Origin of the sequence: Thiomonas sp. FB-Cd (genome assembly GCF_000733775.1) — a bacterium.
Taxonomy (GTDB): domain Bacteria; phylum Pseudomonadota; class Gammaproteobacteria; order Burkholderiales; family Burkholderiaceae_C; genus Thiomonas_A.
On sequence record NZ_JPOE01000002.1, the window covers coordinates 2,217,913 to 2,275,583 of the forward strand.

Here is a 57,671-nt window from a genome sequence, read left to right on the forward strand (position 1 = left end):
AGACTCCCGAGCCGTTGAGCTGGTCAGCCTGGGAGTCAAAGGAGGGGGTGGTCGGGTTGGCGTAGGCGTGGTCGTACCAGCCGTCGGAGTCATCCCAGGTCACAATGACGGCGGTATTCTTCCAGTCGGGTTGCTGCTGCAGGAAGTTCACCACTTTGGTCACGAATGCCTGCTCGTCCAGGGGGTCGGAGTAGCCGGCGTGACTGTCCTGAAAGGCAGGTGCCTTGAGGAAGCTGACCGAAGGGTAGTTGCCTGCCTTCACGGCCGCGAAGAAATCATTCAAGCCATATTCGTGGTTGGCCGGCTCCGGCGTTTTGCCATCAACTTCCACGCTGTATCCAATGGCCGCCGTGCTGCTCGGGCGCGCGTGGGTGGGATTGGCCGTGCTCTTGTAGTACTGGAACCAGTTGTGGTGCGGGATGTAATCGGTCACGGTGGACGCGACCACCGTCGAATAGGTGCTGCGTTTGCACCCGGTCGTGCCGTTGGTGTTGGTCGTGCTCAGGTTAAACCCGCCCATGAAGCCACCCCAGGTCACGTTCTTGGCATTGAGCAGATCGCCAATGTTCTTCCCGCTCATCATGACCTGATCGCTGGGGTTTGAGCATTGGTCGTAGGCCGGGTCGACATCGTTGATCATCGTGTACCCGCCTTGACCATCGGCGATGAAGTACGAATACGCGGCCGTCGTGAAGGGCACCTTGGTTGTGGCGACAATTTGCATCCCGTTGGTCTGACCCGAGACCGCCTCCAACGCGCCAGGCGTTGAGGGCCCGTAGGTATCGGTGTACGCGCTGTCGTTCATGGCGAAGTGCTGCGCATAATTCCACAAGGCTGTGACGGTGTTGCCGTCGTAGTAGCCCATGACCTGACCTGTGGTTCCGAACGCGCCAACGCCACCAGTCGTGCCTTTGCCGGTGTACAGCGGAAAGAGATCAGCCAAGCCATGGTTATACGCCTGCTGTTCGGCTGAATACGCATGGTTCTGGTCGGCGGTTGCGGCCTGGGTGCGGTCAAGCCGGAACGGGTTGACTGCGCCCGCGCCGTTCAATGTGTTCGTGGAGTTTGGGTTGGCCGTAAGAAGGGTGCCGCTCAGTCCGTTGACGGTCGGAGTTCCCGCGGCTGCCGTGAAGACGGGCTCACCCGTTGGGTTGGTCGCGTTGGGGTAGGTACCGAAATAGTGGTCGAACGAGACGTTCTCGTTGTAGATAACCACGACGTGCTTGATCTGCGTAGCAGTGGCCAACGCGTCTTGCACCGAGACGGCAGCACTCGTCGTGGCCGAGGGTGTGGCTGTGGTGGTCGATGATCCGCCGCCGCAGGCGGCCAGACCTAACGCGGCGCAGGCGACTGCGGCGCTCAACATCGTTTGACGAATCACTGAAAAACTCCCTGGTTGATGCAAGAGGCGCGTCATGCACCTTCTTTTGCAGGGAGCAGCCTAGGGGGCGAGCATGAAACATTTGTGAACACGCGACGGCACGTTGGTTTTTTCGCGTCAGTGGCGGACCCGTGCCCGGCACTCGAGCTGGTGCCGCATCTGACACGGTACGCGGCGCCGTGGTTGCACGCCTTAAAACTCCCGCTCGAGCATCACCCAAGTCGACCAATGTGTGTGCAAATCGCCCTGCTGAAAAGCGGCTTGCTCCCCCAGGGCAAGCAGCCAAGGCGACGCGTGGTATGCAATCTGGGGCATGACATAGCCCTCCAGACCGCTTTGGCCATCGCCTCGAATCAGCTGCCGATCCACCTCAACCTCAATCTGGGCTGCGTAAGCGGAGCTAATAGACTTGCCCAGACTCGTGTTGACGAACCACCCGCTCGCCACGCCCGAGCCCACGCGCTGGACATACCCGGCCTCGCCTTGCATGAACCAGGGATACCAGAGTTGTGCCCACATCGCCTGCGCCGTCACGGCGTTGCCTTCGCCTGGCAGGACGTCTGGACGCTGATCCGCCCAGTACTGCCCCTCCACCTCGACGGTTAGCAGTGCCGCCGTGCCCTGGCCCATGTTGCACGTGTGCACAACTGCCAACTTGAGGCCCGCCGCCATCGGTCCCAAGGCACTGCTGCCATCTCCCAACGGATCGTTTGCCGTGTAAGCGGGCAGATCCAGCTCCACACCGAGGCGATCGCTTAATCGGGCCTCGATCTCGGGAGCGACCGTGAGCGCACCTGGCCTGCTGTTGCTGAACTGGGTGAACAGATAGCCGGCATTCTCGACCCAAGGCTCTTCGATACCGATGGCCTTCGTCACGTAATCGTCAACGTCACAACTCCATTCCTGCGCTGAGGCTTGTCGCAGCAAGGCAAGCTCCATGATCAGGAACGCCGCCAGGCCAATCATGCAGGATCGCAACACGGCAATCTCCATATTTCGTAGTGGGAATCATTCTTATTCCTTTCTGTCGGCCTGTCAATGGCGCTTGTGGCATCGCGCATGCGGCCGTCATGACTCAGCTTGCGGCGGCGCGTCCACAGAAATCGGCACCGCAGTGCAGTGCGCGATCGTGCAGACCAGAATTTCCCGGCCTTGAGTGTTCGGCTTGTGATGTTGCGGCTCGAACCGCGGTTTGCTCGGTGCCAACCAAGGCGCCCGGCTTACCGGGCCGCCCCATGGTCGAGAACTACCGGGAGGCGCGCCCGCAGCGCCTCAATGGCAAGCGCGCCGCAGCGCACCTTCAACGGCCATAACGCGCCACCAAGGTTGCCCTGTCCAGCGCATTAGCGTTGATGAACCGGCTCGCGGAGGCCGCACTGGCACTCGAGGCGAGGTCAATTCTTGCGACCTTCATCGCATACACGGTAAACACGTACCGATGGGGCTTGTCGCCCACGGGCGGGCACGCTCCGCCATAAGCGGAATCGCCGAAGCTCGTACGGATCTGGACGGCTCCTGCGGGGAGGTGTGTTCCGGAACGATTGCCGGCGTCCTCCCTCAAGGCGTGCACTGTTGGCGGAATATTGATCACAACCCAGTGCCACCATCCTTGTCCGGCGCGGGCATCCGGATCAAACAGCGTCACCGCAAAGCTCTTCGTATCAGCCGGGGCGCCGCTCCAGGAAAGCGCCGGTGAGATATTGCCTCCTACACAGCCGTGACCGCTGTACTCTTGCTTGGCTGAAAGCCAGCCATCGGCTTCGACGGATGAACTGTCCAGAGTCAAACCATGCGCCACCGCCGAAACGCTAGACACAAGGAGACAAGCCACGACCGCTGTGCTGACCAACTGCATCGACCATTCCTCCGGCTGCGAGCTTCCATTGCACGGGCGACTCAAGGGCCAGCCTTGACTGTCGCCTGAACATCGCCGTACCACTGACGCGAATCCTAGGTCCAGTAAGCCCATCACGCAAACGCACTCGGCGGCCGAGGCGAAGAACATCGACTCTGCCCCGCTCCTCCACCCGCGCCGCAGACGCGTGGGCTGCCGCGCCCGGTCATTGCAACCTCTTGAGCCGGACACCGCGCAGACCGGAAGTGCCTTGTGCGAGGCCCCACCGAGTGAGACTGCCATCACTGCATGGCCGCGTCCGCCTCCAGTACAGATGTCCGGTAGACGGCGCGACGTGGCCGTCTTTGGCCAACGCACGAAGTTGATCACAAGCACGTGCGCGACCCCTCGGGCAGCCATCGCCCGCCCAGGGCGCGCGCACCCCTCACTGCATCGCATTCGAGATCCTGGGGCAAACACCGCCCGAACCATCCGCCGGCGGACCGTGCAGAAGACGCGCATGCGGCGCATCGCACCCCGCCGCATGCCATAGTTCCATCCTCACGAAGCGCCCCCCATTCCAAGCACATGGCGTGACTTGCCATGTGGCATTCAGCCGCGCCACGCCGCGTGAATCTCTGCGATCAATTCAGCTCGGCGCCCTGCATAGCGCGGCGAAAAATGAACCGGCACGATGGCTTTGGCGCCGAGGCGTCGCGCAATTTCGCCAGCCTGCCGCCCGGTCAGGTGATTCTTTCGTTCCGCATGGCTTTTGTCTTTTTCCAAAAAGACACTTTCAATGTAGAGGAGGTCAATGCCCTGCATCAACTGCGAAAGGATGTCGATGTTCCCCTCGGTGTAGCGCAGGTCGGTCACGTAGCCAATGCGCTGCCCAGGTGTGATGTCAAGCACCACGTCCCGCAACTCGCCCACAGTTCGGATGCTTGTGTGCTCACCATTTTTGTCCCGCCACCCGACCTCGATCCGTTGCGCGTCTGGCGCGCCACTCAAGACCGCACGCTTCATCTCGGTCAACCAGGGACCGGCTCCCAGCGCCAGTGCCGAGATGCGATCCTTGTCAACGTTCAGGTGCGCCTTTTCCTCAAGCGCAAAGGCAAGGCAGGCAATGCCATGATCAACAAAGCGAGCGCGAACGCGAATCGTTGCCTCCTCAAGAAGCACATCATCGTCACGCTCCGATGGCGGCAAGGGCTCCCGCACAAATCCCGAACGACTCGAGAAACGGGCATGTTGGACCAGCCCCTCCAACTCCATTTCGTAAACGTCGACGACCAGCGCGGTCGCATACCGGTCCACCACGTTCCACGTGTAAGCCCGCAGCTTGTGCTCGACCCGTGCAATGAAGCAAGGGCCTCCAAACAGCGTCAGGGACGATTTGCGGCCGAGTACGACACGCAGAAGATGATCGAATCCGGAAAAGTGGTCCATATGCGCATGCGTGACGAAAACGTGGCTCAACCGCATCAATTTGCGGGGTGCAAGCGCGGTGATGTCGCCGAGATCGAAAAGCAGCGCACGGCGCTCATCGCGAACATCGACGTACAGCACTGGATCGCCAAAGGTGTCATTGACGAGACGAGGTTCAAAGAGATATCGCATTCGCTTGCCCGTTAAGGATGAAGACGCCTCTCGCGAGACACCTCGGCGATCGTATGCCTTGGCCTCAGGTCTCGAACACGGCCCCCGCGCATGCCCCGCGTGAACCGGCTGAACACATGCCCGCGCATTCCCCTTCCTCGCCCGGCCCGACGCACAGCGTCGCTCAGGCGAAGCCGTCCGGGCAGGAGGGGGTCAAGCGGGCGGTTTTCGCTTGTTGTTCGGTCTTTTGCTGGATAAAAGACCAGTATGCAACGGCGCAAAGTCACGCTCAAGCTGTATCCCAATGCCGCGCAAGCTGCGCGGCTTGAGGCTTGGACGCGGCTGCACTGCGAGTTGTACAACGCGGCGCTGGAAGAGCGCATCGACGCCTGGCGCAAGGCCGGCAAATCCATCAGCTATTACGCGTAGCAGAACGCATTGCCGCAGATCAAGGCGGATCGGCCTGAGCTCAACGAACTCGGCAGCCACGCCTTGCAGCAGACGCTGCGGCGGCTGGATCCCGCATTCCAGTCGTTCTTTCGTCGCGTCAAGGCGGGGCAGACGCCCGGATTCCCGCGGTTCAAGGCCGCGAAGCGGTTCGCGGGCTTTGCCTACCCCGACCCGGCTGGCTGGAAGCTCATGCAGCACGGCGGCCGTGGTGCCACGCTGCGCATCGGCAGTGGAGACACGGCCCTGTCCGTCCGGGCGCGCGGGCGTCACCGCTTCGGGGTTGAGGCAAAACCCAACGACATCACCCTCACGCGCAAAGGTGGTGGGTGGTTCGTGTCGGTGACGCTGCGCGTGCCCGAGTCGGCCTGTGCGCGCCGGCGCACGGGCGATCAGCGCCGCGGGGTGGATTTCGGGATCAACGACTGGGCGACGTTCGATGATGGACGGACCATCGATAACCCGCGCTGGCTGCGCGAGGAACTGCCGCGCCTTGCCGCGCTGCAGCGGCAGCGCGCCAGGAAGAAGAAGGGATCGTTGCGCTTCAAACGGCTCGGGCGTCGCATTGCACAACTGCACGATCGCATCGGCAACCTGCGCCGGGACTTCGTGAACAAGGAAACAACCAAGCTGGTGCGGCAATGCGCCGTCCTGGCGACTGAGCAACTGGCTCCGAAGACCATGAGCCGCAGCGCGAAGGGCACGGTGGATGCACCGGGCCGTCGCGTGCGGCAAAAGGCCGGACTCAACCGGGAGATCCTCTCGGCAGGGTTCGGCATGGCGCATCCGATGCTCGCGTACAAAGCGGAAGAAGCTGGTACGCGGCTGCATCTGAGCCATACGCGCCAGCTCAAACCGTCGCAGCGCTGCGCGGCGTGCTGGGAACTCGCTCCCAAGACGTTGGCGCAGCGTGTGCATGTGTGCCCGCACTGCGGGCACACGGCCCCGCGCGACCGCAACAGCGCAATGGTGGTTCTCATCGACGCGCACAACACGCAGGACACGCCTGGGACGGGCGTGGCGGCGAGACCCAAACCTCTGCCACGGCAACGGGGCAAGTCCAGGTCTGTGACCCGCGAAACCCCCGCTACAACGCCATGCGTTTAGCGGCGGGAGAGTTCATTTGCGCGATCTCCGCCCGCGTCATTGGCATGGGGGCTGGGCGATCATCGCACCGACACGCAACGTCAAAAGCATCTTGCGCGTCCCCTATGAGCCCCTTCCCCTGAAGGCGCTCAGCAGCCGCTAACGTCACATTGGATGGTGCCTGCAGGCACAATGTCGCGATGCTGCCCAGTTATGTTTTGCTCGACTTGGAAACCACCGGGATCGACCCTGTCCATGATCGCATCACGGAAATTGCGGCCATCCGGGTGGACGATGGTGCGGTGACCAGGCGCTGGGAGTCCCTGGTGAACCCTGGGCAGCCGATTTCTCCCTTCATCCAGAAGCTCACAGGCATCACGAATGCCATGGTGGGTAACGCACCTGATTTTCAGCGGGTTCTACCTGATCTGCTCGCTTTGCTCGACGGCGCGGTCCTGGTCGCGCACAACGTGCGCTTTGACCACGGTTTTCTCAAGCATGCGATCGCTCGCACAGGGGTCACGCTTCGCGTCGACACCCTGTGCACCGTGAGGCTATCCCGGCGCTTGTACCCCCGTGCGACAGGCCACGGACTTGACGCCATCATGCGCCGCCACGGCTTGTCCACCACTGCGCGGCATCGCGCCATGGGGGATGTGGATCTCCTGCACGCGTGGCTGCGCGTTGCGCGGGACGATCTGGGCGCGCAAACGTTACAGACCGCAGCGCAAGCACTGCTACGCAGCACTTCCCGCGAACCTTATTGATCCGGCCCGATTTATCCGTGAGTCACGCAGCATATTTCACGCGTGCGTCCTGGAAGAACTTTCTCACCCGCGCGGGTGATTTCTCCAACGTCTGCATGTGCTCTGTTGCGGCGGTTTTCAATTTGGCCTTGGTGCGTACCGGCACCTTCGTATAAGGAGCCTGTTTCAAATCGGCATTGAGCCGTTCTTCCGGGTTGAGCTCAGGGCTGTAGCTGGGCAGATAGAACAACTCGATCTTGTCTTGACGCCTCTCAACCCAGGCCTTGACCGGCTTGCTGTGATGGACGCGCAGGTTGTCGAGAATCAGGAACACTTTCTTGCCGGCGTCCTGGATCAGTGCACCCAGAAACTCAATCAGCTTGTCTGCGTTGAACGCCTCGTCAATGATCATCCAGCGTGTCGTGCCCTGGTTGGTGACGGTGGCGATCATCGACAGTTTCTGGCGTGTGCCACCGACCGCAAAGGTCACCGGTGTTTTGCCCGCCGGTGCGTAGCAGCGGCCACGCACGTCGGTATTCACGACCGCGGTTTCGTCGCCCCAGTGAATCTCGGCACCCTCGGACCTGGCGCGTTGTTCGATGGCCGGGTATTCATCGTCCAGCCAGGCTTGTACGGCTTCTGGACGCTGCTCATACGCCTTCTTGATCGGCTTTTGCGGGGTGAATCCCCAGCGCTTGAGATAGTTGCCAACGCCGCGCACCGACAACTTGATGCCGCATTCGCGTTCAACCAACTGCATGACCGCAGCCCGGTTCCATAGCGCAAATTCCATCTTCAGTTGTTCGGGGCGCTTGTCGCAGATGAGTTGCCGAACCGCGTTCTCTTGCGATTCGTTCAGCATGCGTCCACTGCCTGGTTTCTTGCCACGTGCAGCAGGCTTGAGTGCCGCTGCCCCCGCAGTCGAATAAGCGGTGATTGCAGCGTTCACGGCATACCAACTCAGACCGCTGTGCTCAACAATCTGCATCACAGGCATCCCTTTGCGGCGCATGCGGATGACTCGTTTTCGTCTCTCGTGCAGTACTTCTCGCGACTGCTTGCGGGCGTCTTCTTTTTCCATGCAAAGTCAGACTCATTCCACGCCTTAAAGTTCACGGATAATTCGTGCTTAGTCTATAGCAACCCCAGGCGCCAAGAGTGTCTGTTCCCATGGCTCAGTCGCCACGTCCATCGGCAAAAGGCCGACGCCTGTTGCGGCATCCCCCCGCTCTTTCATCGCCTGCCACGCCGCGAGCAACAGCGCTGAACTGCCGTCGGACCGCGAACCCGCTGGCGCGCGCCCTCTGCCTGGGCTCGTGCATCCGAATGCACAACACCGAGTTCCTGCAAACTGGCATGTCGATCTGGCGATCTAGGGTTGCAACTTATCAATGTTGACAGCGACCTGGTGGCTTCGGCTCGTATCCACGCTCGTGCTGCCGATCAGGTCCCCAGGCTGTGGCGTTGCATCCCCGCTCGCCGAAACCCGGGCCTCCACGCGCAGGTCCCTGACCCCGGAAAGCGGATGACCCGGGTCAAGTGAATTGGCATCACTCAGCGCGACGACGGTGGGCAACTGGTTGACACTGCTGCGAACTGCCGCAAGCGGCATTGGATTGCCCGGCGCGCGGGCGAACACGAACACCGTGCGCCCGCGCGCTGCCGCACGGAATCGCGGTGCGATCGACACCGCGATCTTGAGCGCTTCGCCCGCGGCGGCACGTGGCGCCACCCCGGTCGCCTTCAGCCCGAGAGCGGCACGGTCCCGCTCGACCAGGTTGTGCACGAATCCGTAGTCTTCCGAGTCCGGCGCGACTTCGCTCTGCGCACGCTCCAGAAGCGGCAGCGCAGCAGCGGGTTCCCCGCGCCTAGTGGCTGCGTATCCCGCCAACATCAGCGCCAGAAGGTTGTTCGGCTCGAGCTTGAGCGCGCGCAGCGCGAGCTGCTCAGGCCGCCCAACTGGATCGCCGTCGGTCGTCATCGACAACGCATCGGCATATTCGGCCAACCAAGTTGCATTGCCATTCAGGCTTGGCCCGATCCGGCCGAAGGCCGCGACTGCGTCGCGATAGCGACCGAGTACGGAATAGGAACGTCCGAGCATTGCCCAGCCAGCCGGGTCGTCCGGATGCTGCGCCAGCTTCGCGGCCAATGAATTGACCATCCCCTGGACCTGGGGCGGAGCGCTGCCGGTGCTGGGAACCTGGGCAGCCGTGGCCACACCGACGGCTTGCGCACCTCCGACCAGCGCGCCGGGCGTGCCCATCAGCACATAAAGCAATCCCCCGCAGATGGGCAGCATCAGGGCGACGGTGATCGCGGTTGGCAGTGCGTAGGCCGTCTTCGCAGCGGGCGCTGCCGGCAATGCTTCCTCCAGCACGCGCCGCGTCAATTCGTCACGGGCACGCGCGAATTCCGCGGCATCGATGGTCCCTTTGGCGTGCTCCATCTCAAGCGCGCCAAGCTCGTCTTGGAGCAATCGGGCATTCAGGCGTCCTCGGTCAACCCCCGCAACGGACCGCGGAGCAATCATCAGAGGTCGGATGATCAAACCGATCACCACTAGTGTCAGGGCCGCCGCAGCGGCGACAAAGGCAATCATCGTATTTCCTTCACGCCGGCGTCGGCCAGCAGTTGCCTCGCGCGTTCGATTTGCGCGACATCCAGCGGCACGTCCTGTTGTGTGCTGCGCCGACGCACGTACATCAACAAGAACCCTAACCCCATCACCAGCAGCACGAACGGTCCGACCCATAGGACAGCCGTCTCGGCGTCGAATGGCGGGCGGTAACGCACGTAGTTGCCATAGCGCTGGACCAAATAGTCCTCGATCTGCTGATTGCTGCGCCCCTTCTCCATCATGGTGCGAATCTCGTTGCGAAGGTCGCGCGCCAGATCCGCCTGCGACGCGGCCAGTGATTCGTCCTGGCACACCAAGCAGCGCAGGTTTCGGGTCAGCGCCAGCATGCGTTGCTCAACGGCTTCGTTGCGCACCAGCGGTTGGGCCTCGCCGGCCCAGCCTTGCCCCACACAGGTGATCACAAGCAACAGCGCGAATAGGGATTTCATGACGATAGCCTCTTGATCAACGGCAGCAACTCCTCGGTCATGACGCGGGGCGTAATGGGACCGATGTGCTTATCCACGATGGTTCCGTTGCGGTCGATCACATAGGTTTCCGGAACCCCATAGACCCCGTAGTTGATGCCTACATGCCCGTTGGCATCGACCGCCACCATCTCGTACGGATCGCCGAACTGGGCAAGCCACATGCGCGCGTCGGGCGACGTGTCCTTGTAGTCAAGGCCAATCAAGGGAACATGCAGCGAGCGCGCGTAATCGACCAAAATCGGGTGTTCCTCGCGGCAGGACACACACCACGACGCCCAGACATTGAGCAGCCAGACCTTGCCCTTCATTTGCGACGACGAAAACATCTGTCCGGGGCTGTTGAGTCGCGGAAGGTCGAATGCCGGCGCCTGTTTGCCAATGAGCGGCGAGGGAATCTTGTGCGGGTCATGCGTGAGCCCCGCAGCCAGGAAGGCAAGCAGGATCACAAAGAGCACGAAGGGAATCAGCCAGATGCGTTTCATGATGCCACCACACCCTTCAACGACGCGGTGCGCCGCTGCAACAGGCGATAGCGGCGATCTGCCGCGGCCGTCACGCCGCCTACAGCCATCAACAGGCCGCCCAACCAGATCCAGATCACGAATGGCTTGTAGTACACGCGAACCGCCCAAGCACCGTGATCCAGCGGCTCACCCAGTGAAACGTAGATGTCACGGAAAATCCCCGTGTCAATCGCAGTGTCCGTCATCGGCATTGCGGAGCTGAAGTAATCCCGCTTTTCCGGGTGCAGGACCGCGAAGACCTTGCCGTCGCGCGCCAGCGTCAGCTGGCCCTGAGACGCACGGTAATTCGGCCCTGGGACGATTTGCACGCCCTCGAAGCCCACGGTGTACCCGGCGACTTGGGTGGTATCGCCCGGGGCCATGCGCAGGTCGCGCTCGATCTGGTAATTCTTCACCAGCGCAACGCCGACGATGGCCACTGCCAGACCGAGGTGTGCGAGCTGCATGCCCCAATAGGCCGCCGGCGGGTTGCCGCTGCGCAGGCGCTTGCGAATCTGCAGCAACACTGCACTACCCAGCCACACGGCGGTGAACGCCCCGATTGAGGCGCCCGTACTCCAGTGCCCCATCAGGATCGGCACAATGATCGCCGCCAGCGCGGCCAGAAACGCCGGCCAACGCATCGCCAGCAGCAGGTCAGCCAGCGGCGAGCGCTTCCAGCGCGCCAGAGGACCCACGGCAGCCAGGAGGAACAGCGGAATGACGATCGGCACAAACACGCTGTTGAAGTATGGCGGACCAACCGACAGCTTGCCCAGGCCCAGCGCGTCCATCACCAAGGGGTACAGGGTGCCCAGCAGCACGCAGCCGGTAGCCACAACCAGCAGGACGTTGTTGCTCAGCAGCAGAGTCTCACGCGAGATGAGGTCGAATTTGCCACCCAAGCCGCTGCCCGGCGCGCGCAATGCAAACAGCAAGAGCGAAGCTCCGACGACCAAGGCAAGCAGAAGCAGGATCATGACCCCGCGCCGGGGGTCGGTAGCAAAAGCGTGGATCGACGACAGCACCCCGGAGCGCACCAGGAAGGTGCCGAGAAGCGACAGCGAGAACGCACCGATCGCCAGCAGGACCGTCCAGTTTCGGAAGCTTCCCCGCTTTTCCGTCACCGCCAGCGAATGAAGCAGCGCCGTACCAACCAGCCAGGGCATAAACGATGCGTTCTCCACAGGATCCCAGAACCACCAGCCTCCCCAACCAAGCTCGTAGTACGACCAGTACGAACCCAGAGCAATGCCGATCGTGAGCGAGACCCAGGCTGCCAATGCCCAGGGCCGCGACCATCGCGCCCAGGCTGCGTCCAGACGCCCAGCAAGCAATGCAGCGATCGCGAATGCGAATGCCACGGCAAAGCCCACGTAGCCCATGTACAGCATTGGTGGGTGGCCAACGAGGCCCGGGTCTTGCAGCAGGGGGTTCAGGTCACGCCCATTCAGGGCAGCCGGCAACAGCCGCACAAAGGGGTCCGACGTGATGTTGATGAACACGAGAAAGCCGGTGGCGATCAAGCCGAGGACCCCAATGACGCGCGCCACCATTTCGTCGGGCAGGCTGCGCGAGAGGATCGACACGGCAAAGGTCCAACCGGTAAGCATGAGCAGCCACAGCAAGAATGATCCCTCGTGACCGCCCCAGGTGGCGGCGAACTTGTAGATGGTGGGCAGCTGCGTGTTGGAGTTCTCGGCCACATAACGGACCGAAAAATCATCGCTCAGGAACGACCACACAAGACAGGCGAAACTGACCAGAACAAGCAAAAACAGCGCCTGCGCGGCCGGGCGGGCCAGGGCAATCCAGTTGCGATTGCCGCGCCAGGCGCCAATCAGTGGCAGCACGCCCTGCAGCAGGGCAACCGGCAGCGCCAGCAAGATCGCATAACGTCCGAGTTCGGGAATCATTTTTGTAGTGTCCTTGAAGCTTCGCGGGCCTGGACGATGGCGTCCTTGGCCTCAGGAGGCATGTAGTCGGCGCTGTGCTTGGCCAGCACCTGCGTCGCTCGAAATTGGCCGTGCGGTCCGAGGGTGCCCTGCGCAACGACGCCTCGGCCCTCGGCGAACAGGTCGGGAAGGATTCCCGTATAGGTGACAGGTACCTGCTTCGCAGTGTCGGTAATGACAAAATGCACGGTCATGCCGTCGCGCCGCAGACTGCCCTTCTCGACAAGTCCGCCGAGGCGGAACATGGCCGCGTGTGGCGCCTGTCCGTCGACGATCTGGCTCGGCGTGACGAACAGCGCGATCGAGCCGTTAAGCGCGCGCAGCACCAGCGTGGAGGCGATGGCCAGGGCAATGAGGCCAAGGGCGATCAACCCCAGCCGACGATGACGGGCTTTCATGCCAACCGCTCCTGTAACTCCTGCAACTCCTGCAACTCCAGTCGGTCCACGACCCCGCGACGTCGCAGCGCACCCAGCGCGGCGCTGCGACGACCGCGCAAGCCGACGATTTCAATGACCAGTGCCAGGGCGCACGACAGCACACTGCCCCAGACGTATGGGCCGTAGCCCCCCATGGCGAAAAATTCAGCCGCTGAATGCCAGATCATGTTTGGACCTCCCTGAGTCGATGCACCCATTCCGTACCGGATTCGCGCTCAAGGATGATGACCCGCACGCGAACAAGTACGACAGCAATCGTGTACATCCATGCGGCGAAGGCCATGAGCAGCATGCCGGCGAGCATGGTCATGGCCATCGACGGCGCGTGGGTGAGCGACACCGACGCACCCTGATGCAAGGTGTTCCACCATTGAACCGAAAAATAGATGATGGGAATGTTGACCGTGCCAACCAGTGCCAGCACGCCGCAGGCGCGGTCGGCCCGCTGCGGGTCGTCGATCGCCGCGTGCAGCGCCAGAAATCCGAGATACAGGAACAGGAGAATGAGTTCAGAGGTCAAGCGCGCGTCCCACACCCACCACGTGCCCCACATCGGCTTACCCCACAGGGAGCCGGTGACCAGCGCCAGCGCCGTGAACATGGCTCCTGTTGGCGCCAGAGCCAGCGACATCATGCCCGACAGCCGTGTGCGAAAGCTCAGGCCCAGTGCCGACCAAAAGGCCATCACCAAATAGATGAACATGGACATCCACGAGGCCGGCACGTGCAGGAAGATGATGCGGTATCCATCGCCCTGCTGGGCATCGGGCGGGGCCACGAAAAAGCCGATCCATAGCCCGGTCACGCAAGCCACCAGCGCCAGTGCGGAAAACCAGGGAATCAGCCTGCCAGCCAACGGGTAGAAGGTTGCCGGACTGGCGTAGCGATACCAGGAGACTCTTGCGTTTTTCATTCGAGTGCGATCCTCACTGCGGCGGTGGTCGCGAGCGGCCCGAAAAATGCGGCGACAACCAGCATCGCGCCGAGTAGCGCGAAATGGCCCCAATAATCGAGTCCGGCCGCCTGTGCGGCGACCGCCCCGGTCCCAAAAATCAATGCCGGCACATACAGCGGCAACACCAACAAGGCGAGCAACGCCCCGCCCCCGCGCAGCCCGAGGGTCAACGCCGCACCGATGGCACCGATAAGGGCCAAGAGCGGCGTGCCAATCAGCAAGCCGAGTGTCAGAAGGGCCAACGCCGGGGTATCCAGCTGGTATTGCAGCCCCAACACCGGGGCCAGGACCACCAGTGGCAGCCCCGCCACCACCCAGTGCGCGCCGATCTTGCCCGCGATGAGCCACGCCAGGGGTGTCGGCGATAGCGCCATTTGCTCAAGCGTGCCGTCGGCATAGTCATCAGCGAACAGACGATGCAGACCGAGCAGGGTTGACAGCAGCGCTGCGACCCAAAGAACGCCAGGTCCAATGGTGCGAAGCAACGCGGGCTGCGGGCCGCCGCCGAGCGGAAACAGACTGGCGACAATCACGAAAAAAAACATCGCGGTCACCGCATCGCTGCGACGGCGCATCGCAAGCAAAAGCTCCCGTCTCAACATCGCCAGAAGGGCTGTCTTCATGGTTTACAAATCCAGCTCGCGGCCGCCCGACAATCCGATCGTCTGGTGGCTGGTCAGCACAGCGAGGCCGCCCGCGTGCAAGTGCTCCTCGACGAGTTCGCCGATCAGATCCACCGCACTGGTGTCGAGCGCCGAAAGTGGCTCGTCGAGGATCCACAATGCAGCCGGGCGCAGCAACAGGCGGGCAAGCAACGCACGCCGGTGCTGACCCTGAGACAGTGCGCGCAGGGGCAGATCTTCCCTGCCCCGCAGGCCCAGGCGCGCCAGTGCCTTGAGCACAGGCACCTCGTCCAGATGCTGGCCATCGAGGGCCGCGGCCAGACGAAGGTTCTCCAGCGCGCTGAGGTCTTCCTTCAGGCCGCTGCGGTGCCCCAGATAGAGCACCGCGCCTCGGAAATCATCGCCGGCGCGCGCCAGCTCCGAGCCGTTCCAGCGCACCACGCCATCGTGGGGGACAGCCAGCCCTGCCAGCAACCGCAACAAGCTGGTCTTGCCGGCGCCGTTGGCCCCGCGCACGTGCAGCCATTCACCCGCGCTGAGGCCGAAATCCAGACCGCGAAAAAGCATGCGCGTACCACGCTCACAGGCCAGCCCTTCCACCCGGAGGGTGTTGGCGACGGCGTTCATCTGGCCCATCCCTGCCGGAGCACTGCTTGCCCCGGCACCCATCGTGTCGGGCACCGGAAAGCCAATCGTAAGCGGACAACACGGTTGCACATGGATCTCAACAGAGCGAAGACTTCGAACACCTTCAGTTGCAATCTATTGCATGCAATCAAGGCCAGTTTTGATGCTGGTCAACCCGATCCAAACTTGCCGCGGCATGTGTCGGGAGCCACGCACGCACCGGCATTTGCTTGACCTGCATCAAGCCCGAGGTATGGCGCCCTACCTAGACTTGGGCCGACTCTGTGCACGCGTGTTTGCGCGCACCCGCGTCGATCGCTCATGTACCGCTGTGCCGCGCCCACCTAGCCTCGTCTGCAAACGCCCCTGATGGCATCGACAATACGCCCGCCGCTGGCCGTGGGCGCGCTCGCCGTGATCACGATCATCGCGATCTCGGTATCCGTCACGTTGCTTCTGGCGGATTTGCGCCACCGCGCCACCACCCGCGACAGCCAGGAAACGACGAGCCTGACTCGCATGCTGGCCGAGCAGACTGCGCAGGCCTTCAAGCGCACCGACGTTGCGCTGCGCAGCGTCGACGAGCGCTTGCAGTCGCCATTCGTCAGCCAACTCGCACTCGACAGCCTTCCGGTGCACCTTCTCCTGCTGTCGCGCTTGTCCGGCATGGGACAGGCTGGTGCACTCTTTATCGCCGATGCCCAGGGTCGGGTGGTGAGTTCGTCGCGGCAGTTTCCAGCACCGGCGCTGTCCGTGGCGGATCGCCCATATTTCAAGGCATTCGTCGACAATCGGCGCAGCAGTCTCGTCATTGATGCGCCGGTGCAAAGCCGCGCCACGGGTGCGTGGACCGTGCATGTGGCACGGCCGCTGCGCAGCGCGGACGGACGTCTGCGCGGCGTCGTCGTCGCCGCCATCCGCACGGACCAGTTGGAACGACTGTTTGGCTACATGAAGCTCGATTTCATGCGGCCGGTTGCGCTGTACCTGAGTGATGGCCGGTTGATTGCGAGTGTCCCACATCGCGACGCGGAGATTGGCGAACCAGCGCCCGAACTGCAGGGCGTGCGCGTCCCGCCGCCGGGCGCCGTCGGCGTGTTTGACCACTTCGCAGCGGGAGGTGCCGACCAGGTGTTTGCGCTGGAGCGCATTGAAGGATTGCCGCTCATGGTCGGGGTCACCGACAATGTGGCGCAGACCCTGGCGGCGTGGCGCGAGACCGCCATTCCCATCGGCGCCGGCGCCTTGCTGGTCTGTGCGCTGATCGGCGTTGCAGCAGGATTTTTGGCGATTGAGCTCAAGCGAGGCGAGCAGCTCAACCTCGCACTGCAAGAAGCCGACAGCCGCTGGCGCCTGACGCTCAACTCGGTGATGGATGCGATCGTCTCGATTGATGCCGAGCAAAACATTGTGATGTTCAACCCGGCAGCCGAGCGCATGTTCGGCATTCCCGCAGACCGCGCCATCGGCAAGCCGCTTGCTACGCTGCTGCCGCAGCGCTTGCGCGAGGCGCACGAAACGCATGTGCGCGCGTTCATGGCTTCGGGCATGTCATCGAGAGCGATGGCTCCGCTCATCGAGATCCTCGGATTGCGTGCCGACGGCACGGAATTTCCCGTCGAGTCCGCAATCTCGCAGACTGAAATTGCAGGCAAAGTGCAGCTGACTGCCATGCTCAGGGACGTGACCGAGCGGCGTCGGCGTGAAGCCGAACTGCGATCGATGAATGAGGAGCTGCGACGGCTCTCTATCGCCCAGCAAACCGTGCGCGAGGAGGAACGGGCGAGGATTTCGCGTGAGCTGCATGATGACCTTGGTCAACAGCTCACCGGCATCAAGCTCGACCTGAGCTGGCTCGGCGGCCGCTTGAAGGAGGGGCGTCAGCCGGCGCCGGAGACCCTCGACTCGATGCGCCGCTTGCTCGACGGCGCCATTGGTGCAGTCCGCCGCATTTCCACCGAATTGAGGCCACGCATCCTGGACGATCTGGATTTTGAGGATGCCATCGCCTGGCAGGTCGGCGAGTTTGCACGCCGCAGCAAGCTTCAGGTCGATCTCAAGCTGGCTGCGGCGTCGCTGGTGCATGGCGACGCGGTCGCCACGGCATTGTTTCGCATCGTGCAGGAATCCCTGACGAACATCGCTCGCCACGCCGAGGCCACGATGGTTCGCATTCACCTGGAGCAGTGCGCCGATGGACTGTGCCTGCAGGTCACCGATGACGGCCGCGGATTTTCCCCCGGGGCGCGCTCCAGCGGCATCGGACTGCTCAGCATGCGCGAGCGAGCCACCGCGCTGGGCGGGACGTTCACCATCCGCCCCGGTTCTGCCGGTGGCACGACAGTTGAGGTGCGCATCCCGATTACCGACGAGCCCCAGCCAGAAACCGCTGGAGAACCGCTATGAACAAAGTCGACGTTCTGGTTGCCGACGACCACGCAATCATCCGTAACGGACTGCGCAACATTCTGGACGACACGGAGGATTTGTGCTGCGCCGCAACAGCCGACAACGGCAACACGCTGTTGTCCCTGGTGCGCACGCGCGACTGGGGACTGCTGGTACTTGACCTGTCGATGCCGGGACGCAACGGATTGGAGTTGATCAAACTGGTCAAGGCCGAGCGCCCCCGCCTGCCGATCCTGGTCTTCACCATGCATCAGGAGGAGCAGTACGCGGTACGCGCGATCCGTGCCGGGGCCGCCGGCTATTTGACCAAGGAATCGGACGGCGATCTCCTGCTTGTCGCCATGCGCAAGGTCGCTGCAGGCGGCGTCTACGTCAATGCGAAGGTGGCCGAATTGCTGGCCACGGAAGTCTCGCACTCGCATTCGGCGCCAACCCACACCTTGTTGTCCAACCGCGAGTTCGAGATTTTCACGCGCATCGTCAACGGCCGCAGTCTCACCGAGATCGCGGAGGAGCTCGCGCTGAGCGTCAAAACCGTCAGCACACACAAATCCCACATCCTGGAAAAAATGGGACTCACGCACCAGGTCGAGCTGGTGCGCTACGCCTTGAACCACGGATTGGTCGACAGTGCGCCCGACTAGGCGGGGCGCGCAGCATTGCTGTTGTCCGCTGCTGTGCCATCTCGATTGAGCGGCGCCCGCCACAGTCGACGCCACTCCTCGCGGTCAGGTTTTTGATCCGTCTTTTTCTCGCCACAAGGCGAGCCGCCGGTGCCGCTTGCGCATTTGGCTGACCGACCCCCAGATTACTTCGCCCTGACTACCAGCGCCGTCAATCGGAGGATAAGGCGCGCCTGCTCACAGGATCGATCGCCAATTTCCATCAATTCGCGCGAACTTGGCTCTGCACAACACGATCACTTCGTGTTTTCTGATGCCGAATCAGATTTTTCTGATGGGCAATTTGATCGGCTTCCGATAGTGCATCAGGGTTATCCCCATCAACAATCTCCACCAGACGTTGCGATTCGCCGAACCGCGATTCGTACGCATGCAATCTTCGATCCTAAAGGTGGACACCATGATGCACAGATCCTTGATCACCCTCGCTGCCAGTGCGGCAGCGCTCAGCTTATTCGTCCTCGCACCATCGGCGCACGCCGATGCGGGCAAGGATCTCGCCCGCTCCCATGGCTGCTTTACCTGCCACGCCATGTCCGGCACGAAGGTTGGCCCAGCCTTCGACGCCATCGCGGCCAAATTCGCGGGCAAGACGGATGAGGAGAGCACCTTGGTGAATGCCATCAGGCATGGCGAGACCGGGACTTTCGGCGCCATGGCGATGCCGGCCAACCCCGCGCTCAGCGAGGCTGATGCCAAGGTCATCGCGGACTGGATCGCAACTCTCAAGAAATAGGCCAAACAGCGCCCGGAACCCATCCGCCTACGTCACGACAGCGATACCTCAGCCAACTCCAGGGAGCACACCGTGCAGTTCATCCGAAAACTCATTCTTGCCGCCGGCCTGATTCTCGCCGGATGGGGGGCTACGGCTTTCGCCGCCGACCCGATCAACTTGCCGGCGATGGGCGAGTCGAACCCCGCCTTGTCAACACCAGCGATGGTCTCCAAGCAAAAATTGGCTGAAGACGCCAAATGCACGCGCTGCCATGATGAAAACGAGGCCAAGCCGATCCTGTCCATTTTTCAGACCAAGCACGGCGTGACGGCAGATCCGCGCACGCCAACCTGCCAGTCCTGTCACGGCCCGAGCCTGGCCCACTTGGCTGGTCCAGTCAACGGCAAGATCGCACCGCCTGACGTGCGTTTCAACAATGACAACTACCCCGAATCCAGCGCCAGCCAGCGCGCTGCGGCGTGCCTGACCTGCCACAAGGGCACGCAACGCGCGCATTGGGACGGTAGCCCCCACCAAGTCAACGGTCTGGCCTGCAATGACTGCCACGTCATCCATAGCCCGGTCGACAAGGTGCGCAGCCGCATGACCCAGCCTCAGGTCTGCTTCACCTGCCATAAGGCTCGCCGCGCCGACATCCAGAAGATCTCGCACCACCCCATCGGCAACGGAAAGATGGTCTGCTCTGACTGCCACAACCCGCACGGCTCGGTCGGCCCGGATCTGATGAAAAAGGCCACGATCAACGCAACCTGCTGGACCTGCCACGCGGACAAGCGCGGGCCTTTCCTGTGGGAACACCAGCCCGTCACCGAAAACTGCACGGACTGCCACACGCCGCATGGCTCGAACATTGCGCCTTTGCTGAAGTCACGTCCCCCATTCCTGTGTCAGGAATGCCATGACGGCCCCCATGCCAGCATCAACCCAGCCGGCCCCGGCATTGCCGGAGCGCAGGTTCCTGGCACCGGGTACATCGGCGCGCCAAACCCGACGGCGACCACCGCTGGCCGCGCCTGCCTGAACTGCCACGTCATGGTCCACGGCTCCAACAGCCCGGCCGGTGCGTTCCTGTTCCGCTAAATAACGAGGATCACGCCATGAAAAGCATGAAACCCGCGCTGTCTGCAAAGCCACTGGTCATTGCACTCCAAAGCGCCCTTGCAACACTCGCCGTCCTGTCGCTGACCACGGTTGCCCGAGCCGACGATGACGTCGCCCGACTGACCAACCCCACGAATTCGATCGAAATTGGTGGCGCCTACACGGACAGCAGTTCGGCCCAGTTCGGCCAGTACAACGGCCTGTCCAAGTCCGGCGTGAGCCTGATTGGCAACGTTGACCTGCGCGGCGGCGATGCCTACGGCCAAAAACCAGGCACGATGCGCTGGTCGCTCGAGGGGACCAACTTGGGCTTGAGCGACCGCTACCTCGGGGGATCCCTGTCCAACCAGGGAACCTGGGAACTCGGTCTGAGCTACCAGCAGCTGCGCCACTACCAGACCGACTCCTACCAGACCCCCCTGCAAGGCGACCGCGGCGGCAACACCTTCACGATGCCTGCCGGATTTGGATTGGTCAATGAGGCCAGGGGCTCAACGGGCACGCAGGCCCTAACTGCCACGCAACAGGCGTTTTTCCAAACCAAGGATGTCTATTCGGAGAAGGACATCGCGCGCTTCAACGCGCTGCACAATTTCGGGCCGAACTGGGACCTGCGCTTTAACTGGCAACACATTACGCAGTCCGGTGCGAAGCTCATGGGCTCCGGCACCGACAATTCGGCCACCACCACGCAGTTCACCCTTGCCGGCTACACCCCGAAAAACGAAGGCGTGCAGCTTCTGATGAACCCGACCGAGTACAAGATCGACAACTTCACGCTGTCGCTCGACTGGTCTGGCGAAAAGGGATTCTTCACCGGTAGCTTCCTCGGTTCGCGGTTCCGCGACAACTACGACGCGGTGTACTTCTCCAATCCGTTCGTGAACCAGAAGGTTGCCAACGGCACCCTGTTCAGCGGCCCCTATCCGACGGACATGCTGAGCACGGCTCCGGACAACAATGACAACCAGATCAGCCTCATGGGCGGCTACAACCTGACGCCAAGCACCAAGCTGGTCGGTGGTTACTCGTACGGACGCAACACCCAGAACGCCGCCTTTACGTACGAGCCGGTGCTGATGCAATCCGGCGCGTCGCCGGTCGGCTCGCTTGACGGCCTGGTGGTCAACACCCACGCCGACGCCCGATTGACCAACCAGACCACCCAGGCCCTGCGCCTGTCGGCCGGCGTGGTCTATAACAAGCGCGACAACCAGACAGCATCCAATGTCTATCCGTTCTTCACCCTGGGTGGCGATCCAGCATCCCCGGTCAACGTTCCGATCAGTCACAGCACGGCTGATACCGACGTGGCCGGCGACTACACCATCAGTCAGAGCCAGCATGTGCATCTCGGCCTGAAGAACGAGACGACGAAACGGTGGTGCGACAACACGGTCGCGGTGATTCAGGGTGAGACGCTGGCGGGAATTCCAACTTACTACACGACGACGTCCTGTGCGCAAGTCCCCAAGGAAAGCGAGAACAGTCTCCTGGCGAACTATCGCCTGAAAGCAACGGAGAACCTGAATTTCAACGTTGGATACAACTACGCTGACCGGAAGTCAACGCTGAACTCGACCTTCTACAACCCGATGCAGGCATTCGACGAAGGTTACGAAAATCCGGGCTTCGTGGCTTACTTCGATGCTTCGCGCAAACGCAACCAGGGACGCGTGTCCGCCAATTGGCAGGCGACGCCGGCACTGAACCTCAGCCTGAGCGGAAACTTCGCCAGCGACTCGTACTACGACTCCGCATTGGGTGTGCAGGGCGGCCATGAGGCCAACGTCAACCTCGACTCGAGCTACCAGGCTTCGGCCAACACCCTGCTTTCGGCCTACGCAACCTGGCAATGGCGCAAGCGCGACATGTTCGACTACAGCTACCGGGTCAACGGCACGACCGCCAAACCCTATTACTGGGTCAACGGTCTGCGTGACAATGCACTCACGCTGGGCATCACGGCAAAGCACGATGGCATGCTCAACGGAAAGCTCGGCTTGGCGGCGGATCTGTCTTACTCCCTCGACAATACCGGATATTCAAGCTTCATCCTGCCGGGACAGACCACCACGTGCAACACCGGGGGCACGAGCGGCTACAACTGCGGCAGCATTCCAGACATTCACACCGAGATTGCGACGCTGAAGCTAACCGGGAACTACAAGGTCGACAAACAGAATTCCTTCCTGTTCGGCTACCTGTACCAGAAGCTGAATTCGAACGACTATCTCTACAACTTCTACCAGTACGGCTACACATCAACGTCGACGATGCCCGCGAATCTTCAAAACCCGAGTTACTCGGTCAACGTGATCTTCGTGGCCTACCGCTACACGTTCATGTGACGCGCACCGCACGGTGGTGGACGCCGCTTAAGGCGCGCACCACCGCTGCCCCGCACGTCTTCTTGTCTCTTCCACCGCAACACGCAGCCTCGAAGGAGGCTGCGTGTTGTTGCTTACGGGTCGATCTTCGCCTGTAGCGCGACAGGGGCTGCCCCCACGCGCGCATGCGCAACTTATTTGAGCTTCGTGCCCGAAGCCTTCGCGTAGGCGTCCAGTGCCGGACCGAGGTTTGCCGGCTTTTCGGCCTGCCCGGCCAGTTGGGCTGCTGCCTGCAATTGGGTGTCGGACAGCTCCGGGCGCAGTTTCTGAAGGGCCTGCACCGCATGGTTGTTGGTTGACGGATCGCCATGGGCCGAGACGCTGTACAGTGCATAAGCGATGACCGGTGACTGTGGCACCCCCACTCCACGCTCATACAGCGCGCCCAGGTTGTACTGGGCACTGGCTTCCCCCTGCAGGGCCGATCTGCGGAACCAGTCGGCCGCCTGCAAGTCGTCCCGGCTCACCCCGCGCCCGTGCTCGTAAAGAAGGCCGAGGTTGTTTTGGGCATGGATCTCACCGTGCTCGGCAGCCTTGCGATACCACGTGGCGGCCTGTGCATCGTCCTGCGGCACGCCATAGCCCTTTTCCAGCAACCAGCCGAGACTGAACTCGGCATCGACGACGCCCTGGTCAGCGGCCTTGCGGTACCAGGCAGCAGCCTGCGCATAGCTTTGGGGCACGCCGAATCCGTTTGCATACAGCCAGCCCAGGTTGTCCTGGGCATCCGGCATACCCTGGGCCGCAGCCTCGGCAAACCAGGTCGCCGCGTGCTCGTTGCTGCGTTCGACGCCCAGGCCTTTTTTGTACAGAAGCCCGAGCTGATCCTGTGCCCGTGCATCCCCCTGTTCGGCTGCCCGTCGCAGCCACAGCGCTCCCTGTGCCGGATCTTGCGGCAGCCCCTGTCCACCGACATACATGGCCCCGAGGATCTGTTGCGCTTGGCTCTGCCCTTGCTCTGCTGCTTTCGTAATCCACGCTGTGGCCTTGGCGTCGTCGCGTTCAACTCCGCGGCCACGACGGTACAAAAGCCCCAAGCGTGTCTGAGCCAGAGCGTTGCCCTGTAGCGCCGCTTTTGACAACCAGAATACCGCCTTCGCGTCATCCTGGGGCAAGCCCACGCCGCGCTCGTAGAGCAGACCGAGATTCGTCTGGGCCAGCACATTGCCCTGCATCGCGGCCTTGGCAAACCAGCCTGCGGCTTGCGCGTCGTCACGCGCCACGCCCTGTCCACCGGCGTAGAGCACGCCCAGGGCGTACTGACCTTGGGCGAAGCCCTGATCGGCCGCGCGCCGGTACCACGCCGCTGCCTGCTTGAAGTGATGCCCGGAATCGAAATACGTGCCGAGCCAGAACTCGGCCCCTGCGTCTCCATCACCGGCTGCCGCCTGCAGTTTGTCAAGACTGGCGGCGTTGCCCCGCATGGCCTGCGCCGCAAGATCGCGGGCCTTCAGGACCGCCTGCGCCGAACTGGTCGTTGCACAGACCGTCAGCGCAAACACACAAGCACCCAGCAGGGTGCGTCGAGGCCGGAAATTGGGGGGCATGATGAAATGGAATTGAACGCGCCGACGCGGGCGCAAGATGCCTGCATTCTCACCCCGATCCGGTCCTCCACGCCAGCCCTTTTGTGCCCATGCGTGCCAGGCTAGCCAAGCCCAGGAACAGAGCATCGCATTGGGACGCCACACGCCATTGCAGCTGGATCGACAACAGCCATGGAAGCCTCGATCAACGAGGCTGATAGCCATCACTGGCGTTGGCTTCAAGCGTGGGGCAATTCATGCGACACGCCAAACTCCGCTTTGCCCAGTACAAGCCCAAGCATATCGATGAACGCGCGGGTTTTGGCCGGCATCAGTTTGCGGCCCGGAAACACGGCCCAAGCGGTGGGTGACGGAAGACACCAATCCGGAAGCACGCGCTGCAATGCACCGCGCTGCACATCGGGCAGCGCGAAGTAATCCGACACGCCCACGATTCCCGCGCCGGCACGGGCAAGTCGAATCAGCAGCTCGGGCGAGTTCGCACTGGCACGGCCTCTGGGGACACCCGTCCACCGATGCTTACCCCTCAACAGCGTCCACGTCGCCGGCTCCCCGCCACTGCTCAACAGCCGCACGGACTCATGCCGCTCGAGGTCGTCGGGACTTTGAGGCTCGCCATGTGCGGCCAAGTAGGCAGGTGCGGCATAAAGTCCGCTGGGAAATGCGGCCAGCCTGCGAGCGGCCAGCAAGCTGTCGTCGGGCAACGCGCCCATGCGCACAACGACATCAAAACCCTCACTCAACAAGTCCACGCGACGGGGAGACAAATCCAGCTCGAGGGCAATGGCTGGATGCAGTGCGACGAACGCGGCCAGCGTGTCGGCCAACAGCAAGTTGGCGAAGTCACTTGGCATGGATACACGCAGCCGGCCCGTGGGTATCGCCTGGCGATGCTCGCTCAGCGCGGTCACCGCATCCACCTCGGCCGCGACCTGGCGCGCATGCTCGAGCAGCTGCCCGCCCAATTCGGTCAAGGCCTGGCGGCGCGTCGTTCGCAACAGAAGGCGCTCGCCCAAGCGCGCCTCCAGGCCCGCCAACCGACGCGACACCGTGGACTTGGGCATGCCGAGCCGATCGGCAGCGCGGCTGAAGCTGCCAAGTTCAGCCACGATCGCAAAGATGAGCAGGTCGTTCGGGTCGACATGACGGAATGATTGTTCCATAGGCGGAACAATATTAACCGTTTTCATGGCTTTCATGTCCCTAAAGAGACGAATAAAGTGGATGCCTCTCCGCAATCCCTCATGAAAACAGACCAAGGTATCCGCATGAACATTCTGCAAGTCAATGCCAGTGCCCGCCGCGAAGGCTCCAATTCCACGCGCGTAGCCAACACCATCGTGGCTCACCTGCAAGCACGCAACCCCGTGGCGCGGGTGACCATCCGCGACCTGGCCATCACGCCCCACCCCCTATTGGACGAACGCGCCCTAGGCGCACTGTTCACCCCGGCCGAGCAGCGCAGCCCGGAACAAGCCGAGCGTGTGGCTCTGGACGACGCGCTGATCGCCGAGATCCAGCAACACGACACGATCGTGCTTGGCGTACCCATGTACAACTTTGGCATTCCGGTTCAGCTCAAGAACTGGATTGACGCCATTGCGAGGGCAGGCGTGACGTTCCGGTATTCAGAGCAAGGACCCGAAGGCCTTTTGGCAGGCAAGACGGTGTATGTGGCCTTGGCACGCGGCGGCCGCTACCGCAACACGCCGAACGACTCCCAAGTCCCCTACCTGAAAACCGTGCTGGGTTTCCTGGGCATGACCGACGTGCGCTTCATCTATGCCGAAGGTTTGGCCATGGGCCCGGAAGCGCTTGAAAGAGGTCTTGCCGAAGCCCAGGCCGACATGAAAGCCGCCGTAGCCTGATTGCCGCCTTGAAAGCCGGCGTGCGGGTTGCCCCGCATCCTGTACACCCGAACCCGAAAGCTCCGCACCATGCACACACCGTCTGACCGCCAAGCCGTGCACCAACCGCGCCGCGTGGAGCGCCTGATCGCGGGCCAGGCCACCTCCGACGGCGCGGGCGTCAAGCTCACCCGCGTGCTCACCCAATCCCTCCAGCGCCGGCTCGATCCGTTCCTGATGCTGGACGCCTTCGGAAGCGACAATCCTGAGGACTACATTGCCGGCTTCCCCGACCACCCCCATCGCGGCTTTGAAACCGTGACCTACATGATTGCCGGTCGCATGCTGCACCGCGACAGCGCCGGCCACGAAGGGCTGCTGGAAAATGGCGGAGTGCAATGGATGACCGCCGGTCGTGGCGTCATCCACTCCGAGATCCCACAGCAGGAAGACGGCGTGATGGAAGGGTTCCAGCTTTGGCTGAACCTGCCGGCGCGCGACAAAATGCGCGCTCCCTGGTATCGTGATTTCAAGGCGGATGAATTGCCCAAATTCGTGTCGGCGCAAGGTGTCGCGGTCACCGTGATCGCCGGTACAAGCGGCGAGGTCACCGGCGCCGTCACGCGCGAAGCCACCGCGCCGCTGTACCTCGACTTGCACCTGCCGGCCGGATCGCAGTTCGCGCAAATCGTGCCACCCACGCACAACGCCTTTGTCTACGTGTACCGCGGCGAAATCCGGATCGGGGGCCAGGCCGTCCCCGCGCAGCGCATGGCTTTGCTCGCCAACGACACATCCGCCGACGGCGTGGTGATTGAGGCTCCAGGTTCTGCCAGAGCCCTGCTCATTGCGGGCCACCCGCTGAACGAACCGATTGCCCAATACGGCCCGTTCGTCATGAACACCAATCAAGAAATCTATCAGGCACTCAGCGACTTCCGCGACGGACGCCTGGGGGAGGCCGCCAGCCCTGCGCCTGGCGATAAATCGATCAAATAGAACGAAAACGGAGGTTTGGTTCAGGCGCGCGCCCCTGCGCGGGACGTCAAAGCGCGTTGCGGCTGACCATCATCCGCGAGCGATGCACGGGCGCGGCACACCGTCACATGCTTCCCGCCTTCGTCATGCGGCATCCGGTGGATGCATACGCCCGAGGCTCGTCGCGGACGTTCGTCGACGCAATGCACACCGCATGGGTCGCTGAGGCCGTGGATTGCGCGCGCCGCGCCATCGATCCATGCGGCGCATGCTGGCAACCAGCGGCAACCCGCAGCAAAAGCGTTCCCCATGACGATGCCGCAATACGGCGCATACCCAGCCACGCTATCCTCAGACCCATGCACGAAATCCTCAAGGTTTCAAATCTCTCCAAGACGTATGCCTCCGGCTTTCATGCCTTGAAGGGCATCAATCTGACCATTCGCAGCGGCGAGATCTTCGCGTTGCTCGGGCCCAATGGCGCAGGCAAGACGACCCTGATCAGCATCATCTGCGGCATCGTCAATCCGAGTGCGGGTTCGGTGACCGTCGACGGCCACGACATCCTGCGTGAGTACCGCGCAGCTCGGTCCCTGATCGGACTGGTTCCGCAAGAACTGACGACGGATGCCTTCGAGACGGTATGGGCGACGGTCTCCTTCAGCCGCGGCTTATTCGGCAAGCCCCGCAATCCCCGATATGTCGAGACGGTCCTGAAATCCCTCTCTTTATGGGACAAGAAGGACAACAGGATCATGACTCTTTCAGGGGGCATGAAGCGCCGCGTACTCATCGCCAAGGCGCTCGCCCACGAGCCGAAAATCCTGTTCCTGGACGAGCCGACGGCCGGTGTCGATGTCGAGCTCCGACGCGACATGTGGCAGCTGGTGCGTGAACTGCGCGACACAGGAGTGACCGTGATCCTGACGACCCACTACATCGAGGAGGCCGAAGAGATGGCCGATCGCATCGGCGTCATGAGCAAGGGGGAGCTGATCCTCGTGAAGAACAAGAAAGACCTGATGCACGAACTCGGCAAGAAGCAACTCGAGCTGCAGCTGCAACAGCCTTTGCCGAACCTACCTGCCGCACTCTCGATCTATCCCCTGGAGCTGTCGAAGGATGGGCTTGAGTTGACATACACGTATGACGCCCAGGACGAGAGCGTCGGCATTGGGGTGCTCTTGAAAGCTCTGAGCGATGCGGGAATCCAGTTCAAGGATTTGCACACAACGCAGTCTTCCCTTGAAGATATCTTTGTGGGCTTGGTGAGAGAACCTCAATGAACCTCCATGCAGTTCGTACGATCTACGCGTTCGAGATGGCGCGCGCCAGGCGAACCATGATGCAAAGCATCCTTTCCCCCGTGATTTCAACATCGCTCTATTTCGTCGTCTTCGGAGCAGCACTCGGCTCACGGATCCCGACCGTCGGCTCGATCAGCTACGGCGCGTTTATCGTGCCGGGGCTCGTCATGCTGTCCCTGCTGACGCAGAGCATCTCGAATGCGTCCTTCGGCATCTATTTTCCCAAGTTCAGCGGCACGATCTATGAACTCCTGTCGGCGCCCGTGTCCTATGTCGAGATCGTCCTGAGTTACGTTGGCGCTGCCGCGTCGAAGTCCATTGCCCTTGGACTCATCATCCTTGCAACGGCGGGCCTCTTCGTTCCATTGCGCGTCGAGCACCCGCTATGGATGCTCACCTTCCTCGTCTTGACAGCGGTCACGTTCAGCCTTGTGGGTTTCATCATCGGCATATGGGCAGACGGGTTTGAAAAGCTGCAGGTCGTGCCGCTTCTGATCGTGACCCCGTTGACGTTCCTCGGCGGGAGCTTCTACTCGATCGACATGCTGCCTCCCCTGTGGCGCACGGTGGCGTTGTTTGATCCCGTGGTGTACCTGATCAGCGGATTTCGCTGGAGCTTTTACGGGATCGCGGACGTCAACGTGGGCATCAGTCTTGGGATGACGGCGGCCTTCCTGGCAATCTCGCTAGCTGTCGTCGCATGGATCTTCAAGACAGGATACCGGCTCAAGGCCTAATCCGCCCTCAAACGCTGATTTGGACGGGCGCTCAGCGAGCACGGCTCCGCGCTTTGCGTCGACCGCTGCCATGCGGCCCCGATCCGGCAGCCGTCGATGTCATGCCCCAAGCGGCGCATGATTGCGCGACCTTCAACACGGCACGCCTCCTGCACCGACATCGCTTGGCGAGCATCGTTGGCCCCGGCACGGATCCTCGCGCGCATTCCACACTCTGCTCGAGCGTGCCCAGGAGCCAGCCATCGAGAATGAGGACTCAAGTGGGTCGCGGCTTGGCGCTTCGATCTGCCACGCTGACGCGCGCTTCGTTGATCGTGATGCGCGGCAGTCACATTCCAGACCACAAGGCTTGGCTATATGCTCAAGAATCCCATCGCCGATTAGGATGAGCCAATCGATCCATCGGCGGGGCTTCTCGGCGCGAACTGTGGAGGGGGCCGATCGGTCCGACCTGGGTCGTGCGAACCCGGATCGCCATCCCCGCCGAAGCTCTGTTTTCGACCATGGCAGTGAAATGCGACGCAATGCCATTGCGGTCCAACATGCACGCACGGATCACTTCACGAATCTAGGAGCCCACGATGGACCTGCAAACCGATGTGCTTGATGCCAAAGGCGCGGTGGATTTGACTTCAGAGGCCATCCTTCAACAGCTCGGCAGCAGTCTCGATGGACTGAGCCAGGCCGAGGCGCAGCAGCGCCTGATCCGTTTCGGCGCCAACAGCCTGCCCGAGGCCAAGGAGAGTCTGCTCAGAAAGCTGCTGCACTATTTTTGGGGACCCATTCCCTGGATGATCGAAATGGCTGCGCTGCTGTCGGCACTCGTGCGCCATTGGACAGATTTCGCCATCATTGTGCTTCTGCTTTTGTTCAATGCAGGGGTGGGGTTTTGGCAGGAATACAAGGCTTCGAGCGCGCTGGACGCACTGAAAAAGCAACTGGCCCTCAAGTGCCGGGTGCGCCGTGATGGCCAGTGGGTCGAGATCGATGCAGCCCAACTCGTCGTGGGCGACCTGGTGCGCGTGCGTCTGGGCGACATCCTGCCGGCAGACCTCAAGCTCCTGCAGGGGGACTTTCTGAGCGTCGATCAATCTGCGCTGACCGGCGAATCGTTGCCAGTCGATCGCAAGGCTGGCGACGTTGTGTACTCGGGTTCGATTGCCAAGCAAGGCGAGATGGTCGGCTTGGTCTTTGCCACCGGCGCGCGTACATATCTGGGGAAAACTGCCGCACTGGTGCAGAAGGCCGGCTCCGTCTCACATTTCCAGAAAGCTGTGCTCAGCATCGGCGACTATCTGATCTACGTCAGTCTGGGCTTGGTTGCCATGTTGGTGCTGGTCGAACTTGCGCGCGGCCTTCCTTGGCTGGACCTGCTGCAATTCGCGCTGATCCTCACGGTAGCCTCAATTCCGGTGGCCATGCCTGCTGTCCTCTCGGTCACCATGGCATTGGGAGCCCTCGCGCTGTCGAAGGAAAAAGCCATCGTATCGCGCCTGGAATCCATTGAGGAAATGGCGGCCGTGGACGTTCTTTGCACGGACAAGACCGGCACGCTGACGCAGAACAGGCTCACGCTGGGCGACCCAATTCTGATGACGGCAGGCAGTGCCGCGACGCTCAACCTGCACGCTGCGCTTGCCAGCCAGAGCGACAACGGCGATGCGATTGATAGCGCCATTTACGCAGCGCTGGCAATCAAAAACTTGCCGGACGGATATGTCGCGCAGCACTTCAAGCCCTTCGATCCGGTGGGCAAGCGTAGCGAGGGAACATGGGTGGACGCGCAGGGCCAACGCATCACGGCGAGCAAGGGTGCACCACAAGTGATGCTGAATCTGGTCCAGGCCGATGCCGAGGCGCGAACCCGGGCTCAGACGTGGATCGACGCACAGGCAAGCAAGGGCTTTCGAACCCTCGGCGTGGCAACCCGCGTTGCAGACGGCCCCTGGCAGCTTGACGGCATCCTGGCACTGTTCGACCCGCCCCGCACCGACTCGGCGCAAACCATTACCGACGCAAAGCAGCATGGCCTCATGGTCAAGATGGTGACAGGCGACAACGTGGCGATCGCGCGCGAGATTGCAGGACAACTCGGCATCGGGCGCAACATCGTGGCCGCCGACGCGGTGTTTGGTGCGCAGAATCCACCGGGGATCGGCCTCGCCGATCAGGTTGTCGCCGCAGACGGCTTTGCACAAGTTTTTCCCGAGCACAAATATGGCATTGTCAAAGCGCTGCAGGATGCGGGGCATCGTGTGGCGATGACTGGCGATGGAGTCAACGACGCGCCAGCGCTCAAGCAGGCCGACGTGGGGATTGCCGTATCCGGCGCGACCGATGCGGCCCGTGCTGCGGCGGCACTCATCCTCACAGCACCGGGCCTGTCAACCATTGTCAAGGCGGTCGAGGAGGCGCGGCGCATTTTCGAGCGCATGAACAGCTATGCGATCTACCGCATCACGGAGACCATTCGCATCATGGTGTTCGTGGTGCTTGCGATGCTGGCCTACAACTTCTACCCGATCACCGCAGTGATGATCATTCTTCTGGCCTTCTTCAATGACGTGCCGATCATGACCATTGCCTATGACCGCACCGCAGTCGATCCGCAACCCGTGCGATGGGACATGCGCCAAGTGCTGACCGTGTCCACAGTGATGGGCCTGACCGGTACGGCGGGCAGCTTCTTGATGCTGTACCTGGCACTGGACTGGTTGCACCTGCCCATCCCCAAGGTGCAAACCTACATCTTTCTCAAGATGGCCGTGGCCGGGCACCTCACGCTGTTTGTCTCGCGAACGCGGCAGGCCTATTGGCGCAAGCCCTACCCAGCTCCCATCATGATCTGGTCCGCAGTGCTGACCAAACTCGCCGCCACGCTGTTGTGCGCCTGGGGGTTTGGCTTGATTGCGCCGATTTCCTGGCCCGAGATCGCGCTGATCTGGGGCTACTCCATCGCATGGTCTGTGCTGACGGACTGGACGAAGCGAATGGTCTACAGGCATTTCGAGCACAGCGTGCCGCGCCACCGCAAGTTCCTCAGCTTTCTCAAACGCCGAACCCTATGAAACTCGCGTGAAGCGACCCAGCAGGGGCGCACCCAAAACACCGATCGCAAGCCAGTCAAACACGGCGCGCGAGTCTTGCATCAACGTCGAAAGACAACGTTCATTTGGACATCGGCGTTGACCAATGGCCGCACATTCTTGCAATAAGTTACGGGTAAAAGATGAACAATAGTCCGCTGACCCTGTCCAATTCCGATTGGCATGCCGCCGTGTGCCTTTGCCCGTAATCAGCCGCACCGACCCCCTGATGTCCACCACACTCGCGTCCGAATCGCTCAAGAAAACACCTCCAACCCCAATGACCGCGCAGGAGCGCCGTTCCAGCATGACGCTGGCGTCCATCTACGGGCTGCGCATGCTTGGTCTGTTTCTCATCCTTCCGGTTTTTGCCATTTATGCGAGAACCCTTCCTGGCGGGGATGATCACCTTCTCGTGGGTCTTGCGCTGGGCATTTACGGCCTGACCCAGGCGGTATTGCAAATTCCCTTCGGTATTGCGAGCGATCGGTTCGGACGCAAGCCGGTCATGATGTTCGGGATGGTGATCTTCGCGCTTGGCTCCTTCATGGCCGGGGCATCGCACACACTCGATGGCATCATCGTCGGCCGAGCGGTCCAAGGTGCTGGGGCCATTTCTGCGGCGATTTCGGCGATGATCGCGGACTCCACCCGAGACGAGAACCGCACCAAGGCGATGGCCATGGTCGGTATGACCATCGGCATGAGCTTTATCGTTTCGTTGGTCGCGGGTCCGCTGCTTTATCACGTCATTGGCGTACCGGGCATGTTTGTCCTCACCGGTGTTTTAGCGCTGATTGCCATCGCCGTGATCAAGTGGGTAGTCCCCGACGCCCCAATGACCGCGCGTGCCGAAGAGCTTGGCAGCTCGGCGCCACGCGACTCGGTGTTGACGCCCGCTTTGCTTCGCCTGCATTTCAGCATTTTCGTGGTCAATTTCACCCAGGTCGCCATGTTCGTGGTCGTGCCGCTCGCCTTGGTGCATCGCGCTGGCATTGCGGTGCAACACCATTGGATGGTGTACCTGCCGGTGACACTTGGCTCGTTCATCGTTGCCGTGCCGGGCATCATTTGGGCAGAAAGCCGTGGCCACATGCGCCCGGTGTTCATTGGTGCGGTGGCTCTCATGGTGCTGACCATGTTGGGATTCGCATTTGGCTACACCGAGCCTGTTCCACTCATTGCCTCGCTGTTTTTCTTTTTCGTGGCATTCAATGTCATGGAGGCGCTCATTCCTTCGCTCGTGTCGCGCACGGCGCCGCCAGCACGCAAGGGGCTTGCGCTCGGCGTCTATAACACCGCGCAGTCACTTGGTCTGTTTGCCGGCGGCGCATTGGGGGGATGGATTGCGAAATCCTGGTCGGCTGAAGGCGTTTTTCTGGCATGCGCCGCCCTGTCACTGGTTTGGCTCGTCGTGGCTTTGTTTATTCAGCCACCGCCCAAGCGGGCGCATTGACGCCCCACTGAATCCGTCGCCCGGGGAAAGGATGGGCGCACGAGGCGCCGATGCGTCGTGCGCGCCGTGCGATTGCCACACCGGAGTCCAAGTCATCGACAGGATCAAAAATCACATCGTTGGGGTTGCTGCGCTTGCAGCGGGTTTGGCGCTTGGCGCCTGCAGCCACCGCCCGCTGCACTGGGATATGGATTACGTTGGCCCCCAGATGGCGCCTTTGCAATTCACGAATATGCAAACGGCAGACCATCAGCGCGTCTCCGCAAGCCATTACCTTGGCAAAGTCGTCCTGGTGTATTTTGGCTACACCCATTGCCCGGATGTGTGCCCGCTGACCATGGCCCACATGGCGCGCGCGGTCCAGCTGCTCGGCCCAAAGGCCAAGAACGTGCGCATCCTGTTTGTCACCGTTGATCCGCACCGCGATACGGGGCCTGTTCTCCGCGCGTATGCCAGCGCCTTCAGCCCCGAGGCGCGCGGCATCACGGGGTCGCCACAACAGATCAAGGCGCTTGCCACCCGCTACCACGTGGCCTATTCGTATGGCAAACCCGATGAGGCAGGCAACTACACCGTGACTCACAGCGCGGCGATCTATGTCTTCGATGAACAGGGGCACGGCGAACTCATCGGGACGGAAGCGACGCCACCGGACCAGATTGCCCACGATCTGAAGCAGATCATCCGGCTCGGCTAAACGTGTCGTTCGGGCCCACACCCATGCAGCCACCTCTCGCAGCAGCCACGATGCCCCAGCGCGCATTGCGCAAGCGCGCGTGGATGCGTCTGGCCAAGACGCGGTCGCGGCGGTTGTTCCTGCAGTTCGGGCTGCCGTGGGGCGGCGCGCTGCTGGTGGGGCTGGTGGCGGTGCTGTATGCGCGCTGGAGCAACGACGCCTACGAGCTCTTCCTGGGCTGGATCGCCGGGCGGCCCTGGCTGGCCTTCCTCATCACGCCCGCCTTCACCGTGCTGGCCGTGTTCCTCACCCGCCGCTGGTTCTCCGGCAGCGAGGGCAGCGGCATCCCGCAGGTCATCGCCGCCCTGCACGCCCCGCCCGACGAAACCCTCATGCACCGCCTCTTCGGCCTGCGCGTCATCGCCGGCAAGCTCGTCGTCTCGCTGCTCGGCTTCCTGGGCGGCATGACCATTGGCCGCGAGGGCCCCACGGTGCACATCGGCGCGGCCATCATGGCCGAGACGCGCCGCTTTTATCCCCATCGCAACCCGCGCCTGGAGCGCCAGCTCCTGCTCGCAGGGGCCGCTGCCGGGCTATCGGCAGCCTTCAACACGCCGCTGGCCGGCATCATCTTCGCCATCGAGGAGCTGGCGCGCGACTTCGAGAGCCGCACCAACGGCACCATGATCACCGCCGTGGTGTTCTCCGGCCTGACCTCGCTGGCGCTGGCCGGCAACTACCTGTACTTCGGCCAGCTCAACGTGCCGCAGAACTTCCACCTCGCGTTCGTGCTGCCGGTCGTGCTCACCGCCATCGCCTGCGGCCTGCTGGGCGCCGCCTTCAACTGGGCGCTGCTGCGATGGGAAATCTGGATGCCACGCCCGCTGCAGGCATGGCGCGCGAACAAGCCCTTGCTGTATGCGCTGGTCATCGGTCTGGCCATCGCAGCCCTGGGCGTGGGCACCGGCGGCCAGACCTGGGGCAGCGGCTATGACCAGGCCCGGCACCTGCTCGACGGCGCCGCCCCCCTCAGCGAAGGCTACGCCATCACCAAATGGGCCGCCATGGTCGTCAGCTACATGGCCGGCATCCCCGGCGGCCTGTTCTCCCCCTCGCTGTCCATCGGCGCCGGACTCGCCCAGTGGATCCATGCCGCCTTCGCCTGGGCGCCCATGCCCGCCCTCATCGCCCTGTGCATGACCGGCTACCTCGCCGCCGTCACCCAGTCCCCCCTCACTGCCTTCGTCATCGTCATGGAAATGACCAACGGCACCGGCATGGTCATCCCCATGATGGCCACCGCCCTCCTCGCCTCACGCATCGCCAACCTCTTCACCCCGCCCCTGTACGAAGCGCTCGCCGAAAAAAACTACTTCCCCAAACTCCCCACACCGCCCACGCCTCCCACGCCACCCGCGCCTCCACACCCCTGAGCCCCACCCCCCTCGCCCGGCGTGGCACGGCTGACTCGATCGGTCGTTCCGCTACGCTTGCAACGGGCGCATTGCTTGACATGCGCAAGGATTCTCAGCACGTTCTTTGGAGACCCACACCCCTCGGCGCACACCAGTCAGCGTCACCCAGTACAAGCCGGGGTCGCCGCGCTCGCGAAGCGCCAACGTTGGCCAATGACGGCAAAGATGCTTCCACGAGGCGACGACCTTCTTGACATCCACCCCGACCTTGGCCTGAGGCTTGTAGTCCAGTTGGCGGCGGAACTCGGCCCAGCCCTGGTCCAGGATCAACTTGTTCAAACCCGATTTAGCTCGGACATGCCTGCCCGGTGCCTCGGCCGTGCCCGCAGCGCTGCGCGACATGTTCCTCACCTGCAAGTCCTCGATACACACCATCGCTTGGTTTTGGCTGATCGTGGTCGTGGCCTTGTGCAGGAAGTCGCACCGGACATTGCCGATACGGGTGTGCATGGTTTGAACCCTCCGTTTGGCCTTGTGCCAGTTCTTGCTGAACTTTACCTTGCGGCTCATCGCCCGCTGGTACCGCGCAAGCCGCACCGCGTGCGTCCTGAAACTGTTCAGCGGTGCCAGGAACTTGCCATCCGAGAGGGTTGCAAAGCGGGTGATCCCCGCGTCGATCCCGATGCAAGGCCAAGGCAGTGACTGCCACGGCGCGCAAGATCGCGGTCTTGTTCGACAACGCGATGCGCTTCGGCATGAGGTATGTCGATCCCGGCGCGGATCACTACGAGCAGCGCTACAGGGAGCGCGTCATCAAGCAGTTGCATCGGCGCGCCGCGGAGTTCGGCTTCGCGCTGCAACCGGCGCAGGGCGTTTCTTAGGAATCCAGCTCCAGCGCCTGCCGCCCGATCTTCTCGTGCAGTGGCGCCAAATCCACGGCCTGCTCGGATTTGCGCCCGAACACGTCGGCAGCGTGCTCCAGGAGCTGCCGCCTCCACTCGGTGATCTGGGTGGGATGCAACGCGTATTGCTGACTCAGCTCGGCCAGGGTCTTGTCATCGCGCAGCGCCGCAAGCGCCACCTTGGCTTTGAACTCCGGGCTGTGCACGCGGCGCTGACGTCGACCCGATGTGGGTTTGTTGTTCATCATCTTCGCTCCTCTGCCAGACCCTTCTCGGCCCAGCAAGAAACCAGATCATCCACTTATCCCGCTGTTCAGAAAAACCGAGCCACTTCTCTTCGCCATGCAGCCCCGGGAGGGCAACGATTTGCCGCTCAGGGACGGATGCGTGGCAGCTGCGTCCGCATTTAGTCAAACATTCATATATTGCTTTGTTTTTTCGATTTTTATAGGTTAACAATTCCATATCTGTTCTATAGAATATATCTTTATCTCATTTTTCCAAATGAGTCTCTAACAACGAGATCTCGCCTCGAGTCATCCGGTGGCGTGAATCTCTTCGGGCGGCTTCGTCGCTGCCCTTGGCCTGGGCTACGCCCAGATGGTTTGCGCGCTCGCCTGGGTGCGCTCTAAGGCGTGGACGTTCGACGTGCGCACGTCCTGCCAAGTCGCCATGGTCCGCCTTGCGCCGGCCATCCCCTCATTGGGCAGCAATCTGCCGCCCACGACTTTGGAGATGCCATGAGTAGTCAGATATCCGACACATCGACACCTCACCCCCATGTTGCCAACGGGCGCCCGGCGCCTGCCTTCGCTGTACTGGGCGCGGGAAGCTGGGGAACAGCCCTGGCTGCCGCATTGCGGCGCGGCGGTTGCCGTGTGACGGTTTGGGCGCGTCGTGCCGATATGGCGCATGCAATCGAGACCGCGGGGCACAACCCCCGCCATCTTCCGGGTATCAGCCTTCCCCCGGGGATGCGTGCTGGCACGGACATGGCCAGTGTTGTGGAACATGTGGACGGCGTCATTCTTGCCGTACCCTCCACAGCATCGCGTGCCGTCGCACGCTGCGCATCTCCCTGGTTGACTGCGGACACGCCGGTTCTGGCAGCATGCAAGGGCATTGAGCACGTCAGTGGCGCGTTGATGACTCAGGTGCTGCAGGAGGAGCTGGGCGACGAGGCGCTCACGGGCGTCATCGCCGGCCCCAGCTTTGCTGATGAGGTTGCGCGCGGCCTGCCAACCCGGCTGACCTTGGCCATGCGCGCGCTGAGCGCGCCACGGCCGGTGGCACTCCGGACACACGCTTTCGCTGACGTGCTATGCCAAGCTCTGCATGGCGCCGGAGTTGCGTTGGAGCGTACGGACGATGTCATCGGGGTGCAAATCGGTGGAGCGCTGAAGAACATGATTGCCATCGCGTGCGGCATGGCCACGGCGCAGGGAATGGGGGAAAACGCGCGCGCCGCGATCGTCACCCGCGGCCTCGACGATATGCGTCGACTCACATTGGCGCTTGGCGGGCGCAGCGATACGCTTTTCTGCAGCAGCGGCGTCGGGGATCTGTTCCTCACGGCCGCCTCAGCCCACTCCCGCAACACGCGCCTCGGGCTGCGACTGGGGCGGGGTGAAAGTGCTGACGAATTGTCCGAGCTGACTGAAGGTGCACTCAGCAGCCAGTCGGTGCAGGTCTTGGAGCGCCGTCTCGGGTTGCAACTTCGGGTCCCCCGAGCGGTGCGCGATGTATTGGCGCGACGCGTCCATGTCGGGCGTGCCCTCCAGCGTCTGCTTCACGACGAGCTGGATCCAGCCGCGTCCCATGCCACGCGCCACGCGACCCTCACGGTGAGCGGCGGCCGCCTCGCCCACGATCCGACGGCGCGGCGCCTGAACGCGCAGTGCCGGTTGCAGCGCGTCGCCCAGTAAGGGGGAAGCAATGCGCGAGCCCACAATCCTGGCGACAGACCTCGACGGCACATTTCTAGGCGGCAACGATGCTCAGCGTGCCGAACTCCTGGACTGGATCGCCCAGCATCGCAGCGAAATCGTCCTGATCTTCGTCAGCGGCCGCGGGCAAGCCTTCATGCGTGAGCTCGCTGACACCTTGCCCGTGCGGCCCGATCATTGCATCGGCGACGTGGGCACCAGCGTGGCCTGTGGCCCGGAATTTGGGCCGCTGCCGGCACTTGAGTCCTGGCTGGATGGCAAATGGCCGATTGACGCGTCGGCGCGCATTGAGCGCGAGATGCAGCGGCACCCCCGCCTGCGTCCCCAGGCGCTGACGGGCGGGCGGCGGCGCTCCTATTTGTTCGACGATCCCGTCCCCGCGAAGGCGGCTGCCAAAGCCATGCGAGCCCTCGGCTTCGACACGCTGCTATCGGACAACCAGTATTTCGATGTGCTTCCTGCAGGGGTACAAAAGGGCCCGACCCTGTTGCGCACATTGCTGGCACTGGGTTTGCCCTCCCATCGCACACTGGTTGCGGGCGACACCCTCAACGATCTGTCGATGTTTGATACGGGCCTTGCCGGGGTTGCCGTGGGCAACCGCGAAGCGGCGCTCGACACTGCCATTCAAAACAAACGCAACGTTTACCGCAGCCCCCATCCGGGCGCGGCCGGCGTGCACGATGCGCTCAAGCGCTTTCACCAACTGGGGGATTTTCATGGCTTCATCGCTGGTCATCGTCTATCACAGGCAGCCCTATGAGGAACACGTCGAAGGGGGCAAGACTGTACTGAGGGAAAACGCAAGTCCCAATGGCATCGTCCCGGCACTGAAGGGTTTCATCGGCCAGGTGGATCGTGCGAGCTGGATCGCCTGGAAAAAGGCACCAGCGGGCAAACCGCCCAAATTTGAGCGCCGAATCACGGTGAGCGACAGCTACGGCTGCTACGAGGTGGTCCGCCTGCCGTTGACGGGGGAGCAGATCAACCAGTTCTACTACGTCACCTCCAAGGAAGCCCTGTGGCCGATCCTCAATAGTTTCCCAGCCCTGTACTCGACGGAAAACTGCGATTGGGCAACATTCAGGGAAGTCAACCGGCTGTTTGCCCAAGCCGCCTGCGAAGAAGCAGCACTCGGTGCCGTGGTCTGGGTGCACGACTACAACCTGTGGCTGGTTCCACGGTTCGTGCGCGCAATGCGGCCTGACTTGCGCATTGCGTTCTTTCATCACACGCCGTTTCCAGCACCCGATATCTTCAATATCCTGCCCTGGCGCGATGACATTCTGGACAGTTTGCTCGACTGCGATCTCGTCGGCTTTCACGTGCCCCGTTACGCGCGCAATTTCGCCGCGCTGGTGCAAGCGCTGCGCACGGTGGACACCATGGTGGAGCGCAAGGTCTATCCCGAATTGCGAGCGACCGGAACGGCCCTTGCCGAGCCGGTCACGCCGGTGGCCATCACGGTGGGCGGTCGCATCACGCGCATTGACTCCTTTCCCATCGGCACCCATGCCGAACTGATTCGCAAAACCGTCCGGAAGCCGGAGAACCTGGAGCGCGTGGCCGATATCCGGCGTCAGATCAGCGAGGACACGATCATCGTGTCCATTGGGCGCGTGGACTACGCCAAGGGCACGCGCGAAATGCTGCTCACCTACGAACGGCTGCTCAAGCGCCGCCCGGAGCTGCACGGTCACATCAAGCTTCTTGTCACGGCCGTCGCCGCAGCTGATGGCATGCGGGTCTACAAACGCGCACAGCAAGCCATTGAGCAACTCGTGGGGCGCATCAACGGACATTTCGGCACGCTGTCATGGCTACCCATTTTGCTGTCGACCACACCGATGCCTTTCGAGGAAGCGCTGAGCTACTACCGTGCCGCGGACATCTGCTGGATCACCCCGCTGCGCGACGGGCTCAACCTGGTCGCCAAGGAATTTGTTGCTGCCCATGTGAACGAAAGCGGCGTCCTGGTGCTCTCCGAATTTGCCGGTGCGTCCATTGAGCTGACCGACGCCGTACTGGTCAATCCCTACAGCATCAGCCAGATGGACGCGGCCATCGACCGCGCACTGGACATGCCGCGAGAGGAACAGCGCGCTCGCATGCAACGCATGGATGAACTCGTTGGTCGTTACGACATTACGCACTGGACCCGGCATGTGCTGGAATTGTTCGCGCAAATGCGCACAGACCCGCGCGTCGCACAGGCTCCAATCACCGCCGATACGCTCGGCTGACGGCTGTTTATGGTGCATTTGCATGCTCTGGATGTGGCTGCCATCGGCGTTTATGTGCTGCTGACCATCGGCATTGGCATTTGGACCGCGCGCGGTCATACAACCGCCGCTGATTTGTTTCTCGCAGGGCGGTCGCTGGGGCCTGTGGCCGTTGGGTTTTCGCTGTTCGCCTCCAACATCTCCTCCGACACACTGATTGGTTTACCGGGCGCAGCCTACGCAAGCGGTATCTCCGCGGCAAACTACGAGTGGATGGCCAGCGCAGTTCTGATGGTCTCGGTGTTCTGGGTCTACCCCGTTCTGATCCGTTCGCGGGTGACCACGCTGCCTGAATTGATGCAGCGGCGATTCGATGCTCGTATGCGTCGGTATCTGTCAGCCACCACGCTGTTCCTATCCATCGTGCTCGACACCGCCGGCACGCTCTATGCCGGAGCATTGGTCGTGACGACGCTCACGCCTGGCCTGAGCCTGACCGTCGCCACGTTGGCCATGGCCCTGTTCACCGCAACGTATACAGCTGCAGGTGGCCTGCGCGCCGTGGTGTATACGGATGTCATGCAGGCGCTGGTGCTGCTCGTTGGCTCGGCAATGCTGGCTTGGGTCGTGTTTGGGCATTACGACTACTCGTGGTCAAAAGTCCAGGCCGAGGTCCCAGCCAGTCACCTGACGCTCATCCGCCCGATGAATGACCCCGGGGTCCCATGGCTGGGCCTGATCACCGGTTTGCCGGTCGTGGGCCTTTATTACTGGACCATGAACCAATACATCATCCAGCGCGTGCTGGGTGCGCGTGACCTGCCAGCCGCAGGACGTGGCGCACTCCTGGCTGGCGGACTGAAACTTCTGCCGCTGTTCATCATGACGCTGCCCGGCGCAATGGCCATCCCGCTGCTGCCGCACCTGGCCCACCCAGACCAGGTCTGGCCAGAACTCGTGTTTCGCTTCGCCCCGGCGGGCCTCACTGGCGTCATGATTGCTGCGCTGCTTGCCGCGCTGATGTCGACCTGCTCAGCCACGCTGAATTCCGCCGCCACGCTGCTCACGCTCGACTTTCTGGTCCCCACCAGGCAACACTGGACGCAGGACCAGATGACGAGGGCAGGACGGATTTTCACCGTGATCATCGCTGTGGTCGCTGCAATGTGGGCACCGCAAATCGCGCATTTCCAGGGCCTCTGGGCCTACTTGCAACAGGTGTTCGCTTTTGTTGCGTCGCCGCTGGTGGCAATCTTTGTCCTTGGATTGGCTCTGCCATCATTGGGCCCCACTGCGGCCCTTCGCGGCTTGCTCAGTGGTCACGTCCTGAGTGCTGCGCTCTTCATCGCCCAGCAAGCCGGGTGGATGACGATCCACTTCACCGTCGTCGGGGGGGTGCTGTTCGCAGCCACGGTTGTCCTGACTTGCGGCTGGATGTCGGCCTTGGGGCCAAACGACCGAGCCGACCCGACCGGTTCTCGGGCAAGGTTGCTCTCACGCGTGAATCTGCCACACCTGCCTGCAGACGCGTACGTCCTGGCTGCCATTGTGTTGGCGGGCATCGGCAGCCTCTTATGGATGTTCTGGTAGCCGGGTGAAGCCATGCGCGACAACATTTTGAGTCCGGCTTGGATGTGGGCGCAGATGCACCACCCCGAATCCGTTGCCATTGTGATCACGGTGCTCGCGCTGCCAGTCTTCGCGCTGGGCACGCGCCTGGCCCTTTTTGTGCTGCCGCCTGGCAACGTCTGGCAATTGCTCCTTCTACGCACCCGCCACGCGCTGCGCGTCGTGTGGCTGCTGCTTGTGCTCAGACTGGACATGCTGCTCCTGTACCAGCAGGTCGCCGCCTGGGCCTGGGCTTTCACAGCGCGACGGCTTGTGCTGATTGCTGCGCTGTCTTGGCTTGCCATGCGCGTCGTCCAGGCCGGAGGCGACGCCGTGATGCTGCGTCGCGGGGGGCTGGGATTGCCCGACGACCCCAAGCTGCTGGACACCAACCTTCAGGCGCGCGGCACCCTCACCCGTGCCCGTGTGCTGACACGCGTCGTGAGCCTGCTCATTGTGCTGGTGGGGCTGTCCCTGGCCTTGATGAGCATTCCCGGCGTGCGTCAACTTGGCACCAGCCTTCTCGCCTCGGCTGGCATCGCCGGCGTTGTCGTGGGTTTTGCCGCCCGCCCTGTGCTCAGCAATCTCTTGGCTGGGCTGCAGATCGCGGTGACTGAGCCCATTCGCATCAACGATGTCCTCATCGTGCAGGGTGAATGGGGGCGCGTGGAAGAGATCACAGGGACCTATGTGGTGTTCCGGATCTGGGATGACCGACGGTTGATTCTTCCACTGCAATGGTTCATCGAGCACCCGTTCGAGAACTGGACCCGCACGAGCGCAAGCCTGCTTGGCACGGTGTTCCTATGGGTCGACTACTCGATGCCGATCGAGCCCCTGCGCACTGAACTCAAGCGAACCTGCGCCGCCGATCCTGACTGGGACGGGCGTCATGCCATCGTGCATGTCACCGACACAAACGAAGCCGCGCTGCAGGTGCGCTTTCTGGTCAGTGCCGCCAATTCGGCGCGGGTCTGGGAACTGCGCTGCCGCGTGCGTGAAGCCATGATTGACTATATGCAGCGCGAATGGCCAGAGCACCTGCCGCGCCGGCGTGTGCAGTGGGACGATGGCGCTGACCGCTCATCGCCCTCTGGGGGCTGAACGCTCCTTCATCCGCCTGAGGTCGGCGAAGCGCAAGGCACATAGCCCCTTGATTGGACGTCAGGCCACTGTGCGGTCCGGACAGGTTCAGATGATGGCACCACACGGCGGGTTGCAAGGCCGAGCCACGACGCGCCTCCACCCTGGGAGCCGATCGGCCGCAGCCCCATCTGCTGCCGGTTTGCGATGGCGTGGCGCTTTCACTCGGCATCCCACAGCTGGGAGGCCGCCTCGCGTTCGGGCGAGCCGCCTCATCGACTCATTTATATTGCGACAAGGGTCCGCATCGATGTGCACACGCCTTACGTTCCCCACCTGAGCGCCAGATTTTCCCGGAGCTAACTGATGAGCCAAGCATTCATCGTTGCCGCTGCACGCACCGCTGGAGGGCGACGCGGCGGACGCCTGTCGGGCTGGCATCCAGCCGACCTCGCAGCCTGCATTCTGGATGCACTGATTGACCGCACAGGTGCCGACCCGGCGCTCGTCGAGGACGTGATCATGGGGTGCGTCGGCCAGGCCGGAGAGCAGTCCGCGAATATCGCCCGCAATGCAGTGCTCGCGTCCACGCTTCCCGAGAGCGTTCCGGCAACATCGATCGACCGGCAATGTGGCTCCTCGCAGCAAGCCCTGCACTTTGCCGCGCAGGCGGTGATGTCGGAGGCGATGGACGTTGTGATCGCAGCGGGCGTGGAGAGCATGTCACGCGTGCCGATGGGCATGCCCTCGCTGCTGCCCTGGAAGCATGGCTTCGGCTCCTACGTCAGTCCGCAGATGCAGGCGCGCTACCCCCATGTGGAGTTCAGTCAGTTTGCTGGCGCCGAGATGATGGCCAAGAAGTACCGGTTGGATCGCGCCGCACTTGATGCGTTTGCCCTCCGCAGTCACCAGCGCGCCACTGAATCGACAAAGGCCGGGCACTTCGATGCCGAGATCGTGCCAGTGGCTGTTCGCATGCCGGATGGCACGAGCCCCGACGAGCTGCACACGGTGGATGAAGGCATCCGATTCGACGCTTCCCTGGACGCGATCTGCGCAGTCAAACCGATCGCAGAAGGTGGTGTCTGCACGGCGGCAACCGCAAGCCAGATCTGCGACGGCGCCAGCGGGGTCATGGTGGTCAACGAGCGAGGCCTCGCCAAGCTGGGTGTCAGACCCCTGGCACGCGTGCATCACATGAGCGTGCTCGGGCATGATCCGGTCATCATGCTTGAAGCACCGATCCCCGCAACGCAGCGAGCTCTGAACAAGGCGGGACTCGCAATCGAGCAGATCGATCTCTATGAAGTCAACGAGGCGTTCGCTCCCATTCCATTGGCATGGCTGCATGCGCTCGGGGCCGATCCACGCCGACTCAACGTCAACGGTGGTGCCATTGCGCTCGGGCACCCGCTTGGCGCGTCTGGAACCAAGCTGATGACTACGCTCGTGCACGCGTTGCACCAGCGTCGAGTGCGTTGGGGTCTTCAGACCATGTGCGAAGGTGGTGGCATGGCCAACGTGACCATCATCGAGCGCCTCTGACGCCCTCCTCACCGACAGGCGTTGGCCGCCGCTCGCGGAAAAGCACGCGAGGATTCCTCATGCGCGCGCCGGATTTCTCAGGCGGACATCTCAGGCTGACATGATTGTGACTGGCGTTGATGGCGCGGCCACGCGCCATCAACGCCGATGTCGAGGACGGACCGGGCGAGCCATTCATCGTTGGTGGATGGATCGCCGCCTCCACTGACGATAGCAGGAGCGGGCGATCCATGAGACGTGAACGTTGCGCCTGCGTGCGCGTCCAGCAAGTGCCTGCACCCTGTGCGCTACGCTTACCACCATGCCCTCATCGACGCAGCGGTTCGTCACGCATCTAATCCCAATCAATGTCCTTGTCGCCCTGGGATACGTTGCATTGGCCACCCTGCCGGCACTTGCCTTGACCCATGCCTCACCGCTTTGGCCATCAGCGGCGCTTGCAGCTTTCGCGGCACTGGTTTGGGGTTGGAAGGCCATGCCGGGGGTATTCGTGGGCGCCTATGCAGCCAATGTGCTTCTCTTCGGCTGGACTCCGCTGGGTGCGATCTGGGCGTCGGTGGGCAACGTCCTGGCCCCCCATGCTGGGACGCTGGGGCATGGAGCGATCCCATGTTGCTGAGAACCGCATCTGGTACGAGCCTCGCGGCGTTGCCTACTTCCTGATGTGGATGGGTTTGGCCAACGGCTTGCTCTCCGCCCTGTTTGGCGCCACGGGACTGATTTTCGTCGAGGGCGCTTCCAGCGTCGCGTTTTCGCTCACCCTGTTTCGCTGGGTCATCGCGGACGTCTGCAGCGTGGCGATGCTCGTTCCTGCGTCGCATCTGCTTTGGCTGCGGCGCCAAGGCCAGCTGCCACCGCACCCGCCTCAAGATTCCCGTGAAGTCTGGGGTGTCTTTCTCGCAGGCCTGGCCATTGGATCCTTCGTGTTTGTCGCCCCAGGCATCAGCCCGGCTGTGCGAGTCGGTTTGATGGGCATGCTCGTCCTCCCAGCGGTCTGGTCGATCTTTCGCCTGGACCTCTGGGTCACCGCCTTGTTGTTGGCGATGAACTCTCCCGCCACTAAACCGCTTGCGCGGTTGTCGTGGGGGTTTCGCGGGTCACAGACTTGGACTTGCCACGTTGCCGTGGCAGAGGTTTCGGTCTCGCCGCCACGCCCGTTCCAGGCGTGTGTTGCGTATTGAATGCGTCGATGAGCACCACCAACGCGCTGTTTTGGTCGCGTTGCATGACATGCCCGCAGTGCGGGCAGACATGCATGCGCTGCGCCAACGTCTTGGGAGCGAGTTCCCAGCACGGCGAGCAGCGCTGCGACGGTTTGAGCTGGCGCGTGTTGCTCAGATGCAGCCGCGTACCAGCTTCTTCCGCTTTGTACGCGAGCATCGGATGCGCCATGCCGAACCCTGCCGAGAGGATCTCCCGGTTGAGTCCGGCCTTTTGCCGCACGCGACGGCCCGGTGCATCCACCGTGCCCTTCGCGCTGCGGCTCATGGTCTTCGGAGCCAATTGCTCAGTCGCCAGGACGGCGCATTGCTGCACCAGCTTGGTTGTTTCCCTGTGCACGAAGTCCCGGCGCAAGTTGCCAATGCGATCGTGCAGCCGGGCGATGCGACGCCCGAGCCGTTTGAAGCGCAACGATCCCTTCGTCTTCCTGCCGCGCTGCCGCTGCAGCGCGGCAGTTCCTCGCGCAGCCAGCGCGGGTTATCGATGGTCTGTCCATCATCGAACGTCGCCCAGTCGTTGACGCCGAAATCCACCCCGCAGCGCTGATCGCCCGTGCGCTGGCGCGCACAAGTCGCGTCGGGCACGCGCAGCGTCACCGATACAAACCACTGACCGTTCCTGCGCGTGAGCGTGATGTCGTTGGGTTTGGCCTCAACCCCGAAGCGGTGCCGGCCGCGCGCCCGAATGGACATCGCAGCCTCGCCACTGCCGATGCGCAGCGTCGCACCACGGCCGCCGTGCTGCATGAGCTTCCAGCCAGCCGGGTCGGGATAGGCAAAGCCCGCGAACCGCTTGGCGGCCTTGAACCGCGGGAATCCGGGCGTTTGACCAGCTTTGACCCGGCGAAAGAACGACTGGAAGGCGAGATCCAGCCGCCGCAGCGTCTGCTGCAAGGCGTGGCTGCCGAGCTCCACGAACTGGGGCCGCGCGGCCTTGATCTGCGGCAGGAGGTTCTGCTGCTCGTCGTAAGAGATGGACTTCCTGGCCTTGTGCCAGGCGTCGATGCGCTCCTCGAGCACCGCGTTGTACAACTCGCAGTGCAGCCGCGTCCACGCATCCAGCCGCGCCATCTGCGCGGCATTGGGATACAGCTTGAGCGGGACCTTGCGCCATTGTATGCTGGCATTTTATCCAGCCAAAGACGGGACAACAAGTGCAAACCGCCCGCTTGACCCTCTCCTGCCCGGACGGCTTCGCCTGAGCGACGCTGTGCGTCGGGCCGGGCGAGGAAGGGGAATGCGCGGGCATTTGTTCAAGGACATCACAGAGCGCAGACAGCGAGAGTATGACCTGCAGATCCAGGCCGGCACGGATCCACTGACGGGGTCACCCAATCACTTCGCCCTCGAGCAGCACTTGCCAAAGGCAATCGCACGCGCTGGCCGCTTGGGCAGCGCGCTCGCGGTGGGTGTCGTCGATCTGGATGACTTCAAACTTGTCAATGACGCCTGGGGTCATGACGCCGGCGACCGATTGCTCAAGGCGTTGGCCATGCGTTTTCGATCCAGATTGCGGGCGTCAGACATGGTGGCAAGCCTTGGCGGGGACGAGTTTGTCGTGGTGATCGAGGATCTGGATCCGCTTGAGGCCGTCGCACAGCTTACGGCCGCCTTGTCACGTCTGCATGAGGCAGTGGAAACGGCGTTTGAGGCCGCTCCTGGTGTGCACGCGGAGATCGGGATGACCATGGGTCTTGCCCTGTTCCCCAAGGGCGGGCACGAAGCCAATGACCTGCTGCGCCAAGCCGACATAGCGATGTACCAGGCCAAGCGCCGCAAGCACGATCGTTCTGCCTGGTGGCAACTGAACAGCACCAGCGCGCCCCCGCCGGATGCGATGGAGGCGTTCGATGCCTACGGCGACGAGGCCCGGGCACTGCTGAGCAAAACAGCCGGGCACTTCAACGCCATTTGCGCGCAATTTGTCGAACCGTTTTACTCCGATCTGGAATCAAGCCCCACCCCAGCAGCATCCTGGGCCACTTGAGCGCGGAGGAGATCACGGCTCTCAAAACGCGCCAAGCCGAGCACTTGCGCTTCCTCTTTGCCACGGATACCAGACAGGAGGCAATCCGCCAGGTGGCGCAGCGTGCTTCCGTCGATTTCGGTTTTTTTTGCCCCTGATCAAAGCAGCTTTACGCGACGAGGTGTCTTATTGCGCTTGGAAGGCCCAATTCGTGACTCGAAAGTTTCCAATCCATCCGTCACACCCTGAACGCGTTTGTTGGGGCTGCGAGCGCTACTGCGCCGCAGATTCCATGCGCTGTGGCAACGGGTCCGAACGGACACAGCATCCGGCTGAGCTCATGGGTGACGACTGGGCCGATTTCGGACTGGATGCCGAGGCCGCGCGAGAGCCACCTTCAGCGGCAGTCGAAGCCCCAACCCGCGCGTAAACGCAGGCGTCGTGCACAAGCGTCCTATGTGCGCCCGTGCGCAGTCGGTCGTGCGGCATTTTTGCAGCGTCAGCAGTGCCAGCACGCGGTGCGTTATGGTTGGCCTGTGGCGCGGGTCCCTGTCGAGTGACTCGCAATGCCCCCAGAAATTGCGATACATCAATTAGGACGCATCAGAATAAGCCTATGTTGCACTGCCGTGGCATTGCACAAGGCAACCATGATGATGGAGATCCGAGGCGGCATACCGTCAGGGGCTATTCCGCAACAACGCGGCCGAGGGAACGCAGGAGTAAAACATGATTGACGGTACCGTGGTGGAGTTGTCGCGAGTGCAGTTCGCTGCGACAGCCCTGTATCACTTCCTGTTCGTCCCGCTGACACTGGGACTGAGCTTTTTCCTTGCGGCCGCCGAGACGGTGTACGTCACGACCGGCAAGGCAATCTACAAGGATATGGTGGATTTCTGGGGAAAGCTTTTCCTCATCAACTTTGCTTTGGGCGTGGCCACTGGGCTCACCATGGAGTTCGAGTTCGGCACGAACTGGTCCTTTTACTCCGGCTTCGTTGGCGATATTTTCGGCGCACCGCTGGCCATTGAAGGCCTGATGGCCTTCTTCATGGAGTCGACTTTCGTTGGCCTCATGGTCTTCGGCTGGAAACGTCTGACCAAGATGCAGCACCTGATCGTCACGTACTTGGTGGCCATCGGCTCGAACCTGTCAGCGCTGTGGATTCTCATCGCCAACAGCTTCATGCAGGATCCGCAAGGAGCGAAGTTCAACCCCGTGACCATGCGCATGGAACTCGCAAGCTTCGGCGACCTGATCTTTAGCCATGATGCCCAGGCCAAATTCGTCCATACGAGCATTGCAGGTTACGTAACCGCGTCGATTTTCGTCGTGGGCATCAGCGCCTGGTACATGTACCGTGGTCGTCATGTCGAGCTTGCCAAGCGTTCATTCCGCATGGCCTCGCTGTTCGGTGTGCTCGCCACGGCAGGCGTGATCACGCTTGGCGACGCCTTAGGGTTTGTCGGCGGGCAGGCACAGCCATCCAAGCTCGCCGCGATGGAAGCAATGTGGCAAACGGAACCCGCCCCAGCACCCTTCAATGTCATCGCTTGGCCATCGCAGAGCCAGAAGGCGAATCGGTTCGAGATTCAGGTTCCCTATGTGCTCACGCCGCTGTTGACGCACACCATGACGCAAACCGTGCCCGGCGTCGACCAGATCGTTGCCGGCAACGTCAAGCGCATTGAAGATGGCATTCCCGCGGTCGAGGCGCTCAAAGTGCTGAGTTCGGATCCGACCAACGCTCCGGCCTTGGCGCAATTCGATGCGCATCAAAAGGATCTGGGGTACGGCTTCCTGGTGAAGCGCTACGCGCCCGACCAGGACGTGAGCAAGGCCACACCTGCGGACATTCAGAAAGCCGCCTGGGACACCATCCCCGACGTGTTCAGCATGTTCTGGACCTTTCGTCTCATGGTCGGCATGGGGCTTCTGATGCTGGCATTCTTCGTCCTCTCGGTGATCTTTTCCATCCGCGGTGACATCATGCGGCAGCGCTGGTTCCTGAAAATCGCGCCATGGATGATTCCAGTGCCGTTTGTTGCTTGCGAAATGGGCTGGCTGACCGCCGAGATCGGCCGTCAGCCCTGGACGGTATTCGGGTTGCTGCCCACCTGGATGAGCGCATCGACGCATAGCGTGGGCTACATGGTTTTTTCGCTGGTTGGCTTTGTCACGCTGTATTCGATCTTCATTGCCATCGAGATGTATCTGATGGTCAAGTTCATCCGCAAAGGCCCCGAGAACGATGCCAGCGGCTCAGCCCCGCAACCGGCGTATGGACGCGGCGGCTTCGTTCCCGCAGGCGCGATGATGCGCAAGGAGGGCTGAATCATGGAACTCTATCTTGCACTGAAAGTGCTTTGGTGGCTTCTTCTTGGCGTTTTGCTCATGGGCCTGGCCATCATGGTGGGCATGGACATGGGTGTGGGCACCTTGCTGCGCTTCGTCGGCAAGACCGATACCGAACGCCGCGTGTGCCTGAACGCCATCGGCCCGCACTGGGATGGCAACCAGGTCTGGTTCATCCTGGGAGGCGGCGCCATCTTCGCTGCCTTTCCCCTGCTCTATGCCACGGCGTTTTCCGGCCTTTACATTGTGATGCTGCTGCTGCTGTGGACCATGATCATGCGTCCGCTGGGCTTCGAGTACCGCAGCAAGCTGCCCTCGGCGAACTGGCGCAATGTGTGGGACTGGGTACTTTTCGTCAGTGGCGCCGTGCCGATGATCATTTACGGAGCCGGCATGGGCAACATGTTCCTCGGTGTGCCCTTCCACTTCACCTGGGATCTACGCTCCTACTACACGGGCAGCTTTCTGTCGCTGCTCAACCCCTTCGCCGTGATGGCCGGTGTGCTGTCGCTTTCCATGTCGATCTACATGGGCGGCGTCATGCTGATGGGCCGTGCGGGCGGTGAAGTCGCCAGGCGCTCGCAAAAGGCTGCGATCGGCGCAGCGATTGTGGCCCTCGTGCTGTTCAGCATCGGCGGCTTTTGGGTTGCCACGATGAATGGCTACGTGCTCGACAAGGCCCCGGCTCCGGCCTTGGCGCAAAACCCCCTGCAGCAAAGCGTCAGTCTTCAACTGGGCGCTTGGCACGCCAATTTTCACGCGCACCCTGCCCTTTGGCTGGTTCCGCTGCTGGCGTATGCGGGCATGATCCTTGGTCTTTTGGCCGTGCGCGCCAACAGGCCCACGCTGGCCTGGTGGCTCGGTGCGCTGGCGTGGATCGGGGTCATCGGAACGGCCGGCGTGAGCCTTTTCCCCTTCATGATGCCCTCAAGCGCGAATCCTTCACAGAGCCTCACCCTGTGGAATTCCATCTCCAGCCAGACGACCTTGCAGTGGGCCACGGGATTCACCGCGGTGTTCGTGCCTCTCATCCTCTGGTACACGAGCTGGGCCTTCTGGATCATGCGCGGCACGGTGGACGCCAAAGCACTCGAGCATGACGGGCACGCGTACTGAATACAGGGAAGACCATGAAAACGTTCTTCGTCTTTATCCTTTATTTTTTGATCGCTGTCATCGCCATCGTCCTGGGCGTGATCATCGGTGACTATGGTTCGTGGTACTTCGCCTGGCTCGTCGGCACCGGCATGATGGTTCTGGTTGCGGCGGCCGGCGGCGCCTGGATGGACAGCCAGGAAGAGGATGCCAAGGCTGGCAAGGGCGCCCATTAGGCCGGCTTCGGCCCCAAGCTGGGCGCTTTGATCCGGGCGGGAGCCTTGTTGGCGGTGCGTGGCGACCTTCACATCGCGCAACGGGAGAGCGCCAAGCTCTCCGCCAGGGCTGACCGCCGCGGGCTCAGGCAGCGGGTCGCGTGAGCGCGTCCTGCAAATCGCGAAACGGGCCTGGTTGCGCAGCAAGGACCGCGGGGGTTCCCCGCTGCACGATACGTCCGCAATCCATCACCCCCACCTCGTCGACAAGCGTGGCCAGCGCGCCAAGGCGGTGCGTGATGAGTAACACCGTGCGCCCCTGCATCGCCGAGCGCAAGGTATCGAAAAGCTCGCGTTCCGTCGCCACATCCAGACCTTCGGTCGGTTCGTCCAGCAGCAGGACGGGCGCGTCTTTCAGCAAGGCGCGCGCAATCGCCACGCGCCTTGCCTGCCCACCCGAAAACCGCATGCCGCCTTCGCCCAACTGGGTGAGATAACCTTCCGGCAGACTCATGATGAAGTCGTGGATCTGCGCCACCCGGCACGCGGCGACGACCTCGCATTCCTGCGCATCAGGCTTCGCCAAAAGCAGGTTGTCGAGCACGGTTCCGTTGAAGATATAGGCGTCTTGCGACACGACGGCGAGCAAGGCGCACGCAGCATCGGGCGCGTACGAGCGCAGCTCGTACCCGCCCACGCGCACGCTGCCCTCTTCATAGTCCCAAAAGCGTGCAAGCACATTGACGAGGCTGCTCTTGCCCGCGCCACTTGCGCCGACGATGGCCAGTCTGCCGCCGCTTTGGATATCAAACGTCAACCCATGTAGCGCCCAGGGGGGGTGCGCAGCGTAGCGCATGCAAACCGCGTCGAACGCGATGCTCGCATCTCGCGGCCGGGGCGAAGGGCCAGCGGGCGTGCTGACCTGCGGTGTCACATCGACGACGGAGAAAATGCGCCGCGCCGCGGCAAGCATTTCGCCCAGCAACTGCAAGGCCACAGGCAGCGGCGCAACCGCCTCGAATGCGGCCAAGGCAAGAAGCGCCAGCATCGCAAGATCAGCCGGGGCCATGCGGCCTGCCGCGACTTTGGGTAAAACGCCGATCACCGCCAGCCACAATGCCAGATTTGCCGCCAGACCAACCGCTCCATTGGAGCGCCCGGTCAGATCGCTCAGGCGCCTTTGCCGCGCCAGCAGATCGGCAGACTGCTGCTGCACGCGTGCGTGCCACGCCGCTTCGCTGGCGTACACGCGCAGCTCGGCGCTCCCCGCCAGCGCATCGGCGGCCGTGCTGCGCATCGCCGCGCGCAACTGCAGCGCCTGCGCACCGGGCTGGCGGCCATGCCTGCGCGTCCACGCGGGCAACAGGACCCCGGCGGCGAACAGCAACAGCAGCGTCGACGCCGCCACGACCACGCTGAACCAGGCCATTGTGGCGATGATGACAATCACCGCTGCTGCACCCACCACGACGGGGACGAACAAACGCAGATAGACCTGGTTGAGCGTGTCGATGTCGGCCTGAATGCGTGAGAGGAGATCGGCAGCGCGGAATTGCTGCAATCGGGCTGGTGCGAGCGGCTCAAGCCGCACGTAGAACCAGACGCGCAACCGCGCCAGAAGCCGGAACGTCGCCTCATGGGTCAACAGGCGCTCGGCGTAGCGCCCACCGGTGCGGGTGATCGCAAAGGCGCGAATCACCGCTGCCGGCGTGAAGTAATTCAGCACTGCACCGGCGGCACCGGCGGCACCGGCAATCGCCATCGCCGAGACAAACCAGCCCGATAACGCAAGGAGACCGACGTTCGCCAGCAGTCCGGCAAGCGCCACTGCTGCTCCCCCCATCATCCAGCGCCAATAGGGCAGGAACAGTCTCCAGAGTCGCACCAGATCGGCGCGTGCCTGGCGCGGATCGCTCGGAGCACCGTCGTCGTCGCCGGGCACAAGCTCGGGCAGTGCGGTCGTGGCATCATGCGCAGCACGTACCGCTGCGCCTTGCACGGGTGTCGGTGCATCTTGGCGCTTCATGCCACTTCTGCACCGGTCTGCAGCATGCGCGCGAAGGCACCGCCGGCGTGCGCCAGTCGCTCGCGCGGCCCCGCATCCACCACGCGCCCGGCGTCAAGCACGACGACATGGTCCGCGAGCGCAAGGGTATGCAGCCGGTGGGTGAGCATGAGCACGGTTCGACCGCGCGCGAGTACCGCTAATGAGTCCATCACTTCACGTTGACTGCGCGCATCCAGATGCGCCGTGGGCTCGTCGAGCACCAGAACCGGAGCGTCTTTCAGGAACGCACGCGCCAGCGCGATGCGCTGAACCTGTCCGCCGGACAGCCCCGCGCCACGCTCGCCGAGCATCGTGTCGTAGCCGTGGGGGAGCGCACGAATGAACGCGTCAGCCTGCGCGGTGCGGGCGCAAGCCACAATTGCATCCAGGGATGCATCCGGTTTGCCCAAGCGGATGTTGTCGGCCACGCTGCCTGCAAAGACGTGCGCGCGCTGCGCAACCCAGGCGAGCTGCGCAAGCCATGCGTCTTCGCTCACCTCGGCAAGATCCACACCCGACACCAAGATGCGCCCGCGCTGCGCGCGGACGAAACCCAACAGCACGTTAAGAGCCGTGCTCTTGCCCGTGCCGCTGGCGCCGACAACGGCGGTGACGCTGTTCGCGGGGACTTCAAAGCTGCATCCGGCAAGAGCCTCGTGCTTGCCGTCATAGCTCACAAACACTTCGTCAAAGCGGATCGTGTGGGCAACGCGCGGCAGGCTTGCCAGCCCATTGCGGCGTGCAGGAAGCGGTTCAGCGAGGATCTGCAGGATGCGTTCGGAGGCCCCGATCGCGTCCATGCGCAAATGGTAGACGGCGCCCATGTTGCGCAGCGGCGCGTAAAACTCCGGAGCGAGCAGGAGCACGAAGAATCCTGGCAAAAAATGCAGCTCTCCCCACAGCAGCCGAAAGCCGATGAGCACTGCGACAAGTGCAATGCCCGCGGTTGCCAGAAACTCCAGCACCACCGACGACAGGAACGCCACGCGCAGCACTTGCATGGTGCTGGTGCGGTAGTTGTCCGAGATCTCCGCCACCACGTTAGCCTCGCGCTTGCTGGCACCAAACAGCTTCAGCGTCGTCAACCCTTGCAGCGTGTCGAGAAGGCGACCCGACAGGTACGCCAGCTTGCGCCACTGCCGCTGGTTGAGCTCCTCGGTGCCTTTGCCGATCAGCCACATGAACAGCGGGATCAACGGCCCCGTGATCAGCAGCACAGTCCCAGAAATCCAGTCAACCGGCAAGACGGCGATCAGAATCATCAGTGGTGCAAGCCCCGTGATACTCATGGTCGGCACATAGCGCGCGTAGTAGCCTTCCAGCGCCTCCACCCCGTTGACGACGCTATTGAGCAAATCACCACGCGATTTGCCTGCAATCCACACCGGGCCCAGGCGCTGCACGTGGGCTAGAAGCTTTGCGCGCAGATCCTGCCGCAGTTGCGCCCCAGCCTTGAACGCGACGCGCTCCGATGCCTGCACCAGGGCAAAACGCATGACGAAGATGGGCAGCAGCGCGGCAAGCCATGGCCACAGCGCGGCAAGCCGCGCATGGCGCATCACGCCGGCGTTGATGACCCAGGCAAGAAGCGCCGCCTGCCCGACCAGCAACAAGCCAGATCCCAGCCCCAGTGCCACCGCAATGTTGAGTTGGCGCTTGAGCCGCGGCTTGAAGCTCTTGAGCCAGACTTCAGGCTCGACTGCGGCAACGGAAGCTTCAGGAGTGGCGGACATGGAGTGCGATGCGCCAATGAAGGGCGTGAGCATGATGTTAGCCATGCCACCGCTGGCGCGCAGCTCGGGCAATCGCTTTCGTACCCCATTTTTGCGCATGCCCAATGCTTGACGCGGGTCAAAAGTGAGTTGCATCCAGATGCCTAGACTCACTGCTGATGTTCACCGTCGCGCAGCTGCTGCGTGATCCATCCATTCCGGGGCACTAGTCATGACAACGTCGGCATCACCACCCGCACCGCGCCTGCTCATCGCCGGCGCCGGGTTCGGCGGACTCACCGCCGCACGCAGGCTGCGCAGGCTGCTGCCACGCGCCGAGATCACCCTCGTTGCCCCGCAGGACGAGTTCCAATATCTGCCCAGTTTGATCTGGATTCCCACGGGCTTGCGCCGCGGCCCGGAGCTGCGCCACCGCATCACGCCCATGCTTTCGCGACTGCGTGTGCGCTACCTCCAGGCTGCGGCCACTGGCCTCGATTCCGCCGAGCGGTTGCTGCGCACCACCGCAGGCGATGTGCCCTACGACGCCTTGGTCATTGCCACGGGCGGCGCATGGCTTAAGAGCTTGCCCGGTGCCAAAGGCGTCCATGGTGTGTGTGAGGGCGTCGACGCCGCCTTGCAGGTGCGCGAGCGCCTGCAGGAGCTTCTGAAGGGTGGTGGCGGGCGCATCGCCCTGAGTTTCGCCACCAATCCCAAGGAGCCGGGTGCGCTGCGTGGTGGGCCTGTGTTCGAAATGCTGTTCGGCCTCGACACCTGGCTGCGCCGGCAGGGCGTGCGCGACAAGTTCGAGCTCACCTTTTTCCATGCGTCAACGATGCCGGGGCAGCGCCTGGGGGAAGCGGCGGTGAAGATGCTGCTTGCGCGCATGCAGCGCCAAGGCATCCGCACCGTACTGGGGAAGAAACTTGCCGGCTTCGATGACCAAAACGTACAGCTCGACGCGAATGAGACGATTGCCAGTGACCTCACGCTGTTTATTCCTGGCATGCGCGGGCAGGACTGGTTCGCCAACACGAGCCTTGAGCTTTCGGCGGGAGGCTTTCTCCAGGCTGATGCGTTGTGCCGCACATCCGCGCCCGACGTGTATGTCGTCGGTGATGCCGGCAGCTACCCCGGCCCTGACTGGCTGCCCAAGCAGGCCCATATGGCGGACCTGCAAGCGCACGCCGTGGCGCGCAACATTGCCGACGTGCTGCGCGGACGCGCGCCCAGTCACGAGCCGCGCCCCGAGCTCGTGTGCATCGTCGACTCGATCGACAGTGGCGTGCTGGTATGGCGCAGCCGCCAGCACAACTTCATGCTCGCGAGCCGATGGCTTCATCATGCCAAGCGCGTTTTCGAGTGGTACTACCTGCGCGATCTGCGCGCCGCTGAGGCCTCAGCCGTGACAGCTTCCGCGTAGGTCTGTTGCCAGGGTTGACCTGGAGGCACAACTCCGCCGCGTCGCGGGCCGGGCGCCGAAACCGACTTCCGCGGCCGTTCCTCGGGGATTGCCGTTTTGCGCGAACCCTGGGCTGGCCAAGTCTTGACCGTCATCGGGCTCGAGCGGCAGTCCAATTCGCCATCGCAAACCCAGGTCAACTGCGCGCCGCAGGACCCAAACCAAGTGATTTCGCCTGAAATTTTTCCCACCTCTGGCGCGGCAGCGGATGCTGTCCAGAGTGAGGGCGGACCTGCGGCGATGCGCGACCAGCTGGACGTGGCGCTTCGCCGCGGCTTGGAAGCGTGCGTCCCAACCCCATGAGCACGCGCCAGGCGTACACAGGCGAAGGGCTGTCACCAGGGCACCGGGGCCCAAGTGGGGTTGCGCATGGAGTTGCCGTGCTGCGACGGGATCTTCGAAGCACCGAGCGCCAATGACTGCCCTTTTCGAGCGTGAATCTGGGGTTTGGATCCCGATGGACGCCAGGAAACCGGGCTCGAAGGGCGAACGTCGAGCCCGGCACCATCGTGGCGTCGGGCAACTGTGCGCAAGGCGGCGCGAGGATGACGTGAATGTAATCACACAGTCACGCAGTAGACACCATGGAGGGTCTAAAGTTTCCAACATCAGAGG

General features: G+C 62.6%; 49 protein-coding genes and 2 pseudogenes (1 of these 51 running past the window's edge). 30 read left to right on the forward strand and 21 right to left on the reverse strand.

What is annotated here, in order from left to right; all coding sequences use genetic code 11:
• From CD04_RS0110760 to CD04_RS0110775, 4 genes are all read right to left on the reverse strand, one after another.
• Window positions 1–1,366: the 5' portion of a phospholipase C gene (locus CD04_RS0110760; RefSeq protein ID WP_369792826.1), read on the reverse strand. Its footprint begins 341 nt before the window's first position; the window shows 1,366 of its 1,707 coding nt (coding positions 1–1,366); its start codon is at window positions 1,364–1,366; its stop codon lies beyond the left edge, outside the window.
• A 207-nt stretch (window positions 1,367–1,573) separates the two neighbouring features.
• Window positions 1,574–2,362 carry a hypothetical protein gene (locus tag CD04_RS0110765; protein WP_156030217.1) on the reverse strand — a complete coding sequence of 263 codons (789 nt, stop codon included), beginning with the start codon at window positions 2,360–2,362 and terminating at the stop codon, window positions 1,574–1,576.
• A 319-nt stretch (window positions 2,363–2,681) separates the two neighbouring features.
• Complete coding sequence (locus CD04_RS25020) at window positions 2,682–3,236, reverse strand: YbhB/YbcL family Raf kinase inhibitor-like protein (protein ID WP_031406650.1); 555 nt, start codon at window positions 3,234–3,236, stop codon at window positions 2,682–2,684.
• Window positions 3,237–3,827: 591 nt separating this feature from the next.
• Entirely contained in the window at window positions 3,828–4,835 is a 1,008-nt protein-coding gene (locus tag CD04_RS0110775; protein ID WP_031406652.1) for an MBL fold metallo-hydrolase, read from the reverse strand.
• A 246-nt stretch (window positions 4,836–5,081) separates the two neighbouring features.
• On the opposite strand from CD04_RS0110775, the gene CD04_RS24580 reads away from it, so the two are divergent.
• The 3 genes from CD04_RS24580 to CD04_RS0110790 all read left to right on the forward strand — a co-directional run bounded on the left by CD04_RS24580 (window position 5,082) and on the right by CD04_RS0110790 (window position 7,114).
• Entirely contained in the window at window positions 5,082–5,243 is a 162-nt protein-coding gene (locus CD04_RS24580) for a helix-turn-helix domain-containing protein (RefSeq protein WP_231480536.1), read from the forward strand.
• A 9-nt stretch (window positions 5,244–5,252) separates the two neighbouring features.
• On the forward strand, window positions 5,253–6,368 hold the full coding sequence (locus tag CD04_RS21730) for a transposase (RefSeq protein ID WP_231480537.1): 1,116 nt from the start codon (window positions 5,253–5,255) through the stop codon (window positions 6,366–6,368).
• A 179-nt stretch (window positions 6,369–6,547) separates the two neighbouring features.
• Window positions 6,548–7,114, forward strand: coding sequence for a PolC-type DNA polymerase III (locus tag CD04_RS0110790; protein ID WP_031406655.1), 567 nt, complete (start codon window positions 6,548–6,550; stop codon window positions 7,112–7,114).
• A 22-nt stretch (window positions 7,115–7,136) separates the two neighbouring features.
• Here the strand turns inward: CD04_RS0110790 and CD04_RS0110795 are convergent, their stop codons facing one another.
• The 10 genes from CD04_RS0110795 to ccmA form a co-directional block, all read right to left on the reverse strand.
• On the reverse strand, window positions 7,137–8,174 hold the full coding sequence (locus CD04_RS0110795; protein WP_031406656.1) for an IS630 family transposase: 1,038 nt from the start codon (window positions 8,172–8,174) through the stop codon (window positions 7,137–7,139).
• A gap of 291 nt (window positions 8,175–8,465) precedes the next feature.
• Window positions 8,466–9,695, reverse strand: coding sequence for a c-type cytochrome biogenesis protein CcmI (ccmI, locus tag CD04_RS0110800; RefSeq protein WP_031406659.1), 1,230 nt, complete (start codon window positions 9,693–9,695; stop codon window positions 8,466–8,468).
• The gene (locus tag CD04_RS0110805; RefSeq protein ID WP_031406660.1) at window positions 9,692–10,162 is read right to left on the reverse strand and encodes a cytochrome c-type biogenesis protein; all 471 of its coding nucleotides are present in this window, start codon (window positions 10,160–10,162) and stop codon (window positions 9,692–9,694) included. The genes ccmI and CD04_RS0110805 overlap by 4 nt, the downstream gene beginning before the upstream one ends.
• Window positions 10,159–10,686, reverse strand: coding sequence for a DsbE family thiol:disulfide interchange protein (locus CD04_RS0110810; RefSeq protein WP_031406661.1), 528 nt, complete (start codon window positions 10,684–10,686; stop codon window positions 10,159–10,161). Before CD04_RS0110810 ends, CD04_RS0110805 begins: the two co-directional genes overlap by 4 nt.
• Entirely contained in the window at window positions 10,683–12,623 is a 1,941-nt protein-coding gene (locus CD04_RS0110815) for a heme lyase CcmF/NrfE family subunit (protein WP_031406662.1), read from the reverse strand. Before CD04_RS0110815 ends, CD04_RS0110810 begins: the two co-directional genes overlap by 4 nt.
• Entirely contained in the window at window positions 12,620–13,060 is a 441-nt protein-coding gene (gene ccmE / locus CD04_RS0110820; RefSeq protein ID WP_031406664.1) for a cytochrome c maturation protein CcmE, read from the reverse strand. The genes CD04_RS0110815 and ccmE overlap by 4 nt, the downstream gene beginning before the upstream one ends.
• Window positions 13,057–13,269: a heme exporter protein CcmD gene (gene ccmD, locus CD04_RS0110825; RefSeq protein ID WP_031406666.1), complete on the reverse strand. Its 213-nt coding sequence runs from the start codon at window positions 13,267–13,269 to the stop codon at window positions 13,057–13,059. The genes ccmE and ccmD overlap by 4 nt, the downstream gene beginning before the upstream one ends.
• Window positions 13,266–14,015, reverse strand: a complete 750-nt coding sequence (gene ccmC, locus CD04_RS0110830; protein ID WP_031406668.1) for a heme ABC transporter permease CcmC — start codon at window positions 14,013–14,015, stop codon at window positions 13,266–13,268. Before ccmC ends, ccmD begins: the two co-directional genes overlap by 4 nt.
• Window positions 14,012–14,680: a heme exporter protein CcmB gene (gene ccmB / locus CD04_RS0110835; protein ID WP_031406669.1), complete on the reverse strand. Its 669-nt coding sequence runs from the start codon at window positions 14,678–14,680 to the stop codon at window positions 14,012–14,014. Before ccmB ends, ccmC begins: the two co-directional genes overlap by 4 nt.
• A gap of 3 nt (window positions 14,681–14,683) precedes the next feature.
• Complete coding sequence (ccmA, locus tag CD04_RS0110840; RefSeq protein WP_031406670.1) at window positions 14,684–15,307, reverse strand: cytochrome c biogenesis heme-transporting ATPase CcmA; 624 nt, start codon at window positions 15,305–15,307, stop codon at window positions 14,684–14,686.
• A 369-nt stretch (window positions 15,308–15,676) separates the two neighbouring features.
• Here ccmA and CD04_RS22600 point away from each other — a divergent pair, with 369 nt between their 5' ends.
• The 5 genes from CD04_RS22600 to CD04_RS0110875 all read left to right on the forward strand — a co-directional run bounded on the left by CD04_RS22600 (window position 15,677) and on the right by CD04_RS0110875 (window position 22,590).
• Complete coding sequence (locus tag CD04_RS22600) at window positions 15,677–17,713, forward strand: cache domain-containing protein (protein ID WP_081857893.1); 2,037 nt, start codon at window positions 15,677–15,679, stop codon at window positions 17,711–17,713.
• Complete coding sequence (locus CD04_RS0110855; RefSeq protein WP_031406674.1) at window positions 17,710–18,360, forward strand: response regulator transcription factor; 651 nt, start codon at window positions 17,710–17,712, stop codon at window positions 18,358–18,360. Before CD04_RS22600 ends, CD04_RS0110855 begins: the two co-directional genes overlap by 4 nt.
• A gap of 439 nt (window positions 18,361–18,799) precedes the next feature.
• Window positions 18,800–19,135, forward strand: a complete 336-nt coding sequence (locus CD04_RS0110865; protein ID WP_231480538.1) for a c-type cytochrome — start codon at window positions 18,800–18,802, stop codon at window positions 19,133–19,135.
• Window positions 19,136–19,207: 72 nt separating this feature from the next.
• The gene (locus CD04_RS0110870) at window positions 19,208–20,218 is read left to right on the forward strand and encodes a DmsE family decaheme c-type cytochrome (RefSeq protein WP_231480539.1); all 1,011 of its coding nucleotides are present in this window, start codon (window positions 19,208–19,210) and stop codon (window positions 20,216–20,218) included.
• Window positions 20,219–20,235: 17 nt separating this feature from the next.
• Window positions 20,236–22,590, forward strand: coding sequence for an MtrB/PioB family decaheme-associated outer membrane protein (locus tag CD04_RS0110875; protein ID WP_031406681.1), 2,355 nt, complete (start codon window positions 20,236–20,238; stop codon window positions 22,588–22,590).
• 173 nt (window positions 22,591–22,763) lie between these two features.
• Here CD04_RS0110875 and CD04_RS0110880 read toward each other — a convergent pair whose 3' ends face one another.
• Window positions 22,764–24,176, reverse strand: coding sequence for an SEL1-like repeat protein (locus CD04_RS0110880; RefSeq protein WP_197033081.1), 1,413 nt, complete (start codon window positions 24,174–24,176; stop codon window positions 22,764–22,766).
• Window positions 24,177–24,394: 218 nt separating this feature from the next.
• Complete coding sequence (locus CD04_RS0110885; protein WP_031406685.1) at window positions 24,395–25,339, reverse strand: LysR family transcriptional regulator; 945 nt, start codon at window positions 25,337–25,339, stop codon at window positions 24,395–24,397.
• Window positions 25,340–25,444: 105 nt separating this feature from the next.
• Here CD04_RS0110885 and CD04_RS0110890 point away from each other — a divergent pair, with 105 nt between their 5' ends.
• The 8 genes from CD04_RS0110890 (at window position 25,445) to CD04_RS0110935 (ending at window position 35,696) form a co-directional block, all read left to right on the forward strand.
• Window positions 25,445–26,044 carry an FMN-dependent NADH-azoreductase gene (locus tag CD04_RS0110890; RefSeq protein ID WP_031406688.1) on the forward strand — a complete coding sequence of 200 codons (600 nt, stop codon included), beginning with the start codon at window positions 25,445–25,447 and terminating at the stop codon, window positions 26,042–26,044.
• Window positions 26,045–26,113: 69 nt separating this feature from the next.
• Window positions 26,114–27,022, forward strand: a complete 909-nt coding sequence (locus CD04_RS0110895) for a pirin family protein (RefSeq protein WP_031406690.1) — start codon at window positions 26,114–26,116, stop codon at window positions 27,020–27,022.
• Window positions 27,023–27,360: 338 nt separating this feature from the next.
• Window positions 27,361–28,287 (forward strand): ABC transporter ATP-binding protein, encoded by a 927-nt coding sequence (locus tag CD04_RS0110900; RefSeq protein WP_031406691.1) that lies wholly within the window; start codon window positions 27,361–27,363, stop codon window positions 28,285–28,287.
• The gene (locus CD04_RS0110905; protein ID WP_031406693.1) at window positions 28,284–29,045 is read left to right on the forward strand and encodes an ABC transporter permease; all 762 of its coding nucleotides are present in this window, start codon (window positions 28,284–28,286) and stop codon (window positions 29,043–29,045) included. The genes CD04_RS0110900 and CD04_RS0110905 overlap by 4 nt, the downstream gene beginning before the upstream one ends.
• 581 nt (window positions 29,046–29,626) lie before the next feature.
• Window positions 29,627–32,113 carry a plasma-membrane proton-efflux P-type ATPase gene (locus CD04_RS0110915; RefSeq protein ID WP_031406698.1) on the forward strand — a complete coding sequence of 829 codons (2,487 nt, stop codon included), beginning with the start codon at window positions 29,627–29,629 and terminating at the stop codon, window positions 32,111–32,113.
• 247 nt (window positions 32,114–32,360) lie between these two features.
• Complete coding sequence (locus CD04_RS0110925; protein WP_038167735.1) at window positions 32,361–33,587, forward strand: MFS transporter; 1,227 nt, start codon at window positions 32,361–32,363, stop codon at window positions 33,585–33,587.
• Window positions 33,588–33,819: 232 nt separating this feature from the next.
• Window positions 33,820–34,284, forward strand: coding sequence for an SCO family protein (locus tag CD04_RS0110930; protein WP_231480540.1), 465 nt, complete (start codon window positions 33,820–33,822; stop codon window positions 34,282–34,284).
• Window positions 34,285–34,334: 50 nt separating this feature from the next.
• Window positions 34,335–35,696 (forward strand): chloride channel protein, encoded by a 1,362-nt coding sequence (locus CD04_RS0110935; RefSeq protein ID WP_051849114.1) that lies wholly within the window; start codon window positions 34,335–34,337, stop codon window positions 35,694–35,696.
• Between the two features lie 261 nt (window positions 35,697–35,957).
• On the opposite strand, the pseudogene CD04_RS21735 reads toward CD04_RS0110935, so the two are convergent.
• A pseudogene (locus CD04_RS21735) lies at window positions 35,958–36,362 on the reverse strand (RNA-guided endonuclease InsQ/TnpB family protein); the annotation flags it as partial.
• Window positions 36,363–36,376: 14 nt separating this feature from the next.
• Here CD04_RS21735 and CD04_RS0110945 point away from each other — a divergent pair.
• Window positions 36,377–36,559, forward strand: coding sequence for a hypothetical protein (locus CD04_RS0110945; RefSeq protein ID WP_031406707.1), 183 nt, complete (start codon window positions 36,377–36,379; stop codon window positions 36,557–36,559).
• A 2-nt stretch (window positions 36,560–36,561) separates the two neighbouring features.
• On the opposite strand, the pseudogene CD04_RS0110950 reads toward CD04_RS0110945, so the two are convergent.
• Window positions 36,562–36,825 (reverse strand): annotated as a pseudogene (locus CD04_RS0110950) (transposase); the annotation flags it as partial.
• 495 nt (window positions 36,826–37,320) lie between these two features.
• On the opposite strand from CD04_RS0110950, the gene CD04_RS0110960 reads away from it, so the two are divergent.
• The 7 genes from CD04_RS0110960 to CD04_RS0110990 all read left to right on the forward strand — a co-directional run bounded on the left by CD04_RS0110960 (window position 37,321) and on the right by CD04_RS0110990 (window position 45,603).
• Window positions 37,321–38,505 (forward strand): NAD(P)H-dependent glycerol-3-phosphate dehydrogenase, encoded by a 1,185-nt coding sequence (locus tag CD04_RS0110960; RefSeq protein ID WP_081857897.1) that lies wholly within the window; start codon window positions 37,321–37,323, stop codon window positions 38,503–38,505.
• Between the two features lie 10 nt (window positions 38,506–38,515).
• The gene (locus CD04_RS0110965) at window positions 38,516–39,289 is read left to right on the forward strand and encodes an HAD family hydrolase (protein WP_031406713.1); all 774 of its coding nucleotides are present in this window, start codon (window positions 38,516–38,518) and stop codon (window positions 39,287–39,289) included.
• Window positions 39,246–40,769 carry a glucosylglycerol-phosphate synthase gene (ggpS, locus tag CD04_RS0110970; protein ID WP_038167737.1) on the forward strand — a complete coding sequence of 508 codons (1,524 nt, stop codon included), beginning with the start codon at window positions 39,246–39,248 and terminating at the stop codon, window positions 40,767–40,769. Before CD04_RS0110965 ends, ggpS begins: the two co-directional genes overlap by 44 nt.
• A gap of 9 nt (window positions 40,770–40,778) precedes the next feature.
• Window positions 40,779–42,338, forward strand: a complete 1,560-nt coding sequence (locus CD04_RS0110975) for a sodium/solute symporter (protein WP_031406718.1) — start codon at window positions 40,779–40,781, stop codon at window positions 42,336–42,338.
• Between the two features lie 12 nt (window positions 42,339–42,350).
• Window positions 42,351–43,460, forward strand: coding sequence for a mechanosensitive ion channel family protein (locus CD04_RS0110980; protein WP_031406719.1), 1,110 nt, complete (start codon window positions 42,351–42,353; stop codon window positions 43,458–43,460).
• Window positions 43,461–43,805: 345 nt separating this feature from the next.
• Window positions 43,806–44,984, forward strand: coding sequence for an acetyl-CoA C-acetyltransferase (locus tag CD04_RS0110985; RefSeq protein WP_031406721.1), 1,179 nt, complete (start codon window positions 43,806–43,808; stop codon window positions 44,982–44,984).
• Between the two features lie 301 nt (window positions 44,985–45,285).
• Window positions 45,286–45,603, forward strand: a complete 318-nt coding sequence (locus CD04_RS0110990; protein WP_156030221.1) for a hypothetical protein — start codon at window positions 45,286–45,288, stop codon at window positions 45,601–45,603.
• 440 nt (window positions 45,604–46,043) lie between these two features.
• Here the strand turns inward: CD04_RS0110990 and CD04_RS24585 are convergent, their stop codons facing one another.
• Complete coding sequence (locus tag CD04_RS24585; RefSeq protein WP_231480541.1) at window positions 46,044–46,616, reverse strand: zinc ribbon domain-containing protein; 573 nt, start codon at window positions 46,614–46,616, stop codon at window positions 46,044–46,046.
• A gap of 825 nt (window positions 46,617–47,441) precedes the next feature.
• On the opposite strand from CD04_RS24585, the gene CD04_RS0111005 reads away from it, so the two are divergent.
• The 5 genes from CD04_RS0111005 (at window position 47,442) to CD04_RS0111025 (ending at window position 51,856) form a co-directional block, all read left to right on the forward strand.
• Window positions 47,442–48,191 (forward strand): diguanylate cyclase domain-containing protein, encoded by a 750-nt coding sequence (locus CD04_RS0111005; RefSeq protein ID WP_197033083.1) that lies wholly within the window; start codon window positions 47,442–47,444, stop codon window positions 48,189–48,191.
• A 190-nt stretch (window positions 48,192–48,381) separates the two neighbouring features.
• Window positions 48,382–48,600 carry a DUF3079 domain-containing protein gene (locus CD04_RS23190; protein ID WP_081858006.1) on the forward strand — a complete coding sequence of 73 codons (219 nt, stop codon included), beginning with the start codon at window positions 48,382–48,384 and terminating at the stop codon, window positions 48,598–48,600.
• Window positions 48,601–48,899: 299 nt separating this feature from the next.
• On the forward strand, window positions 48,900–50,504 hold the full coding sequence (locus CD04_RS0111015) for a cytochrome ubiquinol oxidase subunit I (protein WP_031406731.1): 1,605 nt from the start codon (window positions 48,900–48,902) through the stop codon (window positions 50,502–50,504).
• A gap of 3 nt (window positions 50,505–50,507) precedes the next feature.
• Complete coding sequence (cydB, locus tag CD04_RS0111020) at window positions 50,508–51,641, forward strand: cytochrome d ubiquinol oxidase subunit II (protein WP_031406733.1); 1,134 nt, start codon at window positions 50,508–50,510, stop codon at window positions 51,639–51,641.
• A gap of 14 nt (window positions 51,642–51,655) precedes the next feature.
• Window positions 51,656–51,856: a hypothetical protein gene (locus CD04_RS0111025; protein WP_031406735.1), complete on the forward strand. Its 201-nt coding sequence runs from the start codon at window positions 51,656–51,658 to the stop codon at window positions 51,854–51,856.
• Window positions 51,857–51,980: 124 nt separating this feature from the next.
• On the opposite strand, the gene cydC is transcribed toward CD04_RS0111025, so the two are convergent.
• Window positions 51,981–53,861, reverse strand: coding sequence for a thiol reductant ABC exporter subunit CydC (gene cydC / locus CD04_RS0111035; protein WP_081857898.1), 1,881 nt, complete (start codon window positions 53,859–53,861; stop codon window positions 51,981–51,983).
• Window positions 53,858–55,750, reverse strand: coding sequence for a thiol reductant ABC exporter subunit CydD (gene cydD / locus CD04_RS0111040; protein WP_231480542.1), 1,893 nt, complete (start codon window positions 55,748–55,750; stop codon window positions 53,858–53,860). Before cydD ends, cydC begins: the two co-directional genes overlap by 4 nt.
• Before the next feature lie 76 nt (window positions 55,751–55,826).
• On the opposite strand from cydD, the gene CD04_RS0111045 reads away from it, so the two are divergent.
• The gene (locus tag CD04_RS0111045) at window positions 55,827–57,017 is read left to right on the forward strand and encodes an NAD(P)/FAD-dependent oxidoreductase (RefSeq protein ID WP_051849116.1); all 1,191 of its coding nucleotides are present in this window, start codon (window positions 55,827–55,829) and stop codon (window positions 57,015–57,017) included.
• Window positions 57,018–57,671: the final 654 nt, after the last annotated feature.

What these genes read in the sequence shown, in the direction of transcription:
- CD04_RS25020 (WP_031406650.1), bottom strand. Translation starts at nt 3,236, where the DNA reads ATGCAGTTGGTCAGCACAGCGGTCGTGGCTTGTCTCCTTGTGTCTAGC.
- CD04_RS0110775 (WP_031406652.1), bottom strand. Translation starts at nt 4,835, where the DNA reads ATGCGATATCTCTTTGAACCTCGTCTCGTCAATGACACCTTTGGCGAT.
- CD04_RS24580 (WP_231480536.1), top strand. Translation starts at nt 5,082, where the DNA reads ATGCAACGGCGCAAAGTCACGCTCAAGCTGTATCCCAATGCCGCGCAA.
- CD04_RS0110790 (WP_031406655.1), top strand. Translation starts at nt 6,548, where the DNA reads ATGCTGCCCAGTTATGTTTTGCTCGACTTGGAAACCACCGGGATCGAC.
- CD04_RS0110795 (WP_031406656.1), bottom strand. Translation starts at nt 8,174, where the DNA reads ATGGAAAAAGAAGACGCCCGCAAGCAGTCGCGAGAAGTACTGCACGAG.
- ccmI (WP_031406659.1), bottom strand. Translation starts at nt 9,695, where the DNA reads ATGATTGCCTTTGTCGCCGCTGCGGCGGCCCTGACACTAGTGGTGATC.
- CD04_RS0110805 (WP_031406660.1), bottom strand. Translation starts at nt 10,162, where the DNA reads ATGAAATCCCTATTCGCGCTGTTGCTTGTGATCACCTGTGTGGGGCAA.
- CD04_RS0110810 (WP_031406661.1), bottom strand. Translation starts at nt 10,686, where the DNA reads ATGAAACGCATCTGGCTGATTCCCTTCGTGCTCTTTGTGATCCTGCTT.
- CD04_RS0110815 (WP_031406662.1), bottom strand. Translation starts at nt 12,623, where the DNA reads ATGATTCCCGAACTCGGACGTTATGCGATCTTGCTGGCGCTGCCGGTT.
- ccmE (WP_031406664.1), bottom strand. Translation starts at nt 13,060, where the DNA reads ATGAAAGCCCGTCATCGTCGGCTGGGGTTGATCGCCCTTGGCCTCATT.
- ccmD (WP_031406666.1), bottom strand. Translation starts at nt 13,269, where the DNA reads ATGATCTGGCATTCAGCGGCTGAATTTTTCGCCATGGGGGGCTACGGC.
- ccmC (WP_031406668.1), bottom strand. Translation starts at nt 14,015, where the DNA reads ATGAAAAACGCAAGAGTCTCCTGGTATCGCTACGCCAGTCCGGCAACC.
- ccmB (WP_031406669.1), bottom strand. Translation starts at nt 14,680, where the DNA reads ATGAAGACAGCCCTTCTGGCGATGTTGAGACGGGAGCTTTTGCTTGCG.
- ccmA (WP_031406670.1), bottom strand. Translation starts at nt 15,307, where the DNA reads ATGAACGCCGTCGCCAACACCCTCCGGGTGGAAGGGCTGGCCTGTGAG.
- CD04_RS22600 (WP_081857893.1), top strand. Translation starts at nt 15,677, where the DNA reads ATGGCATCGACAATACGCCCGCCGCTGGCCGTGGGCGCGCTCGCCGTG.
- CD04_RS0110855 (WP_031406674.1), top strand. Translation starts at nt 17,710, where the DNA reads ATGAACAAAGTCGACGTTCTGGTTGCCGACGACCACGCAATCATCCGT.
- CD04_RS0110865 (WP_231480538.1), top strand. Translation starts at nt 18,800, where the DNA reads ATGATGCACAGATCCTTGATCACCCTCGCTGCCAGTGCGGCAGCGCTC.
- CD04_RS0110875 (WP_031406681.1), top strand. Translation starts at nt 20,236, where the DNA reads ATGAAAAGCATGAAACCCGCGCTGTCTGCAAAGCCACTGGTCATTGCA.
- CD04_RS0110880 (WP_197033081.1), bottom strand. Translation starts at nt 24,176, where the DNA reads ATGCCCCCCAATTTCCGGCCTCGACGCACCCTGCTGGGTGCTTGTGTG.
- CD04_RS0110885 (WP_031406685.1), bottom strand. Translation starts at nt 25,339, where the DNA reads ATGGAACAATCATTCCGTCATGTCGACCCGAACGACCTGCTCATCTTT.
- CD04_RS0110890 (WP_031406688.1), top strand. Translation starts at nt 25,445, where the DNA reads ATGAACATTCTGCAAGTCAATGCCAGTGCCCGCCGCGAAGGCTCCAAT.
- CD04_RS0110895 (WP_031406690.1), top strand. Translation starts at nt 26,114, where the DNA reads ATGCACACACCGTCTGACCGCCAAGCCGTGCACCAACCGCGCCGCGTG.
- CD04_RS0110900 (WP_031406691.1), top strand. Translation starts at nt 27,361, where the DNA reads ATGCACGAAATCCTCAAGGTTTCAAATCTCTCCAAGACGTATGCCTCC.
- CD04_RS0110905 (WP_031406693.1), top strand. Translation starts at nt 28,284, where the DNA reads ATGAACCTCCATGCAGTTCGTACGATCTACGCGTTCGAGATGGCGCGC.
- CD04_RS0110915 (WP_031406698.1), top strand. Translation starts at nt 29,627, where the DNA reads ATGGACCTGCAAACCGATGTGCTTGATGCCAAAGGCGCGGTGGATTTG.
- CD04_RS0110925 (WP_038167735.1), top strand. Translation starts at nt 32,361, where the DNA reads ATGTCCACCACACTCGCGTCCGAATCGCTCAAGAAAACACCTCCAACC.
- CD04_RS0110930 (WP_231480540.1), top strand. Translation starts at nt 33,820, where the DNA reads ATGCAAACGGCAGACCATCAGCGCGTCTCCGCAAGCCATTACCTTGGC.
- CD04_RS0110935 (WP_051849114.1), top strand. Translation starts at nt 34,335, where the DNA reads ATGCCCCAGCGCGCATTGCGCAAGCGCGCGTGGATGCGTCTGGCCAAG.
- CD04_RS0110960 (WP_081857897.1), top strand. Translation starts at nt 37,321, where the DNA reads ATGAGTAGTCAGATATCCGACACATCGACACCTCACCCCCATGTTGCC.
- CD04_RS0110965 (WP_031406713.1), top strand. Translation starts at nt 38,516, where the DNA reads ATGCGCGAGCCCACAATCCTGGCGACAGACCTCGACGGCACATTTCTA.
- ggpS (WP_038167737.1), top strand. Translation starts at nt 39,246, where the DNA reads ATGGCTTCATCGCTGGTCATCGTCTATCACAGGCAGCCCTATGAGGAA.
- CD04_RS0110975 (WP_031406718.1), top strand. Translation starts at nt 40,779, where the DNA reads ATGGTGCATTTGCATGCTCTGGATGTGGCTGCCATCGGCGTTTATGTG.
- CD04_RS0110980 (WP_031406719.1), top strand. Translation starts at nt 42,351, where the DNA reads ATGCGCGACAACATTTTGAGTCCGGCTTGGATGTGGGCGCAGATGCAC.
- CD04_RS0110985 (WP_031406721.1), top strand. Translation starts at nt 43,806, where the DNA reads ATGAGCCAAGCATTCATCGTTGCCGCTGCACGCACCGCTGGAGGGCGA.
- CD04_RS0110990 (WP_156030221.1), top strand. Translation starts at nt 45,286, where the DNA reads ATGCCCTCATCGACGCAGCGGTTCGTCACGCATCTAATCCCAATCAAT.
- CD04_RS0111005 (WP_197033083.1), top strand. Translation starts at nt 47,442, where the DNA reads ATGCGCGGGCATTTGTTCAAGGACATCACAGAGCGCAGACAGCGAGAG.
- CD04_RS0111015 (WP_031406731.1), top strand. Translation starts at nt 48,900, where the DNA reads ATGATTGACGGTACCGTGGTGGAGTTGTCGCGAGTGCAGTTCGCTGCG.
- cydB (WP_031406733.1), top strand. Translation starts at nt 50,508, where the DNA reads ATGGAACTCTATCTTGCACTGAAAGTGCTTTGGTGGCTTCTTCTTGGC.
- CD04_RS0111025 (WP_031406735.1), top strand. Translation starts at nt 51,656, where the DNA reads ATGAAAACGTTCTTCGTCTTTATCCTTTATTTTTTGATCGCTGTCATC.
- cydC (WP_081857898.1), bottom strand. Translation starts at nt 53,861, where the DNA reads ATGAAGCGCCAAGATGCACCGACACCCGTGCAAGGCGCAGCGGTACGT.
- cydD (WP_231480542.1), bottom strand. Translation starts at nt 55,750, where the DNA reads ATGCAACTCACTTTTGACCCGCGTCAAGCATTGGGCATGCGCAAAAAT.
- CD04_RS0111045 (WP_051849116.1), top strand. Translation starts at nt 55,827, where the DNA reads ATGACAACGTCGGCATCACCACCCGCACCGCGCCTGCTCATCGCCGGC.